Annotated in this window: 53 protein-coding genes and 1 tRNA gene (2 of these 54 running past the window's edge); 39 read left to right on the top strand and 15 right to left on the bottom strand. The window is 52.3% G+C overall.

Annotation, left to right across the window (positions count from 1 at the left end; translation table 11 throughout):
- From ACFR81_RS05385 to ACFR81_RS05315, 15 genes are all read left to right on the top strand, one after another.
- Positions 1 to 857, top strand: partial view of an ABC transporter ATP-binding protein gene (locus tag ACFR81_RS05385; RefSeq protein WP_343876135.1) — the 3' portion only. 781 nt of this gene lie to the left of the window's left edge; the window shows 857 of its 1,638 coding nt (coding positions 782-1,638); its start codon lies off the left edge, out of view; the stop codon is at positions 855 to 857.
- The gene (locus tag ACFR81_RS05380) at positions 854 to 2,170 is read left to right on the top strand and encodes an ABC transporter permease (protein WP_151146897.1); all 1,317 of its coding nucleotides are present in this window, start codon (positions 854 to 856) and stop codon (positions 2,168 to 2,170) included. Before ACFR81_RS05385 ends, ACFR81_RS05380 begins: the two co-directional genes overlap by 4 nt.
- Positions 2,171 to 3,454, top strand: coding sequence for an ABC transporter permease (locus ACFR81_RS05375; RefSeq protein ID WP_343876136.1), 1,284 nt, complete (start codon positions 2,171 to 2,173; stop codon positions 3,452 to 3,454).
- 89 nt (positions 3,455 to 3,543) lie between these two features.
- Positions 3,544 to 3,942 carry a cytidine deaminase gene (locus tag ACFR81_RS05370; RefSeq protein ID WP_343876137.1) on the top strand — a complete coding sequence of 133 codons (399 nt, stop codon included), beginning with the start codon at positions 3,544 to 3,546 and terminating at the stop codon, positions 3,940 to 3,942.
- Positions 3,943 to 4,098: 156 nt separating this feature from the next.
- Positions 4,099 to 5,409 carry a thymidine phosphorylase gene (locus ACFR81_RS05365; RefSeq protein ID WP_343876138.1) on the top strand — a complete coding sequence of 437 codons (1,311 nt, stop codon included), beginning with the start codon at positions 4,099 to 4,101 and terminating at the stop codon, positions 5,407 to 5,409.
- Positions 5,410 to 5,467: 58 nt separating this feature from the next.
- Entirely contained in the window at positions 5,468 to 7,288 is a 1,821-nt protein-coding gene (locus tag ACFR81_RS05360) for a hypothetical protein (RefSeq protein ID WP_343876139.1), read from the top strand.
- An 81-nt stretch (positions 7,289 to 7,369) separates the two neighbouring features.
- Positions 7,370 to 8,572: an adenosine deaminase gene (locus tag ACFR81_RS05355; RefSeq protein WP_343876140.1), complete on the top strand. Its 1,203-nt coding sequence runs from the start codon at positions 7,370 to 7,372 to the stop codon at positions 8,570 to 8,572.
- Positions 8,573 to 8,631: 59 nt separating this feature from the next.
- Complete coding sequence (mazG, locus tag ACFR81_RS05350) at positions 8,632 to 9,327, top strand: nucleoside triphosphate pyrophosphohydrolase (protein WP_343876141.1); 696 nt, start codon at positions 8,632 to 8,634, stop codon at positions 9,325 to 9,327.
- Between the two features lie 205 nt (positions 9,328 to 9,532).
- A complete protein-coding gene (gene eno, locus ACFR81_RS05345) occupies positions 9,533 to 10,810 on the top strand; it encodes a phosphopyruvate hydratase (protein ID WP_068172872.1) in 1,278 nt (425 codons plus the stop codon).
- A gap of 170 nt (positions 10,811 to 10,980) precedes the next feature.
- The gene (locus ACFR81_RS05340) at positions 10,981 to 11,586 is read left to right on the top strand and encodes an FtsB family cell division protein (RefSeq protein WP_068172871.1); all 606 of its coding nucleotides are present in this window, start codon (positions 10,981 to 10,983) and stop codon (positions 11,584 to 11,586) included.
- A 71-nt stretch (positions 11,587 to 11,657) separates the two neighbouring features.
- Positions 11,658 to 12,296, top strand: coding sequence for a DUF501 domain-containing protein (locus ACFR81_RS05335; RefSeq protein ID WP_190617023.1), 639 nt, complete (start codon positions 11,658 to 11,660; stop codon positions 12,294 to 12,296).
- 33 nt (positions 12,297 to 12,329) lie between these two features.
- Positions 12,330 to 13,283, top strand: coding sequence for a Ppx/GppA phosphatase family protein (locus ACFR81_RS05330; protein WP_343876142.1), 954 nt, complete (start codon positions 12,330 to 12,332; stop codon positions 13,281 to 13,283).
- Positions 13,284 to 13,398: 115 nt separating this feature from the next.
- The gene (locus tag ACFR81_RS05325) at positions 13,399 to 14,688 is read left to right on the top strand and encodes a S8 family peptidase (RefSeq protein ID WP_343876143.1); all 1,290 of its coding nucleotides are present in this window, start codon (positions 13,399 to 13,401) and stop codon (positions 14,686 to 14,688) included.
- Positions 14,689 to 14,916: 228 nt separating this feature from the next.
- Positions 14,917 to 16,302 (top strand): NAD(P)/FAD-dependent oxidoreductase, encoded by a 1,386-nt coding sequence (locus ACFR81_RS05320; RefSeq protein WP_190617018.1) that lies wholly within the window; start codon positions 14,917 to 14,919, stop codon positions 16,300 to 16,302.
- 103 nt (positions 16,303 to 16,405) lie between these two features.
- Positions 16,406 to 16,482 (top strand) — tRNA-Leu (locus ACFR81_RS05315).
- Positions 16,483 to 16,583: 101 nt separating this feature from the next.
- On the opposite strand, the gene ACFR81_RS05310 is transcribed toward ACFR81_RS05315, so the two are convergent.
- Positions 16,584 to 17,792, bottom strand: a complete 1,209-nt coding sequence (locus ACFR81_RS05310) for an ROK family transcriptional regulator (RefSeq protein ID WP_343876144.1) — start codon at positions 17,790 to 17,792, stop codon at positions 16,584 to 16,586.
- A 182-nt stretch (positions 17,793 to 17,974) separates the two neighbouring features.
- Here ACFR81_RS05310 and ACFR81_RS05305 point away from each other — a divergent pair, with 182 nt between their 5' ends.
- The 4 genes from ACFR81_RS05305 (at position 17,975) to ilvA (ending at position 22,643) form a co-directional block, all read left to right on the top strand.
- Positions 17,975 to 18,862: a Cof-type HAD-IIB family hydrolase gene (locus tag ACFR81_RS05305; RefSeq protein WP_343876145.1), complete on the top strand. Its 888-nt coding sequence runs from the start codon at positions 17,975 to 17,977 to the stop codon at positions 18,860 to 18,862.
- 120 nt (positions 18,863 to 18,982) lie between these two features.
- A complete protein-coding gene (locus tag ACFR81_RS05300) occupies positions 18,983 to 19,888 on the top strand; it encodes a Bax inhibitor-1/YccA family protein (RefSeq protein WP_343876146.1) in 906 nt (301 codons plus the stop codon).
- 171 nt (positions 19,889 to 20,059) lie between these two features.
- Entirely contained in the window at positions 20,060 to 21,313 is a 1,254-nt protein-coding gene (locus ACFR81_RS05295; protein WP_083147358.1) for an AI-2E family transporter, read from the top strand.
- Positions 21,314 to 21,374: 61 nt separating this feature from the next.
- Positions 21,375 to 22,643 carry a threonine ammonia-lyase gene (ilvA, locus tag ACFR81_RS05290; protein WP_145175560.1) on the top strand — a complete coding sequence of 423 codons (1,269 nt, stop codon included), beginning with the start codon at positions 21,375 to 21,377 and terminating at the stop codon, positions 22,641 to 22,643.
- 87 nt (positions 22,644 to 22,730) lie between these two features.
- On the opposite strand, the gene greA is transcribed toward ilvA, so the two are convergent.
- Complete coding sequence (gene greA / locus ACFR81_RS05285; RefSeq protein WP_145175558.1) at positions 22,731 to 23,231, bottom strand: transcription elongation factor GreA; 501 nt, start codon at positions 23,229 to 23,231, stop codon at positions 22,731 to 22,733.
- Between the two features lie 168 nt (positions 23,232 to 23,399).
- Entirely contained in the window at positions 23,400 to 23,813 is a 414-nt protein-coding gene (locus ACFR81_RS05280) for a DUF4307 domain-containing protein (RefSeq protein ID WP_343876147.1), read from the bottom strand.
- 186 nt (positions 23,814 to 23,999) lie between these two features.
- Here ACFR81_RS05280 and mca point away from each other — a divergent pair, with 186 nt between their 5' ends.
- Together mca and ACFR81_RS05270 are read left to right on the top strand one after the other, a co-directional pair.
- Positions 24,000 to 24,923 (top strand): mycothiol conjugate amidase Mca, encoded by a 924-nt coding sequence (gene mca / locus ACFR81_RS05275; RefSeq protein ID WP_343876182.1) that lies wholly within the window; start codon positions 24,000 to 24,002, stop codon positions 24,921 to 24,923.
- A gap of 94 nt (positions 24,924 to 25,017) precedes the next feature.
- Positions 25,018 to 25,347 carry a hypothetical protein gene (locus ACFR81_RS05270; RefSeq protein WP_068172849.1) on the top strand — a complete coding sequence of 110 codons (330 nt, stop codon included), beginning with the start codon at positions 25,018 to 25,020 and terminating at the stop codon, positions 25,345 to 25,347.
- 132 nt (positions 25,348 to 25,479) lie between these two features.
- Here ACFR81_RS05270 and trhA read toward each other — a convergent pair whose 3' ends face one another.
- The gene (gene trhA, locus ACFR81_RS05265; protein WP_083147352.1) at positions 25,480 to 26,181 is read right to left on the bottom strand and encodes a PAQR family membrane homeostasis protein TrhA; all 702 of its coding nucleotides are present in this window, start codon (positions 26,179 to 26,181) and stop codon (positions 25,480 to 25,482) included.
- Positions 26,182 to 26,357: 176 nt separating this feature from the next.
- On the opposite strand from trhA, the gene ACFR81_RS05260 reads away from it, so the two are divergent.
- The 4 genes from ACFR81_RS05260 (at position 26,358) to ACFR81_RS05245 (ending at position 28,794) form a co-directional block, all read left to right on the top strand.
- On the top strand, positions 26,358 to 27,119 hold the full coding sequence (locus ACFR81_RS05260; protein WP_068172846.1) for an isoprenyl transferase: 762 nt from the start codon (positions 26,358 to 26,360) through the stop codon (positions 27,117 to 27,119).
- Between the two features lie 14 nt (positions 27,120 to 27,133).
- Positions 27,134 to 27,661, top strand: coding sequence for a prepilin peptidase (locus ACFR81_RS05255; RefSeq protein WP_068172845.1), 528 nt, complete (start codon positions 27,134 to 27,136; stop codon positions 27,659 to 27,661).
- A gap of 16 nt (positions 27,662 to 27,677) precedes the next feature.
- On the top strand, positions 27,678 to 28,163 hold the full coding sequence (locus ACFR81_RS05250; RefSeq protein ID WP_068172844.1) for an NUDIX hydrolase: 486 nt from the start codon (positions 27,678 to 27,680) through the stop codon (positions 28,161 to 28,163).
- A 67-nt stretch (positions 28,164 to 28,230) separates the two neighbouring features.
- Complete coding sequence (locus ACFR81_RS05245) at positions 28,231 to 28,794, top strand: cadmium resistance transporter (RefSeq protein ID WP_145175785.1); 564 nt, start codon at positions 28,231 to 28,233, stop codon at positions 28,792 to 28,794.
- 85 nt (positions 28,795 to 28,879) lie between these two features.
- Here ACFR81_RS05245 and ACFR81_RS05240 read toward each other — a convergent pair whose 3' ends face one another.
- The 4 genes from ACFR81_RS05240 to ACFR81_RS05225 form a co-directional block, all read right to left on the bottom strand.
- On the bottom strand, positions 28,880 to 30,631 hold the full coding sequence (locus ACFR81_RS05240) for a pyruvate dehydrogenase (RefSeq protein WP_343876148.1): 1,752 nt from the start codon (positions 30,629 to 30,631) through the stop codon (positions 28,880 to 28,882).
- Between the two features lie 190 nt (positions 30,632 to 30,821).
- Positions 30,822 to 32,228 (bottom strand): class II fumarate hydratase, encoded by a 1,407-nt coding sequence (locus tag ACFR81_RS05235; RefSeq protein ID WP_068172837.1) that lies wholly within the window; start codon positions 32,226 to 32,228, stop codon positions 30,822 to 30,824.
- A 257-nt stretch (positions 32,229 to 32,485) separates the two neighbouring features.
- Positions 32,486 to 33,112, bottom strand: a complete 627-nt coding sequence (locus ACFR81_RS05230) for a carbonic anhydrase (protein ID WP_145175540.1) — start codon at positions 33,110 to 33,112, stop codon at positions 32,486 to 32,488.
- 55 nt (positions 33,113 to 33,167) lie between these two features.
- The gene (locus ACFR81_RS05225) at positions 33,168 to 33,875 is read right to left on the bottom strand and encodes a DUF4245 domain-containing protein (protein WP_068168285.1); all 708 of its coding nucleotides are present in this window, start codon (positions 33,873 to 33,875) and stop codon (positions 33,168 to 33,170) included.
- A gap of 199 nt (positions 33,876 to 34,074) precedes the next feature.
- On the opposite strand from ACFR81_RS05225, the gene glpX reads away from it, so the two are divergent.
- On the top strand, positions 34,075 to 35,112 hold the full coding sequence (glpX, locus tag ACFR81_RS05220; RefSeq protein ID WP_343876149.1) for a class II fructose-bisphosphatase: 1,038 nt from the start codon (positions 34,075 to 34,077) through the stop codon (positions 35,110 to 35,112).
- Between the two features lie 86 nt (positions 35,113 to 35,198).
- On the opposite strand, the gene ACFR81_RS05215 is transcribed toward glpX, so the two are convergent.
- The 4 genes from ACFR81_RS05215 to ACFR81_RS05200 all read right to left on the bottom strand — a co-directional run bounded on the left by ACFR81_RS05215 (position 35,199) and on the right by ACFR81_RS05200 (position 39,921).
- A complete protein-coding gene (locus ACFR81_RS05215) occupies positions 35,199 to 36,254 on the bottom strand; it encodes a lipid II:glycine glycyltransferase FemX (RefSeq protein ID WP_343876150.1) in 1,056 nt (351 codons plus the stop codon).
- Between the two features lie 30 nt (positions 36,255 to 36,284).
- Positions 36,285 to 37,907 carry an LCP family protein gene (locus tag ACFR81_RS05210; protein ID WP_343876151.1) on the bottom strand — a complete coding sequence of 541 codons (1,623 nt, stop codon included), beginning with the start codon at positions 37,905 to 37,907 and terminating at the stop codon, positions 36,285 to 36,287.
- Between the two features lie 142 nt (positions 37,908 to 38,049).
- The gene (purE, locus tag ACFR81_RS05205; protein WP_068168908.1) at positions 38,050 to 38,673 is read right to left on the bottom strand and encodes a 5-(carboxyamino)imidazole ribonucleotide mutase; all 624 of its coding nucleotides are present in this window, start codon (positions 38,671 to 38,673) and stop codon (positions 38,050 to 38,052) included.
- Positions 38,674 to 38,736: 63 nt separating this feature from the next.
- On the bottom strand, positions 38,737 to 39,921 hold the full coding sequence (locus ACFR81_RS05200) for a 5-(carboxyamino)imidazole ribonucleotide synthase (RefSeq protein WP_343876152.1): 1,185 nt from the start codon (positions 39,919 to 39,921) through the stop codon (positions 38,737 to 38,739).
- Positions 39,922 to 40,117: 196 nt separating this feature from the next.
- On the opposite strand from ACFR81_RS05200, the gene ACFR81_RS05195 reads away from it, so the two are divergent.
- Positions 40,118 to 40,669, top strand: coding sequence for a GtrA family protein (locus ACFR81_RS05195; protein WP_343876153.1), 552 nt, complete (start codon positions 40,118 to 40,120; stop codon positions 40,667 to 40,669).
- Between the two features lie 187 nt (positions 40,670 to 40,856).
- Here the strand turns inward: ACFR81_RS05195 and ACFR81_RS05190 are convergent, their stop codons facing one another.
- On the bottom strand, positions 40,857 to 41,597 hold the full coding sequence (locus ACFR81_RS05190) for a TIGR03089 family protein (RefSeq protein ID WP_343876154.1): 741 nt from the start codon (positions 41,595 to 41,597) through the stop codon (positions 40,857 to 40,859).
- 428 nt (positions 41,598 to 42,025) lie between these two features.
- Here ACFR81_RS05190 and ACFR81_RS05185 point away from each other — a divergent pair, with 428 nt between their 5' ends.
- The 7 genes from ACFR81_RS05185 (at position 42,026) to ACFR81_RS05155 (ending at position 49,258) form a co-directional block, all read left to right on the top strand.
- The gene (locus tag ACFR81_RS05185; RefSeq protein WP_343876155.1) at positions 42,026 to 42,499 is read left to right on the top strand and encodes a WhiB family transcriptional regulator; all 474 of its coding nucleotides are present in this window, start codon (positions 42,026 to 42,028) and stop codon (positions 42,497 to 42,499) included.
- 18 nt (positions 42,500 to 42,517) lie between these two features.
- Entirely contained in the window at positions 42,518 to 42,742 is a 225-nt protein-coding gene (locus tag ACFR81_RS05180; RefSeq protein ID WP_068168892.1) for a DUF3499 family protein, read from the top strand.
- Between the two features lie 101 nt (positions 42,743 to 42,843).
- Positions 42,844 to 44,145: a L,D-transpeptidase gene (locus ACFR81_RS05175; RefSeq protein WP_343876156.1), complete on the top strand. Its 1,302-nt coding sequence runs from the start codon at positions 42,844 to 42,846 to the stop codon at positions 44,143 to 44,145.
- Positions 44,146 to 44,188: 43 nt separating this feature from the next.
- Positions 44,189 to 45,337 carry a TIGR01906 family membrane protein gene (locus ACFR81_RS05170; protein WP_343876157.1) on the top strand — a complete coding sequence of 383 codons (1,149 nt, stop codon included), beginning with the start codon at positions 44,189 to 44,191 and terminating at the stop codon, positions 45,335 to 45,337.
- Positions 45,338 to 45,424: 87 nt separating this feature from the next.
- Positions 45,425 to 47,074: a dolichyl-phosphate-mannose--protein mannosyltransferase gene (locus tag ACFR81_RS05165; protein WP_343876158.1), complete on the top strand. Its 1,650-nt coding sequence runs from the start codon at positions 45,425 to 45,427 to the stop codon at positions 47,072 to 47,074.
- A gap of 65 nt (positions 47,075 to 47,139) precedes the next feature.
- Positions 47,140 to 47,997 carry a 16S rRNA (cytidine(1402)-2'-O)-methyltransferase gene (rsmI, locus tag ACFR81_RS05160; protein WP_343876183.1) on the top strand — a complete coding sequence of 286 codons (858 nt, stop codon included), beginning with the start codon at positions 47,140 to 47,142 and terminating at the stop codon, positions 47,995 to 47,997.
- Between the two features lie 190 nt (positions 47,998 to 48,187).
- On the top strand, positions 48,188 to 49,258 hold the full coding sequence (locus ACFR81_RS05155; protein WP_343876159.1) for a TatD family hydrolase: 1,071 nt from the start codon (positions 48,188 to 48,190) through the stop codon (positions 49,256 to 49,258).
- On the opposite strand, the gene ACFR81_RS05150 is transcribed toward ACFR81_RS05155, so the two are convergent.
- The gene (locus ACFR81_RS05150) at positions 49,237 to 50,487 is read right to left on the bottom strand and encodes a glycosyltransferase 87 family protein (RefSeq protein WP_145175516.1); all 1,251 of its coding nucleotides are present in this window, start codon (positions 50,485 to 50,487) and stop codon (positions 49,237 to 49,239) included. The genes ACFR81_RS05155 and ACFR81_RS05150 overlap by 22 nt on opposite strands.
- Positions 50,488 to 50,671: 184 nt before the next feature.
- Between ACFR81_RS05150 and rsmA the strand changes: the two genes are divergently transcribed.
- From rsmA to ACFR81_RS05125, 5 genes are all read left to right on the top strand, one after another.
- The gene (gene rsmA / locus ACFR81_RS05145; protein WP_222114704.1) at positions 50,672 to 51,526 is read left to right on the top strand and encodes a 16S rRNA (adenine(1518)-N(6)/adenine(1519)-N(6))-dimethyltransferase RsmA; all 855 of its coding nucleotides are present in this window, start codon (positions 50,672 to 50,674) and stop codon (positions 51,524 to 51,526) included.
- On the top strand, positions 51,526 to 52,503 hold the full coding sequence (locus ACFR81_RS05140) for a GHMP family kinase ATP-binding protein (RefSeq protein WP_343876160.1): 978 nt from the start codon (positions 51,526 to 51,528) through the stop codon (positions 52,501 to 52,503). Before rsmA ends, ACFR81_RS05140 begins: the two co-directional genes overlap by 1 nt.
- Positions 52,504 to 52,613: 110 nt before the next feature.
- Positions 52,614 to 53,633 (top strand): acyltransferase family protein, encoded by a 1,020-nt coding sequence (locus ACFR81_RS05135; protein ID WP_145175510.1) that lies wholly within the window; start codon positions 52,614 to 52,616, stop codon positions 53,631 to 53,633.
- Positions 53,634 to 53,650: 17 nt separating this feature from the next.
- Complete coding sequence (locus tag ACFR81_RS05130) at positions 53,651 to 54,754, top strand: glycosyltransferase family 4 protein (RefSeq protein ID WP_343876161.1); 1,104 nt, start codon at positions 53,651 to 53,653, stop codon at positions 54,752 to 54,754.
- A 4-nt stretch (positions 54,755 to 54,758) separates the two neighbouring features.
- On the top strand, positions 54,759 to 56,312 hold the full coding sequence (locus tag ACFR81_RS05125) for an ArnT family glycosyltransferase (protein WP_343876162.1): 1,554 nt from the start codon (positions 54,759 to 54,761) through the stop codon (positions 56,310 to 56,312).
- A 53-nt stretch (positions 56,313 to 56,365) separates the two neighbouring features.
- Here ACFR81_RS05125 and ACFR81_RS05120 read toward each other — a convergent pair whose 3' ends face one another.
- On the bottom strand, positions 56,366 to 57,671 hold the 3' portion of the coding sequence (locus ACFR81_RS05120) for an ABC-F family ATP-binding cassette domain-containing protein (RefSeq protein ID WP_343876163.1). Its footprint extends 527 nt past the window's final position; only the last 1,306 of its 1,833 coding nucleotides appear in the window; its start codon lies off the right edge, out of view; the stop codon is at positions 56,366 to 56,368.

Raw genomic sequence — 57,671 nt, 5'->3', positions numbered from 1 at the left:
TGGTATCAGACCAGGGCGTACCGTTGCTGAAGGACGTTAATTTCACCGTCCGGGGTGGCGAAATCCTTGCGGTAGCAGGCGTGCAGGGCAACGGGCAGACAGAGCTGACCGAAACCATTATCGGTATGCACCCCAAAGCTACCGGCTCGATGAAGATTAACTCCACCGAACTGCTGGGGCTTAACACCCGTCAAGTTCTTCGCGCTGGCGTGGGATTTGTCCCCGAAGACCGTAGCACCGACGGGCTGGTCGGGTCCTTCTCTATAGCAGAAAACCTCATTCTCGATCTTTTCGACCGCAAAGAATTCTCCTCAGCAGGAACTCTCAACCGCTCTGCCATCGCTCAAAACGCTGACCATGCGGTTGAAGAGTACGACATCCGCGTGGGAAATAAATATGACGCGGCATCAACCCTCTCCGGCGGCAACCAGCAGAAGATTGTGGTCGCTCGCGAACTTACCCGCGATTTGCAACTTTTTGTTGCCTCGCAGCCTACCCGCGGCGTCGACGTCGGCTCTATCGAATTTATTCACAAACGCATTGTGGCGGAACGAGATAAGGGTATTCCCGTTATTATCGTCTCCACCGAACTCGATGAGGTTTACGCGCTAGCAGACCGTATCGCAGTCTTTTTCCACGGTGAGTTGATGGGTATTGTTCCCAATGACACTCCCCGTAACGTTTTGGGGCAGATGATGGCTGGGGCAACCTACGAAGAAGCCCGTGCATCTGTACCGGCAACTGACGCGGACCTAGAAACAACCACACCAGAGACAACAGGTTCTGTTCGAGCAGATAAAGCAGAACACACCGCTGATCAGTCCGTACTTCCCTGGGCAGAAGGAGATACCCCATGAGTGCAGCAAATTCATCTGTTCCCCTCGATTCTGCGGCATCCGTAGCGCAGAGCGCTACTACCTTAGGAACTGAGAGCCAGCCAGCTCCTTCTACCCCCAATCCGCAGATGCAGGAGCACAAAAAGCCTTCGCTATTTACTCGGATTGCCGGTGGCGGTATTGGTCTATCCATTGGTGCAATGGTTGCCGCGTTGGTAGTGGGCGGTTTGCTCATTGCAATTACTGACCCTGCTACCCAAAAAGCCGCAGGTTACTTCTTTGCTCGCCCCATGGACACTCTCTCTGCAGCGTGGAAAGCAGCGTCCGAAGCTTACCTAGCGATGTTCCGCGGTTCCATTTTCAATTATGAAGCAAAATCGTTTACTAAAGCGATTTACCCTTTCATGGAAACTCTTACCGTGGCGACTCCGCTGATTTTGGCTGGCCTGGCGGTTGCAATTGCTTTCCGTACCGGCTTGTTCAACATCGGTGCGCAGGGTCAGATTATCTTGGGCGCTATTGTTTCAACTTACGTTGCGATTACCTGGCAGCTCCCCCTCTTCATTATGCTTCCGCTGATCGTTCTCGGTGGTATCCTCGGTGGCGGTCTCTGGGGTGGTCTGGTGGGCTTGCTGAAAGCAAAAACCGGAGCTCACGAGGTTATCCTTTCGATTATGCTCAACTACATTGCGGTCAATCTTCTGCTCTATTTACTCAAGACCCCGCTTTTGCAGCGCCCCGGTAACACCAACCCCATTTCACCGAGCTTTGAAGATTACGCTATCTTCCCCAAGCTCTTCGGACACAGCTTCCGGCTCAACTGGAGCTTCGTCATTGCAGTGCTGGCAGTTATCTTTGTGTCCTGGTTGATGAATCGCTCCACCATTGGTTTCCGCCTTCGCGCGGTCGGTGCTAACCCCCACGCGGCTAGAACTGCCGGTATCTCGGTAGCATCGGGTTACATTTTGGTGATGGTTATTGCCGGTGCACTGGCTGGTCTTGCCGGTAGCGCGCAGGTGGCAGGCACCGAGCGTGTGCTGACCACCGGCGTCGCGGCGTCCTTCGGATTCGACGCCATTACCGTGGCGCTGCTAGGACGTTCGACCCCGTGGGGTACTTTCTTTGCAGCTTTGCTCTACGGCGCATTCCGCGCCGGCGGTGTCTCCATGCAGGTAGAAACAGGAACTCCAATCGACCTCGTGCTCGTCGTGCAGGCTCTGATTGTTCTCTTCATTGCAGCGCCGCCGCTGGTCCGGTCTATCTTTAGACTTCCCGATCCGTCCAAGCCCAAGAAAAAGAAGGCTTCTTCAAAAGCCGTAGCGGAGGCAAAGTAAATGAGTGCAGCAACTATTGATACTGTGCCTGTGGAAGAAACCGTTGTAGTGAAAAACTGGAAGAACACCATTATCTTTGGTGTACTCGCTCTAGTTTCTCTCTTGCTGGTAGCTTTCAAAGCTCCCCACAACGACGTGACATTCCGCCTTTCAGACGGCATCACCTGGGCGAACATTCCCAACCTCACCTTCTCGGCAACTGCTTTCGGCTGGATTGCTACCCTCGTTCTGCTGGCTATCGCAGCGCTTTCAGCGGTGCAGATGAACTCGGGCAAGAAACTCGGTAAGGGTCTCACCGCCGTCTTCTGGGTATTCTTTATCCTCTTCATCTTGATCTGGGCGATTGGATCCGCTAAGAGCTCTGAAGTTTCGCTCGTCAACCTGCTCTCGGGCGGTCTAGCGCTATCGATTCCTATGATTTTTGGGTCAATGGGCGGTTTGCTGTGTGAGCGTTCAGGTATCGTCAACATCGCTATTGAAGGTCAGCTACTCTTTGGCGCTTTTTCCGCTGTACTGGTAGGTTCCATCACTCATAACCCCTGGGCAGGTCTGCTGGCTGCAATGCTCGGTGGCGTTCTCGTTTCTTTCCTTCTGGCGCTGTTCTCCATCAAATACATTGTGGACCAGACCATCGTGGGTGTTGTGGTGAATGTCTTGGTCTCCGGTCTGACCGGATTCCTCTTTACCCGCGTGCTCCAGCCCGATGCCCAGAACCTCAACTCGGCTCCTAAACTGCCATCCTTTGAGATTCCTGTACTCTCTCAGATTCCCGTGGTGGGCCCGGTTCTGTTCAACCAGTCGGTGCTTGTGTATCTCATGTACATTGTGGTTGCTCTCATTTGGTTTGCTTTGAACAAGAGCAAATGGGGCTTGCGCACTCGCGCGGTAGGCGAGCATCCCAAGGCAGCAGATACCCTTGGCGTCAACGTCAACCGTTTGCGCTTCACCAACGTTTTGTGGGCAGGCGCGGTTGCCGGTATGGGCGGCGCGTTCTTCACACTCGTTTCGGTGAGCTCCTTCAACGCCGATATGACGGCGGGCCAAGGCTACATTGCTTTGGCGGCTTTAATTTTTGGTCGCTGGAAGCCCATGGGGGCTCTATTTGCTTCAATCCTCTTCGGATTCTCGCTCCAAATGCAGTTCATCCTGTCTATCCTGGGCACAGCGATTCCGGCAGAGTTCTTGGCAATGCTTCCGTACGTCGTCACTATCTTGGCAGTTGCCGGCGTCGTCGGTCGCTCACGCGGTCCTGCGGCGTCCGGTCAGCCCTACATCAAGGGCTAATACCTTGATGAAAATAATGCCGCGCTTTCGGAACTCTTCGAAAGCGCGGCCTTTTACTCTCAGTCCTCAACCCGAAAGAGAGAAAACCAATGGCAGATACTCCAAAAATTGACTGGGATGAGCTCACCGCCGTAGCTACAGTAGCTATGAAAAACTCCTACTCTCCCTATTCGAACTATGCAGTGGGCGCAGCAGCACTGACGCAAGACGGGCGAATCGTAATCGGCTGCAATATCGAGAACGCCTCATTAGGCATTACCCTCTGCGCAGAGTGCTCGCTCGTTTCTGATTTATTTAGGACGGGCGGAGGCAAACTGGTTGCATTTGCGTGTGTTGACGGCGATGGTCAGGCGCTGATGCCCTGCGGTCGGTGTCGGCAGCTACTCTTCGAGCATGCGGCGCCAGGAATGCTCATTCGGAGCGTGAGCGGCATCCGCACGATTGCGCAGATGCTTCCGGACGCTTTTGGTCCAGAGAAATTAGCTTAGGAGTCTTTCACCAATCCTGTACTTGCTGAGCGGCTTGAAACCTTCTGGATAAACCTCAACCTGCGTTCTGGCACCGCTCCTCAATCTTTCGTACTCTAAAAGAAATGGTCGGGCACTCGATGGATCCGGCGAACGTACAGATAGAGGAGATTACATATGAGTAACCATGAGCCCTTCAGCGCTGTAGAGGTTATTCGAGCTAAGAGAGATCACGAAGTTCTCAGCAACCAACAAATTGACTGGGTTATCGATGCCTATACACGCGGCGTCGTTGCTGATGAACAAATGAGTTCCCTTGCCATGGCAATCTTTCTCAACGGAATGAACCGGGCAGAAATCTCTCGGTGGACTGAGGCGATGATTCGATCTGGCGAGCGCCTAGACTTCTCGTCCCTGGTCGGCCCGGGAAAGAAAATCGCGACCAGTGATAAACATTCCACCGGGGGAGTGGGCGATAAGATTACGCTCCCGTTGGCACCCCTGGTGGCGGTCTATGGGGTAGCGGTTCCCCAGTTGAGCGGCCGAGGGCTGGGTCATACCGGTGGAACCCTCGACAAGCTGGAATCAATTCCCGGGTGGCAGGCGAATCTATCGAATGAGCGCACGATGGAGATTTTGGGAAGTACCGGGGCTGTCATCTGCGCGGCAGGTTCGGGGTTGGCTCCTGCGGATAAGAAGCTCTATGCCTTGCGAGACGTTACCTCAACCGTTGAGGCGATTCCGCTGATTGCAAGTTCTATCATGTCCAAGAAAATTGCTGAAGGAACCGGTTCGCTGGTGTTGGATGTGAAGGTGGGCTCTGGCGCGTTTATGAAGGATAGTGAACGTGCGCGGGAGCTTGCTGAAACGATGGTTGCTCTGGGTATGGATGCCGGGGTAAGAACTTCGGCTCTTCTGACCAACATGAATACGCCGCTGGGTTTGGCAGTAGGTAATGCCATTGAGGTGAAGGAATCTGTGGAGGTTCTTGCCGGAGGCGGCCCCGCCGACGTCGTGGAGCTAACCGCAGAGCTTGCCCGTGAAATGCTGGCGGCGTCGGGCGTGGAAGAGGATCCTGCTGAGGCCTTGAAGGACGGGCGGGCAATGGACGTGTGGCGCCGTATGATTACCGACCAGGGTGGGGATCCCGATGCAGCTCTGCCGCAGCCGAAAGAAACTCATACCGTGGTTGCTGAAGAGTCAGGCACTCTCACCGAGCTAGATGCGCTGGCTGTGGGCATAGCATCTTGGCGTCTAGGTGCTGGCCGAGAACGCAAGGAAGATACGGTTCAAGCGGCAGCAGGAATCAAGTTGCACGCCAAACCCGGAGACCCCGTCGAAAAGGGCCAGCCCTTGCTGACGTTGATGACAGACACCCCGGAACGTTTCGAACGCGCGGTGGAAGCGTTGGACGGCGCCTGGTCAATTGGCGGCGAATTTGTGCCTCAGCCTCTGATTCTGGGTAAGGTCGGTGCACCAGAAAAGTAGTCTTGCCTTATAAGCTTGAAGTTATCGATTGTTCTCAACTCACAGGAAGTGAAAAACTATGGGACTTTTTAGCCGTCGTAAACGAGAGGAACCACAAGAACCGCTGGTATCGGATCGTTCCGACCAGCCCGTTGGTTCCGCAGATGCAGCCCCCACTGCGCAGACCGCTTCAAAGGTATCAGCCCCCTCCCATACTTTGGAGAAGGGTTCTGGTCTCTACGCCGTCGTTCAAATGATGCGCAAAAAAGGCAGTGGTGAGCTGACTTTGGATTTGAAGCAAAATGGTAATGACATGAACCTGACTCTGCATGAGAACGGCCAGGAACTTGAAGAAACTGTGGTTGTTCCAGGCAATGAGTGGTTCGATGGCATTGCTCAGCTGTATGTAGATGAAGAAAAAGGCGCTCGCGGCCCCTTTAACCGTGCTCTGATTGTGCTGGACGGTTCTGAGGACTCAAACGTGCAGGCGTCCTTCTTGAACACCGAGATGGGCACTAGCCATAACTTGCAGTACACGGTTCCTGCAGGCGTTGTGTCTCCTTTCGACGAGCAGGACGAGACCGAACCGGCACAGGATCATTCTCGTTTTGCTGTAGCAGATAAAGAAGAAGAGAAGTCTGCTTTTTCTGCACAGGATCGTTTGAGCCGCGTTTCTCAGCGAATTACTACTGAAGAGGAGCCTCCTGCAGCACAGGAAAGTTTCAAGGCTGTAGCTTTCGGCACCGAGAAAAACGATGTGGAGAACGACGAACGCACATCTACGGCTGATTCTTCGGATGCATCTGCGGGCACCACCGAGGATGTCGCGGATGAAGATAACCCGTTCGTCAGCGATAGTGAGCCTGAGGAGAACGCCGGTGCGTTGAATTCCTTGAGCCCTGTTGAAGAGGAAGCAATCTCTGAGGAACTCGAGGAGACGCGTTTCGTTCAAAGTCGCGATGTTATCGATGAGCTGGAGGATCATTCCTCCCAGAACGCCCGCATTGAATCAACTGAACTTGATACGCACAGCGCATCCCATGCAGAGAAGGACATTCGGGAATCAGAGCAAACCCGCAATGACCAGCGAAGCTCCTCTGAGGCACCTGCTGTGACCTCAGCCCACGATATTTCTTTGGCTACTGCCACTATACCTGACTACGTGGATGATGAGTGGGAAGAAGAGACTGCATCTGAGCAGACGAATCAAGCCCTTCGCGCTCACCAGGATAAGAACACTGCTGGCGCTGATGAGAAGACAGTCGCAACTTCTGCAGCAGGTCGATTCACAGTTATGCAGCCACACACTCCTGCTGCTTCGTCATCCTCACAGACTGTTGCTGCTGAGGTCCCTGAGACTGCCAGCGGAGTGGACGTATCGCCGTCCTTCTCAGCAACCGGTGGTACTTTCTCCAAGCCGTCCACCACCAATCTTGCCGAAGGCAACCTGGTGTTGACCGAAGCAGAGGTAGTCAACCGACTTGCTGGCGTTCAAAAAGCTCTCTTCGGAGAGAACGGTTCAGCTCGCGATGTCTCTACCGTGCTGATTCGTATTCGAACTCTGGGCTCGTACTACGATGCATTAACCCACGTCCGCCAGGGCGGTTTCTGGGATCAGAAACGAACCTTTGACCTGATTCCCGAAGACGAGCTCAACGTTCTGCAACTCAAAGCTGATTCCTACAAGGAAGGTTTTGGGTCGCCGCTGGCTATGAGCATCCGCCTGACCCCCGGCATTCCGCCGCAGGTAAAGTTCGATTACCAGAATGAAGGCGCTTTCGCTAAATACTCTGACGAACTACCCGCTCAGCAGTATGTAGAGGAACTACGTATGTTCCCCCGCACCGGGGCAAACATCCCCGACCACATGAACCGCGCTTTGGCCTCGTGGACTCTCTAAAACATAGATAAGAATGGTCGGGCTATCCTTGAAAGGATAGCCCGACCATTTTAGGTTAACCGGAACGATTAACAGGACGATATGAGCATCTCACCCTCGGCAGATTTCAGCTGGATTCAGACCCTCCCTAAAGTATGTTTGCACGATCATTTAGATGGGGGACTGCAGCCCCAGACCATGATTGAAATCGCGCAGGAAATTGGATACGAACTGCCTGCAACCGACCCCGCTGCCCTCCAAACTTGGTTTGAAGAGGCATCTGATTCGCGCTCGCTGGATCGCTATTTAGAGACGTTCTCCCACACCGTGGCTCTGACTCAACGACCTGAACATCTGCGTCGTGTAGCTAAAGAGCATGTTTTAACATTGGCGGGTGACGGCGTGGTGTACGGCGAGGTACGGTGGGCACCGGAACTTCATACCGCAGGCGGCATGAGCCTGGACGAAGCAATTGAAGCCGTTGCAGACGGTCTGATGGAAGGCATGGAATTCGTTGCCGAACACGGTGGCCGCGTCTTGGTCAACCAACTAGTTTGCGCTATGCGGCAAAATGACCGCTCGCTAGAGGTAGCGCAAGCAGCCGTGCGCCATCGCCGGATTGGGGTGGTAGGTTTTGATCTTGCTGGCCCTGAAGACGGTTTTGACTGCGCATATCATCAGAGCGCTTTGGATTATGTCGCAGAAAATTTCATGCCCGTCACCTTGCATGCTGGTGAGGCAGCGGGAATTGAATCTATTCGTTCGGCGCTCTTGCAGGGTCGTGCTCTGCGTTTAGGTCACGGCGTCCGTATTACCGAAGATTTCTCTTACACCACGGTTGCCGACGTCGATCCGACCGGGGAACTAATGCCGGGCATGAATCCCACTGATCCCATTTTGCAGCTGGGGCAGGTTGCTAGCTGGGTGAAAGACCGCCGTATTACTTTGGAAGTCTGCCCCTGCTCCAATCTGCATACCGACGCCGCTTATGCTGTGCATGAAGGCAAAGTAAGTCAGAGCGAGTTCGCTCGAACTATCAAGGAACATCCGATAACTCTCTTGCGAGATGCTGGTTTCTCGGTGGCAGTGGGACCCGATAACCGCCTGATGAGTGGCACCAGCATGACCCGCGAATTCACTGAACTGGCGCAAAATTTTGGATACGGAGCCAATGAATTTTTTGAGCTGACCATGAACGCAATCGAGGGTGCTTTTATTTCGATGGACGAGAAGCAGATGCTGACGCGTTCGGTGCAAGGTCCCTATCTGAAACTCATCCAGGCGCAATCACAGGGTCAGAGTTAAAAGCACAATACTGAGTGAGTAAAAATTAATGTGCCGTACGTCTACCGGGGAAAGAATTGATGGAAAACCAGGAAAAAGTTACTCAGCAGGCCGCTCAGGAGTTTGCCCGTTTGGTGGCGGTGATGGACCGATTGCGCTCAGCCGGTGGCTGCCCCTGGGATGCGGAACAGACCCATGAATCTTTGGTGCGTTACCTCATCGAAGAAGCGTATGAAGTGATCGAAGCAATTGAGGCTCCTCAGGGCGTAAATCGAAATCTGCTTAAAGAAGAACTGGGCGACGTGCTCCTACAGGTAGTTTTTCATGCCCGCATTGCGCAGGAAACGCCGGGGGATGAGCGGTTCACCGTGGTCGATGTGATTCGTGGACTCAACGAAAAGATGGAGAGACGCCACCCGCACGTCTTTGCGGGCGAATCTTCTGACATCGACGACGTCGTGGCTCGCTGGGACGAACTCAAAAAGCTGGAAAAACCGGAGAGAACGTCGGTGTTCGACGGTATTCCGCCTCATTTGCCCGCTCTATCTTTGGCAGAGAAAACTCTCTCAAAAGCAGACAAAGGTGGGGTGGAACTGCAGGAATCCAAGCAAGCGCCGATGCTGGATGAAGTAAGCAATGAAGAAGAGCTGGGAGCGTTTTTGTTTGTTGCTGTGCAACGAGCACGCGCTCAGGGGCTTGACCCTGAACGCGCGTTGCGAGCCTATACGCGAGGGGTAATCGCTCAAGCTGAAGACGGTCTTTCTGCTTCGGAATAAGGCGGGGTGTGTGGGTATGCGTGGGAAAAAGCTGAATTGAAGGAAAGAAAATCCCGATTTAGTCGGATGGAATCACTGCGAACCTGTGTGCTTATGTGGGTTTTTTGCTAAAATAAGAAGTGGAAGAGGCTCTCGTGGTTTTTGACAACACTTGCTGCGGGTTAACCAATAGCCAATCTTTGTAAGCTTCTAAGGAGCGTTTATTATGTCTGAAATTATCTCAGTACATGCACGTCAGATTCTTGATTCACGAGGCAACCCCACTGTTGAGGTAGAGGTTCTTCTGGACGACGGTTCTTTGGGAACCGCAGCTGTACCCTCCGGCGCATCCACCGGTGAATGGGAAGCCGTAGAGCGCCGCGATGGCGACAAGAAAGTTTACCAGGGCAAGAGCGTCGAAGGCGCAGTTCAGTCTGTGATTGAAGAGATTGCTGAAGAAATTATCGGCATCGACGCTATCGATCAGCGCCTGGTTGACAGCACCATGATTAAGCTCGACGGCACCAACAACAAGGGCAAGCTCGGCGCAAACGCTATCCTCGGTGTTTCCCTGGCAACCGCAAAGGCAGCAGCCGAAGCATCTGCACTGCCCCTGTACCGTTACCTCGGTGGTCCCAACGCACACGTACTTCCTGTACCTATGATGAACATCCTCAACGGTGGCTCACACGCTGATTCCAACGTTGACATCCAGGAGTTCATGATTGCTCCTATCGGTTTCGACACCTACTCTGAGGCTCTTCGCGCAGGCGTTGAGGTTTACCACAACCTCAAGTCAGTTCTTCACGACCGCGGTCTAGCAACCGGTTTGGGCGACGAAGGCGGCTTCGCTCCTAACCTCGAATCCAACGCCGCAGCTCTTGACCTCATCGTTGAAGCAATCGAGAAGGCTGGCTACAAGCCCGGTGAGCAGATTGCTTTGGCTCTCGACGTCGCATCCTCAGAATTTTTCAAGGACGGCGCATACGAGTTCGAAGGTCAGAAGAAGACCGCAGACGAAATGTCTAAGTACTACGCTGATTTGGTAGCTAAGTACCCCCTCGTTTCTATTGAGGATCCCCTGGATGAGAACGATTGGGACGGATACAAGACCCTCACCGATTCCATCGGTGACAAGGTCCAGATTGTTGGCGACGACTTCTTCGTTACCAACCCCGAGCGTCTTGCAAAGGGCATCGAAATGGGCGCAGCTAACGCTCTCCTTGTGAAGGTAAACCAGATTGGTTCACTGACCGAGACCCTCGACGCTATGGAAATGGCTCAGCGCCACGATTACCGTTGCATGGTTTCCCACCGTTCAGGTGAGACCGAGGACGTCACCATTGCTGACCTTGCTGTTGCAACCAACGCAGGCCAGATTAAGACCGGTGCTCCTGCCCGCTCCGAGCGCGTTGCTAAGTACAACCAGCTTCTTCGCATTGAAGAGGAACTGGGCGATGCCGCAACTTACGCAGGTAAGTCTGCATTCCCCCGCTTCAAGTAAGCGAAACTTTCACGATCATCTCGTGAGATAACAGATGTGCCCTCGGCTTGATACAGTCGAGGGCACTGCTGTATCCAGCGCAGGTTCAGTTCTAACGGGTAGAATTTCAAGAAGCACCTAGTTTTTCACAAGAGGTGCCTTATCAAAGCGGAGTAAGGGGTACAACCACGGTGGCTCAGAAGAAGAAACGACGCGGACGCTCGTTAGCGAGTTTTTTTGGTACCGGAAGTAAGCCCGTCGATACCACAGGCGGCACTCCTGTTGCAGCTCATGCCTTTTCAGGGCGCTTTCTCATCGCGATGGTTGTTCTCTTCGTCATTATTTTGACCACTTACGCCTCGGTTTCTACGTTTTTCCGGCAACAGGCTGAGATTAATCAGGTCAAAGACCATATTTCCCAACTCCAAGCAGAGAATTCTGATTTGAAGACTCAGCTGAGCTGGTGGAAAGATGACAATTACGTCAAACAACAGGCGAAAAGCCGCCTCTACTACGTGAGCGAGGGAGAGACTCCCTACCTGGTGGTGGGCACCGACTTTACATCCAGTCTTGCAGACGACACCTCGGCTCAAGCACAAACTGCGCCCGAGGACTCCTGGGCTAATGGGCTGTGGAATTCGTTCCAGTCTGCTGCATTAGACGGCGAGAAGAGCGAGAATACGACGGTCGATCCGTCGTCGAGCACCACCACTGCACCAGATCAGCCTTCTGTCTCTGCTGACTCAACTACCAGTACCTCAACACCCGCGGCTACGACTTCAGCATCTACCCCGTAGTAATCTTTACTTTCTAACGATTTATCCCATTTCTCAGCACTGGAAGGTGCTGAATACATTTCAAGGAAATGATGAGCACCGAACACACTAGTACTTCGCAGAAAAATTCGTCTGCGGCAGCCCTCTCTACCTCGGATACCGGTTCTCCCGGTGGGTTTGGAGTGACTGCAGAAACTCTGGCTCCCAGCGCGCTTGATATTCACGTGCTATCGCAAGAATTAGGTCGGCAGGTACGCGACGTCGCAGAAATCCCCGCCCGTTGCGTTTGCGGAAATCCGCTGGTGGCGGCAACTGCACCGCGCCTTTCCAATGGCTCGCCTTTTCCTACCGTGTTTTACCTTGCTCACCCCGTCATTACAGCGGCAGCTAGCCGCTTTGAGGCAGAGGGCAAGATGTATGAGATGACTGATCGCATTGCAGAGGATCCAGAAATCGCCCAGCAGTATCAGGCGGCGCACGAAAATTACATTGCCGAGCGTGAGCGTATTCGCCTCCAGACTGGAACCGAAGAAGTCCCTGAGATTGACGGTATTTCAGCCGGTGGCATGCCCACCCGCGTGAAGTGCTTGCACGCCGTATTAGGGCACACCCTTTCTGTGGGTCGCGGCATCAATCCTTTTGGCGATGAAACCCTTGATTTGATTGCTGAGTATTGGACACCCGAGCAATGCGCTTGTGATCCCGCCTGGCGCGAATCATTTGAGGGCTAAAAACTACCGGCTGACAACGAAAGAGGTACTACGGTGCGTATCGGTGCCATTGACTGCGGAACTAACTCCATTCGATTACTCATTGCCGAGGTGGAGCAGACTGAAAACGGCCCTCAGCTCGTCGATTTAGAACGAATCATGAAGATTGTTCGGCTGGGCGAAGGCGTGGATGCCACCGGAAAATTCGCAGAGGCTGCGCTCCAACGTACTTTTGCTGTTGCTCGTGAATACGCGGAAATACTGGCTCGGTATGATGTGCAGAGCCTGCGCTTTGGCGCAACTAGCGCCACTCGCGACGCCCAGAATCGGCAAATTTTTATCGAGGGTATTGAAGAAATACTGGGAGTACGCCCCGAAGTCATTGCCGGAGAAGAAGAGGCAGCTCTTTCGTTTGCCGGTGCGGCGTCGGCGGTTAATAACTCGGATCAGCGCACCGTTGTGGTCGATTTGGGTGGCGGTTCTACCGAATTTGTATTGGGAAACCAACAGGGGATTGTAGCGGCGCGTTCGCTGAACATCGGATGCGTGCGGCTTACCGAACGTTATGCGGCGTCCTCGCCTCTGACGGTGGAACAGCGGGAGCAAATTCTCCTCGATGTCGATCGTGCAATTGATGAAGCCGCAGAGACAATTGACTTCTATTCGGCTGAGCGGCTAATTGGCGTGGCGGGAACCGTCACCACAGTGACCGCCCATGCCCTCAATCTTGATACTTATGATTCACAGGCAATCAACGCCACCTACCTGCCGGTTAAAGAAATTGAAAAAGCAGCGCGTTCGCTCTACTCCATGGATAGGGAACAACGCGCGGCTCTGGGGTTTATGCATGAGGGCCGCATCGACGTTATCGGCACCGGTGCGCTTATCTGGGCACGTATCGTTGAACGCCTCTCGCAGCTCAGCGGGGGAAAAATTGACGGTGCCATCGCCAGCGAATTCGATATTTTAGATGGCCTGGTGCTCTCTCAAATAGATTCAACCCGCTAATCTCTCGACGCGTCCCCCCATGTTTGATTCATTTCCCCGAAGCCACCGAACGTTACCTACCCTTTTAGCTACGGCGGGGCTCACCTGCGCGCTCAGTCTGTCAGGTACAAGTGCAGTGCTTGCTGTACCTACTCCTTCAGCGCCGCCTTCTTACCTGCCTTCGATTCCAGCTATTGACACTCCGCCGGGAGATTCGATTCGTGCACGCGAATACTGGCTGACTGACTATGGTTTCGATGACGCGTGGAAAGAAAGCACCGGTGAAGGTGTCACGGTAGCGGTCATTGATACAGGGGTAGACGCCACCCATCAAGATTTGAAAAACAACGTGGTAAAAGGGTGGGACGCCTCCGATAAAGGTGACGACGACGGCGGCGAAGGTCTAGGTGTAGAACCGGAGCACGGGACGCTGGTGGCCTCAATGATTGCAGGGCACGGGCACGACGACGGCATAACTGTTGGGGATTCCTCCTGGCCCGGGAAGCCGGCAGGGATGTTGGGCGTGGCGCCCGACGCTAAAATCATGCCTATTTCGCTTGAAATTGGAACGGTGGGGGAGAACCACAAGTCGATTGACGAGCAGATTCCTCAGGCAGTGAAATATGCGGTCGATCATCATGCCAATATTATTAACCTCTCGGTGGGGTCTAATAACACCTCCTGGCCACAGTCATGGGACGAGGCATTCGCTTATGCTGAAGAAAAAGGAGTGCTCATCGTAGCTTCTTCGGGCAACCGGGGTTCGGGCGTGACCCAGGTGGGTGCCCCTGCCACTATCCCCGGCGTGCTCACCGTCGGAGGTGTGGACGCGCGGAGGAAAGATTCGTGGTCTTCCTCCTCGCAAGGTATTTCCATTTCAGTTGCTGCGCCCAGTGAAAACTTGATGGGGGCAATACCCGGAGATAACTACGCGGTGTGGTCTGGTACATCGGGAGCAGCCCCTCTCGTGACCGGGTTAGCAGCTCTTATTAAAGCTAAGTACCCGAACCTGACTTCCCATCAAATTATTCAGCGCATTATTGAATCTGCCGATGACGGGGGCGAACCCGGGCGTGACCCCATCTATGGATTTGGAATTATCAACCCCTCTAAGGCGCTAGGGGAGGACGTTTCCGACAATGCATCGCAGAATCCTCTGGGTTCTGTTAAAGAATGGATTGCTGTACATCGCAAAACGGAAAACCAGGAAGTTGCCGATGCCTCTGCCACGCCAACACCTGTCCACCAAAAAGGCGAGCAGGTGCACGACGTTGCTGCCCCTACCCCCTCACGCCCGGCTGAAGACTCGGGGATTCTCCCGTTTATTGTGCTCGGAGGCTTTGCTTTCTGGGTAGTTATTATCACTGCAGGAACGGTTCAGTGGCTCAAGGGCGGCAAAAATCGCGAGCCACGAAGCATAAAGTAAGAATATGTTGTGAAGTAAGGTTATCTTTCAGCTAAATCTGTGCCGCTCTTCCGCGGTGCAAATGTTATTTGTTGCTTTAAGATGGCAAGATAGCCTATGAGCAAATGTACTCATCTGCCCGAGTACACCACTATCTAAAAGGTGTTATTTTTAAAGTAAATATTTTCGGCGCAGACTATGGTATGTGCTGTCTAAAGCACCACCTAGAAGACAAGGAAGAAGCATAATATGGCATTCACCAAATTGGCTCAGGATCGTCCTCGCGTACTTATCGTAGGCGGCGGTTACGTGGGCTTCACCGTGGCACAGAAGATTCAGAAAGCTGTGAAAGAAACCGGCGGCGTTGTTACCATCGTTGAGCCTAACCCCTACATGACCTACCAGCCCTTCCTTCCCGAAGTTGCAGCAGGTTCCATAGAAGGACGCAACGCTACCGTTCCTTTGCGCCAGCACCTGCGCGACACCGAAATCGTTGGTGGACGTATCACCAAGATTAACCACGCTACCAAGACCGCTACCGTTGAGCCTATCGACGCTGGCGAAGCTTTTGACATTACCTATGACGAGATTGTTTTGGGCGCAGGCGCTGTAACCCGCGCGTTCCCCATCCCCGGTCTTGCTGAAGTAGCTATTGGCATGAAGAGCGTTGAAGAAGCTGTTGCTGTACGCAACTGGGTTCTTGAGCGTATCGAAGTTGCTTCTTTGGAAGAGAACGAAGACGCTCGCCGTCGTGCGTTGACCTTCGTTATTGTCGGTGGCGGTTTCGCAGGTATTGAAACCATTGCTGAACTCGAAGATATGGCCCGTGAAGCTGTTAAGCGTAACGATCGTCTGCGCGTTTCAGATTTGCGTTTTGTATTGGTTGAAGCTGCTCCTCGCATTATGCCTGAGGTTCCTGCTGACCGTGCAGAGAAGGTTGTTGCTGAACTTCGTGCCCGCGGCATCGAGGTTCTGTTGAATACCTCTCTTGCAGACGCAACTGATGGCCACTTGGCGCTCATCAACATGGGTGATAAGTCCCCTGCCGGTGAACTCGACACCGATACTTTGATTTGGACTGCAGGCGTTGCCGCTTCACCCATGCTCAAAGACACTGATTTCCCCATCGACGAGCGCGGTCGCGTTCGCGTAGGCGCAGATTTGCGTGTTACCGGCGATAACGGTGTTATCGAAGGCGCATGGGCAGCTGGCGATAACGCTGCTGTTCCTGACCTCTCCGGTGGCGGCGTTGGCGGCTTCTGCGTACCTAACGCGCAGCACGCCTCACGTCAGGCAGTTAAGCTTGCTGAAAACCTCTTGGCAGCTCGCCGCGGCGAGTCCTTGACCGACTACTACCACGAGAACATGGGTGCAGTAGCAGGTCTGGGCTCCTGGAAGGGCGTTGCAAACATCAAGGGCAAGAGCATCAGCGGTCCTCTTGCATGGTTGATGCACCGCGGTTACCACGGCATGGCTATCCCCACCACCGAGCGTACCGCTCGCGTGGTTGCTGGCTGGGCTATGAACCAGATCTTCGGTCGCGACACCACTTCGATTCGTCACCAGCGTTCACCCCGCCGCGCATTCCAAACTGCTACCGGTACCGCTCCTGAAAAGTCAAAGGCACGTCTCTAATCGAGACGCCTTCTTACGGCGGAATATAACGTATTCCGAATTTTCTGGTATAAATAACTAGATAGTTTTCTGTGCCTACCGTTTTGGCGGTAGGCACAGCTCAGCTCCCATAGCCCAATTGGCAGAGGCAGAGGACTTAAAATCCTTGTGTTCTGGGTTCGAGTCCCAGTGGGAGCACCATGATTTCAGCCTGCAGCAGAGGCAGAGATAAAAAGCGCACCGGCTCTCATGAGCCGGTGCGCTTTTGCATATGAAACAGGTATGAGGAGAGAGATTAGTCTCTACTTGTACTCATTTGCTGGAGCGCTGATTCCAAAGTTGATGGGTCGATCGGGATAAAGCAATCCCAGTTCATGGGGATTAGCAAGCCCCAAACGTACCATCGCGAGCAGATGAGAGCCTTCACGAACACCATCACGGATAGCGCGCGCACCGTCCTCACTGACAATGATGTTGAGATCGTGCCAGGGGTATTTTTCGCTGATGAGCTCGGTGAGCAGGCTCAAGAACGCCTTATTTTCGACGGCGGGGCCGGTCAATAGAAGCGCCGAGGGGTCTGTAATAATTGCTGCGTTGACGATGCTCTCTGCAAGGCTCATGAGGTAGAGCTGGGAACTTTCGGATTCCGGATCAGCCACAATGAGTTCAGCAGTTTTTTTAAAGTTAAGGTAACCGCCTTCGTCGCTGAGAAAACTATGCTCATCTACAACGCCAAGGGTTCGCAAACGCTGCCGTAAGGTTTTATTTTCTGCAGATACTAAATGGATGAGGCCGTTACGCCCCGATGCTCCTCGATAGAGGCGACCGTTGATGGCAAGAGCTGCAGAGATTCCTTCGTTCAGATGAATTCCCAGCACTACGGGGACGTGTTGGGCAATACCTTCACGAGTTTCATTCAGTAAAACCCAGTTGATGCGGTCGTCAACCATAACAGGGCAATTGAAACGTTCGGTGAGGTAACTATAGAAATCTAGAGGCTGATCGTGGTACCCCAAATCGGGTATCTTGCCGAGCTGCTGGGTATTGGGATTGACAGGGGAGGCCACTGCCACAGTCGCGGCAAGGATAGGAAGAGAAATATCTTTCACCAACTCATCGATAAGGGTCTCCAAAGTCTGCTGAATAACCGCGTTACTTTCCCAATAGGTGGGTACTGAAACCTGGGCGAGCTGTTCTCCGCGGAGATTATAAATTGCTCCTCTGAAGCAATCGGTTTCAGCGCTCACAGCGAGGGTGTATCCCAGAGTATCGGCGAGATCATAGAGTTCGGGTACGCGACCGCGCTTGCCAGAAGCTCCGGCATCCTTTGCCAACGCCTTGATGTAGCCGCGCTCCAACAGACGCGAAGCAGCCTCAGAGGCAGTGGGGCGGGAAAGATTGTGCTCAGTTGCTATTTTTGCACGAGAACTAGGGCCATTCTCCATAATGTACTTGAAGAAAAGCCTGTCCGAAGTTGGCGCTGGAGATGATGCGCTCGGCTCATAACTCATGAGAAATCCTCTATATATGCGTGTGATATTACTCAGCCTAGCCTTACTGAGCCCTCAAAAGAGATATTGAAATCCATAAATGTGTTGAAAGCAAGTTGATATTTGTTTAAACCGTGCATATTGATGAGCTTTCAAGGTAGCTTTGGATGTAAGCTCAGACACTACTCAGGTTGGGAGAAACCTTGACGCTCAAACTTATTGCCACCGATATGGACGGAACGCTACTCACCGATGCCGAGAAGACATTCGACCATGAATATTTTGGCCGGTTACTAACGCGCATGGAAAAACTCGACGTTAAGTTCGTGGTGGCTAGCGGTAACCAGTTTCCCAAGCTATTGCAGTACATGCAAGACTTTTTGGGAAGGAACATCCTCTATGTGGCTGAAAACGGAGGCTACATAGCGCGAGAAGATAGAGATATCCTCATTTCTGCTTTTTCCCCCGAGACAGTTGCTGCTGTGGTTAAAGTTTTGGACCAGTTTCCCGATCTCGGTTTTATCATTTCCGCCCATGAGGGAGCTTTTCTGATTCGTGACCGCGCAGAACCCATCACCCGCATTGTGCGTGAACACATGGAGTTCTTAGGTGCCGAAGTACCCCGAGAATTGGACTACATCAGCTTTATCAATCGTTTCTATCCTGGCACTCAGGTGATTGAGAGCTTGGATGAGATGGGAGATGCATCGGTGGTTAAGTTTGCGTTGCAAACTCACCGGCGGGATATTGAGAACATCTTGAAGCAACTGGTGGATCTGTTGCCCTCTAACGTTGTTCCTGTAGCCAGCGGTTTCGGCGCGATAGATTTGGTCTCACGTGGCGTGAATAAGGGTTCTGCTCTCAAATGGGTGGGGCAGGAGCTAGGCATTAAACCCGAAGAAATGATTGCCTTTGGCGATAATTCCAATGACCTTGAGATGCTGCAGTATGTAGGGGAGGGGATCGCCGTAGAAAACGCTGCCCCCCATGTAAAGGCTGTTGCCGACACCGTTATTGGCACGAACGAGGACGGCGCGGTGCTGAAATATATCGAGGTCAAGCTTGACCAATTAGAGAGCGCCCAGCAGTAATTATTGAAAGTGAACACTGGCTGGGAATTGTTCACCAGCAGGTAAACCCTCTCGATTTTTAGGTACATTTGGGATAACATTTCATAAAATCACTGAAACTATAGAGGAGTACTGAAAGCCTTGGCTGGCAATCCCCTTATTCAATCCATGACTAATTCGCAGAAGCAAGATTCGCGCTTTGGTCGCTTCGGCGCCGATAGCGCTACTGCTGGACAAAATTATTCTGCACAACCTCACGGCTACGGTACCGGCTACGCACAACCCCAGTACGGTCAGAACCAGTATGCTCAGGGTCAATATGCTCAGCCCACTGCTGAGGATTTGAACTCGATGTATCGAGCTCCTTCGGCAGGACCTGCTGACACCAATCGGTTGACAATTAACGACGTCATCGTCAAGACCGGTTTGAACCTCGGCTTGGTCATCGTGGGCGCTGCCCTGGGTTGGTTTATACCCATTTTGATGTTCGTAGGTGTTTTCGGTGGTCTCATTCTTGGTCTGGTGAACTCCTTTAAGAAAAAGGTTTCGCCCGCTTTGGTGATGGGTTACTCCCTTCTCGAAGGTATGGCGCTGGGCGGTATTTCGGTCTTCTTCGAGTCCGTATACCCCGGCATTGTGGGGCAAGCTGTTCTAGGTACCCTCATCGTTTTTGCTACCATGCTGGCGCTTTTCCGCTCGGGTAAGGTACGCGCATCATCCAAGGTCACCAAGGTGTTCTTGGGCGCGATGATTGCATACTTCGTGTTCTGCATGATTAACTTGGGCTCTGCAATTTTCTTCCAAACTAATATGCGCGATTTCGAGCTCTTTGGAATTCCACTGGGTCTTATTGTTGGTCTGTTAGCTATCCTGATGGGTGCTTACTCGCTGGTCCTGGACTTCACCAACGTAAACGAAGCTGTCCAATACGGTGCTCCAGAGCGCGAATCATGGCGCCTAGCATTCGGACTGGTCGTCACTTTGGTCTGGCTCTACATCGAAATTCTGCGCGTAATCTATTACGCCCGCTCATTAGCTGATGACTAATCCTAAGAGTCCTTAAAGCTCTAGAGAAGACGCGCACATCATAATGATGTGCGCGTTTTTCTCATGTTGCAGAGATATTCCATCCCCTACTATAGATAAATAAGGGGGCTTCTTTATTGAGTAAATTGATTCAGCATATCTGCCCTCTCCATCGATGAAATGAATATGAATATGAATGAAAATCTAGAGCTTGATAGTCGGGATATACGAGGTGGAAGTAGCGCTCGTACAGCCGGCGCCTACATTCCTTTTGCGCTATCCACCGCAGCAGAATGGGCTTGGCGTCTGATTGTCGTGGGAATTGCCGGTTATGCCATTTTTACTGCTCTCTCTAAGGTGAGCCTGATTGTAATATCTTTGGCAGTAGCGGTTTTGCTAGCTGCTCTCATTGTTCCCGTCGTGTATTTTTTGCGACGCCATAAAATCCGTGCAGGTCTTGCCACCGCTATCGCCGAGCTCGGGCTGATTATCGGTGTCATTCTTCTGCTGACCTTGGTCGGACAGCAACTGACCAGCGGTTTTTCCTCTCTGTCTACTCAGGTGGTAGAAGGGTATAACCAGCTCATGGCGTCCTTGCAGAACCTACCGTTTAACTTTGGTGCAGAACAGATAGACAGCTATATCTCGCAGTTTGCGAACTGGTTGAAAGAGAATTCTTCTACCGTTCTATCGGGTGTGGCTTCAGTAGGATCTACCGCTGCTGATTTCGGTACCGGCTTGATTATCTGCCTCTTTGCCCTGATCTTCTTCTTGATGGAGGGCGAGCGGATCTGGCTCTTCCTCGTCGGTCTATTCCCCAAAGCAGCTCGCCGTCCCCTCAATGGTGCAGGACGCCGTGGGTGGAAGTCGCTTGTGAGCTACGTACACATGCAGGTTCTGGTTGCTTTTATCGACGCCGTAGGTATCGGACTTTCTGCATTCTTCTTGGGCGTTCCTTTTGCACTACCCGTTGCCGTCTTAGTCTTTATCGGCTCATTTATTCCTATGGTGGGTGCTGTTGTGACCGGTGCGGTAGCAGTATTGCTTGCCCTGGTAGCAAACGGTCTGGTGAATGCTTTGCTCATGCTGCTGATGGTGATTATCGTTCAGCAGATTGAGGGGCACATCCTTCAGCCGCTGGTCATGGGTAAAGCTGTTTCGCTTCACCCGCTTGCTGTGTTCTTGGGTGTAGCTGGTGGATCCTTGCTCTTTGGTATTGCCGGTGCTCTGTTCGCCGTACCTATCTTGGCTGTCATCAACACCGTGATTCGCTACCTCGCTCATCGGGAATGGGAAGATGACTCTTCGATTCGCTCCGAACCTTTCCTCTTTGAACACGAAATTGAACGCCAGAAGAAGAAAGACATTGCCCAGATGGTCAGAGAACGTCTAGAAGCTTTGAGAAAAGACGGCCACGATAAAGACGTTTCATCCATTGGAATCTAATCCCTTCTGCAGGGTGACTGGGTACTATGCTTAGTTCACGTTGAAGATATGTATCCACCAGATGAAGGAACCCACCGTGGCGTATTCTGCACTTGAATTACCGGTAACTCTCGATGACGTTCAACAGGCTGCCGAACTTCTTGAATCGGTGATTGAGCTGACGCCGGTGGAACACTCGAGGGCCCTCACAAACGCGTTGGGCTCCGAGGTTTACCTCAAATGTGAGAATCTGCAACGGTCAGGTTCCTTCAAGGTGCGTGGAGCCTACGTTCGTATGGCTAAGCTCTCCGCCGAGCAAAAAGCTTACGGCGTAGTTGCCGCCTCGGCTGGTAACCACGCACAAGGGGTTGCTCTAGCTGCTGAACAACTTGGTATTAAGGCACGCATTTACATGCCATTGGGCGCGGCTCTGCCCAAGATCGCAGCTACGAAGTCCCGTGGCGCTGAGGTTATTCTGCACGGCGCTACGGTCGATGAGGCGCTCGCCGAAGCAAAGAGGTATGCCGAAGAAACCGGCGCCGTCTTCGTACATCCCTTTGATAACGCGGATATTATCGCTGGTCAGGGGACGATCGGTCTGGAAATTCTTGAACAGGTTCCCGACGTCGAAACCATCATTGTTGGAGTCGGTGGTGGAGGGCTTCTGGCAGGAATTTCGGTCACGGTTCGGGCGCTCGAAGAAAAGCTGGGGCGAAAAATCCGAATCATCGGCGTGCAGGCAGAACATGCCGCCGCGTACCCGCCGTCGCTGGCTGCCGACGCTTTAGTACCGCTGAAAAAAGTCTCCACTATCGCAGACGGCATTGCCGTTGGTCGACCGGGGCAGATGCCCTTTGACATCATTAAAGAGCTCGTAGACGATGTCCATACGGTCTCTGAAGACGATATTGCGCGTGCATTGATTTTCTTGATGGAGCGCAACAAACTGGTGGTCGAACCAGCCGGATCAGTACCTGTGGCAGCGGTCATGGATCGTGAAATCGAGAAAAAATACGGGAATCTAGGCACAACCGTCTGCCTGCTCTCGGGCGGAAATATTGACCCGATGCTGATGCTCAAAGTCATCCAGCGCGGTCTTTCAGCTGCCGGGCGCTATCTCACCATCAAAATGATGCTACAAGATCGCCCCGGTGAGTTGACCACTATTTCCTCCATCATCTCCTCGCTGGATGCCAACGTCACCGGCGTTGACCATACCCGCGTGGGCGGTGCGCTATCCATGGGTGATGTCTCTATCACCATTGATATGGAAACCAAAGGAAATGAGCACTGCGAAGAAGTTCTCTCAGCATTAACCGATGCAGGCTACCAGCCTATCGTGGTGTATTAAAAAATTCTGAGGGATTAGTGAAGCCCGGCTGAGTGAAAACTCAACCGGGCTTTATCCGTTCAGCGCGCTTTGAGGGTTTTCTACGCCTTATGCAGAGAAAGGCTTAGCGGTCTTAATAACAACTTCCATGGTCTTACCATTGGGAGCTTCGTAGGAGACCTTGTCTCCTACCTTATGCCCGTTGATTGCAGAACCCATCGGTGACTTCTCAGAGAAAACCTGCAGGTCTTCATCGCCCACCAGAGTTTCCGCTACTTCGCGGGAGCCCAAGAGGAACTTCATGGTCTTGCCAGCAATTTCGGCTTCAACGACCATGCCGGGCTCGACGACGCCGTCGTCTTTCAAAGGTTCGCCCACCTGTGCAGTCTCTAGCAGGTGCTTGAGCTGCGCGATGCGACCCTCGTTCTTGGACTGTTCTTCGCGGGCAGCATGGTAGCCACCATTTTCTTTGAGGTCGCCCTCATCGCGGGCAGTTGCGATACGCTCAATGATTTCCTGGCGGTAGGGACCAGAGATACGGTCGAGCTCCTCCTGGAGACGATCGTATGCATCCTGGGTCATCCAAGCGCCTTCAGTTTCTTCAGCCATGATGTTCTCCTTCCATACAGACGGGAATCTGTAGTTACATAATAAGAGGGGCTGGCAACCAGCCCCGTTCGAATGTGCCCTATTCTACGTGCACTTAGTGTGTTTGGCTAATATTCGCAGTGGTATTAGTCTCAAGTGAAATATGACGAACTTGCGGAGGCAGCGTCGTTAGCCGGCGTTCCAGCAGCGGTCGACCGTGACAGTAGTGGCAGTGGAAAGAACTCGCACCGTTGAGGTTTGCTGGCGGACGGTAGAGTCACCCATCTCCGGCGAATTGGGGCCGATAGTGACTTCGGTCCATCCCACCGGCGCGCTGGCTTCATTCAGTGCTTTCAGCGCGCAGATTGCCGTAGACTCGGGGTCTTTGACCACCTCGAAGGTCAGCGTGACTTCGTCGTCGCTCTTGAGATTGTGGCTGATGTCCTTAAAATCTGGGCTGGACGACGCCTGATGCAGTTGAACCCAACCCACAAATGCAATACCAATTACAGAGGCAATCACAGCCAGCGAAATCCAGAATGAGCGCGGTAGCTTTTGACGCCGATTCGCTGTTCCATAGCGGGAGTCCAGGGAGCTAGACATGCTCATTCTCCATTCACACTGGGTAATATCCATCGGTATATTTTCAGGTCTATTAGCTAGACTAACTATGGCGCTTTTACAGATGCGCCCACATACCTTTTTCTACCATATCGAAGAAATCATGGAGTTTCCCTGGTGAGCGTTACAAATAATTCATTGAATACCGCAGAAGAACCGAATACATCGTTGCTCTCTGAGCTCAAGCCCCTGGCGGACGATTACTCGGGCTTGCGTATTCTTGCTGTACACGCACACCCCGACGACGAATCCTCCAAAGGCGCTGCCACTATGGCCGCCTACGCTGAGCGTGGCGCGCGCGTCATGGTTGCAACCATGACCGGTGGCGAACGCGGCGACGTTCTCAACGAGGCGGTAAAAGAGAACCCCGCAGCTTTCCGTGACCTGCCGGGCTTGCGTCGGCAGGAAATGGCAGAAGCTGCCAAAGTTTTGGGCATCGAACACCGCTGGGTTGGGTTTGTAGATTCAGGACTACCTGAGGGTGATCCGCTACCCCCGCTGCCCTGGGGTAGCTTTGCTACGCTGTCGCTGGAAAACGCCGCAGCGCCACTGATTCGTCTTGTCCGGGATTTCAAGCCCCACGTTATTCTCAGCTACGACGAAAACGGCGGCTACCCCCACCCCGACCACATTATGAGTCATAAAGTTGCGGTAGAAGCATATGAAAAAGCAGGTGACGCTTCTGCATACCCCAACGAGGGCAAGCCTTGGGCGCCTGCCAAGCTTTACTATGACCTTGCCTTTAACCCTCAGCGTATTCTTGCTTTCCATGAATTTCTGCTGGAGCAGGGACTAGACAGCCCCTATGCCCAGTGGATTGCGATGCGCCAGGAGGCTGAAGAGGGGAAGATTCCGCCGGTTTCCCGCCACCAAACCACCACGAAAATTCCAGCTGTCGAGTACTTCACCCGGCGCGACCAAGCCCTGCTCGCCCACGCTTCGCAGGTAGCTCCCGGAGATCTTTTCTTCGCCGTCAGCCCCGAACAGCAGCGCGACATCTGGCCCTGGGAAGATTACGTACTCATTGATTCGCGCGTCAAAACAGAACTACCAGAATTTGACTTCGCCGATGGTATCGATTTCTCGAACTAGCGGTCAGACTCCAAATAATCTGAATAAACGCGTAAAATAAGGCTGAATAAGGGTGCTGTAGCGCCCGCGCCGTCACTGATGGGATACAAGAAACGTGATTTACCCTCTTCTAGCTAGCACAGTAATTGTTGCAGCCGATGCCACGCAACAGCAGTATAACCAGGACGGCTCGCCGACCGGTTCCCCTGGAATCATGGGATTTATTATCACGTTGATTCTGGGTATCGGGATTATTTTGCTGATGTTGGATATGACTCGACGTGCGCGCCGTCTACGCTACCGCAACGAGTACGCGATGGCGCGTGAGGCAGAAGAGCGCGCTCGCGCCCTCCAAGAGCAAGAGGGGTCGGTCTCGGTCACCACAGCTGATGATCTGAAGAATCTGGCGTTGAAATCTGAGACACGAGAAAATTTCCATTTGTAAACATAAGGGGCTCCCGATGGGAAGCCCCTTTTCTTTGCACTGCATGAGGTGATTGCTTATAACTGCTGAGCCGGGCTGGAGTTGTTTCTTTTCCTTATGAGCCGCCCCAATACTATGCCTGCGCCCAGGGATTCAGGAAGAAATCGCGAAGACAACTGCTATATAGTGCAGCGTGAAACCGATAATGGTGCACACATGAAATAGCTCGTGAAAGCCGAAATAACGCGGGGACAGGTGGGGGCGTTTGAGAGCGTAAAACACCGCGCCCAAGATATAGATGGCTCCACCTACCGCCACTAGGACGGTCGCCGGGGGAGATACCTGCCAGAAGTCGCCGAGGTAGAACACCGCCATCAACCCCATCACCACATAAATTGGGGTATAGAGCCAGCGCGGCGCGTGCGTCCATAGAACCCTAAACAGAACCACCGACAGCGCGCATGCCCAAATAATCCAGAGCAACGTGGTCTGCTGTGCATCGCTCAGAAGAGCCATAGCAAGAGGCGTGTAGGTGCCAGCTATAACGAGGGCAATGTTTGCATGGTCGAGCCGTTTGAAGAACAAGCGCAGACGCTCGGGCCAATAAGCGCGGTGATACATTCCAGAAAAACCAAAAAGCATGACGCCGGTTAGTGCAAAAATCGCGCACCCCAGCCCCAAACGTCCGCCGCCGGAGAGCGCAATCAGGACGATGCCCGCCACAAAAACGAACGGGGCGAACCCCGCGTGAAGCCATCCGCGCATCAGCGGTTTCAACTCAACACCGTTGATGACGATGGGTGCAGGAACTTTCCTGCGAGATTTCTTATTCTTTGAAGACGCAACAGTTGACATCAGAACCTCACATCTCTTTGACCAATCGTTGCACCTATTATCCCTCTATTGCGGGAAAGACTCTACTGCCTCCGCGCATCACCGCGACCGCGGAGAGACTGCGGTACGATAAAAAGTGTTGCCCAACCGTGTGTTGGTACCGCAATACGTCCATTGATGCCTAAGGAGCCAGATCCGTGAAGCTATCTCAGCCACTGTATAACGTGTACGAGCGCTCACTGGCTGGTGCAATTCCTGCAGACAAACTTCCCCAACATATTGGTGTGCTGATGGACGGCAACCGCCGCTGGGCAGCGCAACTGGGGGAGAGCACCAAACACGGGCATGAGGCGGGTGCTAAGAACGTGGTCGATTTTCTGTCATGGTGCAGGGAATTGGGCATTCCGATGGTGACTCTCTACATGCTTTCTACTGAAAACCTCAAGCGGAGCCCTGCCGAACTGGCAGATTTGCTGGACGTCATCGAGAACCTGGTGGGTTACCTCGCTGAGAGTAAAGTAGGCAAAATTCGGCCGGTGGGGCAACTGACCTCTTTGCCGGCGTCGCTGTGCCAAGCATTTGACGCAGCTGGGGAGCAAACCGAGGAAATCTCTGACCTTCAAGTGAATATCGCCGTGGGGTACGGCGGGCGGCAGGAGATTGTGGACGCCGTTCGTGAACTCCTCAAAGAAGAGGCGGCCGCGGGGCGTTCGATGCAAGAGGTAGCCGCTGGTCTTGATATCGAAGATATTAGCCGCCACCTTTACACCAAGGGTATGCCTGACCCTGATTTATTGATTCGCACCTCGGGTGAGCAACGGCTCTCTGGCTTTCTGACATGGCAATCCGCCTATTCTGAGTTTTACTTCTGCGAAGCTCTGTGGCCTGATTTCCGTCGCGTCGATTTCTTGCGGGCTCTCAGAGATTTCTCCAACCGCCAGCGCCGCTACGGCTCATAAGCTGATACTTTTTCATGCAGGTTTACCTAAACCATTATTTTGCGCAGGCTAGTGCAGGGCATGTAGTAGCCGGCGTTCAAGGCGCTTTGCTGGTGTTCGCGCTGGTTGTTTTTCTGTTTCAGGGAGTGCGCTTAAGTGTCATTGATATCCGCGAGCACCGCTTACCGGATCGAATCGTTCTTCCACTGTATCTCTGGGTGGGCATACCGATTTTTCTGATTTTCATACTGAGCGATGATTTTTGGCACGCCCGCCAGAGCACCTATAGTGCTGTCTTTCTGATGGGGTCTTACTGGATTCTACGCAAAGCTTCCCGCAACGCACTGGGTCTAGGCGACGTTAAACTTGCCGGCATTATCGGTTTGATATGCGGTTTTGTTGCTCCTCTCAATATTATTTGGGCAACTCTCATTGCTTTTGTACTGGGAGGTTTGGTGAGCGTTGCGCTGGTGGTGACCCGCAAAGCACGTGCAAAAACCCATATCCCGTTTGGCCCTTTCATGCTCATCGGCGCCACCTTCGCCCTTTTTATACCCGCCTAAACTGGAGGAGTCCTTCATGCCAACACCAGAATTTATTACCAGCTTAAGAGCAAAAATTGGTCATGAGATGCTGTGGCTCTCTGGAGCTACCGCAGTCATTCAACGCGAATCAGACGGCAAAATTCTGCTGGTTAAACGGTCAGATAACGGGCGCTGGACGCCGATTACCGGCATCGTGGACCCGGGGGAGAATCCGGCGCTCACCGTCGTCCGCGAAGCCCAAGAAGAAGCCAATGTAAGCATCGAGGTAGTGGCATTTGCCCAGCTCAAAGCAGATCCACCCCAGCAATTTTCTAATGGGGACAAATGTCAGTTCTTAGACCATACTTTCTTTTGCAGATATGTTGCGGGTGAAGCGAAAGTCAACGATGAAGAATCCTCAGAGGTTCACTGGGCAACCCGCGAGGAAATTAACGATCTGTGCGGGGAACGCATGATTGACCGCATCGACGCTGCGCTAGATTGGCGCAACGGCGCGCGTTTCGGATTTGAATCGGTCTAGAAAATACACATCAGTTGTACAGCAATTTTAGAAGGGGTTTCTAGTGCTCACTCACATAATTCAAGCCATGGGGTTATTTGTCGTCACGAACATCGACGACGTCATTATCCTTTCGCTCTTTTTTGCCCGAGGAGCCGGAAAGTCTAGAACGACCGCGTGCATTATGCTCGGTCAGATGGTGGGGTTCGTGGGTATCCTTGCCGTGGCTATTCTGACTGCCTGGGGTGCGAACACTTTCTTGCCCCCACAAGCTATCCCATATTTTGGTTTAATCCCGCTGGTTCTCGGGCTCAAAGCGGCTTGGGATGCATTTCGTGGCGAGGACGACGATGAGCTTGATAGCTCCCGAGGCGTCTCTATAGCAACCGTGGCAGCCGTAACTTTTGCAAACGGTGGAGACAATATCGGCGTCTATGTGCCTGTCTTTTTAAGCGTGGGCTATCAGGGCGTGCTGGTGTATTCGTTGCTCTTCCTGCTGATGACCGTGGCACTTGTCTATCTCGCCAAATTTGTAGCGACCCGCCCAGGCATCGATGAACTGCTTGAAAAAGGGGAGCGTTTTCTCTTTCCGTTGGTGCTGATTGTGCTAGGTATTGCGATTTTGGTCAGCGGGGGAGCATTCGGGCTGTAGGTTAAAAGTTTTGACCGCCGTAGCGTGTTTTGACCAGGTATTCATGGTCAAAACACGCTACGGCGGTCAATCGATTTTTAGAAGGTTAGAGCTGACGCCAAGCACGCGCGTTGCGCAGGTTCGACCGTGCCATAGCCACAGCTTCACCAGCGCCACGGTTCAGCGCAATTTTCGACAGCGACGTCGCGAATCCAACAATCTGGCTAGCTTCAACCTCAGGAGGCATTGATAGAGCGTTGGGGTCGGTAATAACCTCGACCAACGAAGGACCATTGTGGGCAAGAGCCTTCTCGTAGGCTGCCTTCAGATCCTTAGCGCGGGTTACTCGAATTGCCTGGAAGCCCATAGCTTCTGCGATGTCCGCGTAGTTAGTTGCAGGAACATCCACACCATAATCTTCAAAGCCCTGCACCAGTTGCTCGAGCTTGACCATACCCAGAGTTGAGTTATTGAACGCAACCACGGTGAGGGGCAGGTCGTACATCTTAGCAGTGAGCAAATCGCCCAGCAGCATGGAGAGTCCACCGTCGCCCGATACTGAAATTACCTGGCGGTTGGGCTGGGAAACCTGAGCACCAATTGCCATGGGCATCGCATTCGCCATCGATCCGTGGAGGAACGAACCGAGCAAAAGACGCTTGCCATTAGGGGTGACATAGCGAGCGGTCCACACGTTGCACATGCCAGTATCTGCAGTGAAGATGGCGTCTTCAGATGCAACTTCGTCCAAAATAGCCATAGCGTATTCGGGGTGAATAGGACCCTTGCGGGAAGGCTTCTCAGCGTAAGCTCCTACGACCTTGGTCATGATGGCTTCGTTCTTCTTGAGCAGGCTCTTGAGGAACTTACGGTTCTTCTTGTACTTGACCAGCGGCAGGACGGCGCGCAAGGTGGCCCCGGCGTCCCCTTCGACCATCAAACCCACGTTGGTGCGGCGGCCCATGACGGCGGCGTTGCGGTCAATCTGGATGGTGTCGGTATCGGGGAGGAACTGATCGTAGGGGAAGTCGGTGCCGATGAGAATCATCAGATCGGCTTCCTTCATGCCCTCTGCAGCTTCACCGTAACCGAGCAGACCGGTCATGCCGACGTCGAAGGGGTTGTCGTACTGAACAAACATTTTGCCGCGCATGGAGTGACCCACAGGAGCCGCAGCCTTATCTGCCAGGGCAACCAACTCGCTGTGAGCACCCTCCACACCGGCACCAGCGAAGATAGCTACCTTGTCCGCCTTGTTAATGCGATCGGCAATTTCCTGGATGGTCTGCTGATCAGGAACGATGGCGCCGCGGCGCAAATCTCCCCACTCGGGAACGTTCTCCACTGCCTCTTCTGCAGCGATATCACCGGGAATCGAAACGACGGCGACGCCGCGGTTTCCGATGGCGTGGCGCATAGCCGAATTCATGATGCGCAGGGTCTGTGCGGGATTAATCGCCATCTCTGAATACGAGGAACACTCAGCGAACAGGCGATCGGGGTGGGTCTCCTGGAAGTAGCTGGTGCCAATCTGAGCAGAAGGAATATGCGAGGCGATAGCCAGAACAGGAGCTTGCGAACGATGTGCGTCGTAGAGCCCGTTAATCAGGTGCATATTGCCAGGACCGCAGGAACCAGCACATACTGCCAATTCACCGGTGACCTGAGCTTCCGCGCTCGCTGCGAAAGCTGCAACTTCTTCGTGGCGAACGTGTACCCAGTCGATACCGCCCTTTGCGGAACCGCCGGATTCGCGGACGGCGTCCACAATTGGGTTAAGTGAATCACCCACGACGCCGTAAATACGCTTGACGCCGGCATCAATGAGCTGCTGGATTATTTGTTCTGCAAGTTTCACTGAAGTGTCCCTTTCGTTGTCTTTCTTCTATCTTTAGCAGATTAGATTGCTGAAATATTCCTATAGTAAGCCTACTGTGATTCGAAACGCTGGTGCTTATCGTTGGTATCACAGAGTTTTGTGTCATATAAAGAAATCCCAGCCCTTGAGAGCAAGGGCTGGGATTTACCTCCTGAATGTCATGGAAGGCTTAGTAGTTACCGAGCATCTTGGTGACGTCCAGCGCCTCATCGAGCTGAGTTTCGGTGACTTCACCACGTTCAACATAACCAAGCGCAATCACAGCTTCACGAACAGTGACCTTGTGCGCTACCGAGTACTTAGCAATCTTTGCTGCGGCTTCGTAACCGATGAGCTTATTCATGGGAGTTACGGTGGACGGCGAAGCTTCAGCCAAGAAACGGGCACGCTCTACGTTAGCTTCCAAACCGTCAATCATCTTGTCTGCCATCACGCGGGAGGTGTTGGTGAGCAAGCGAATTGACTGCAGGAGGTTAGCTGCCATGACGGGAATACCCACGTTGAGCTCAAACGCACCGTTGGTGGAGGAAAGCGCAATAGTGGTGTCGTTACCGATGACCTGCGCAGCAACCATGATGGATGCCTCACAAATCACTGGGTTGACCTTGCCGGGCATGATAGATGAGCCAGGTTGCAAATCAGGAATGTGCAGCTCACCCAGGCCAGTGTTTGGACCAGAACCCATCCAACGAAGGTCGTTGTTAATCTTCATAAAGGAGTAGGCGATGTTGCGCAACTGACCCGATGCTTCAATCAGACCGTCACGGTTTGCCTGAGCCTCAAAATGGTTGCGTGCTTCGGTCAGGGGCAGACCGGTTTCTTCAGCGAGAAGTTCAATCACGCGAGCAGAGAAACCATCGGGGGTATTGATGCCGGTGCCCACAGCAGTTCCGCCCAGGGGAACTTCAGCTACACGGGGCAAAGACGCCTCAATACGCTCGATGCCATAGCGAACCTGAGCTGCGTAACCGGAGAACTCCTGACCCAGAGTTACAGGGGTTGCGTCCATGAGGTGGGTACGACCCGACTTGACGACGTCATTGAACTCCTCAGCTTTACGTTCCAAAGACTCAGCGAGGTATTCCAAGGCGGGTTTCAAGTCATTGATGAGCGCCGATGTTGCTGCCACGTGTACTGAGGTGGGGAAAACGTCGTTAGAGGACTGCGAAGCGTTGACGTGGTCGTTAGGGTGAACCGAGACGTCCTTGCCTTCTAGTGCTTTATTCGCCAGGTTGGCGAGGACCTCGTTGGTGTTCATATTTGAGGAGGTTCCCGAACCGGTCTGGAAGACGTCGATGGGGAAGTGTTCATCGTACTCACCGGACGCTACCAAATCAGCGGCATCACGAATTGCTTGTGCGCGCTCAGCGTCGAGCACGTTCAGTTCTTCGTTAGCGGTTGCTGCAGCTTTCTTGATCAGGGCGAGCGCCTTGATATGCGCTGATTCGAGGGTCTGACCGGAGAGAGGGAAGTTCTCCACTGCGCGCTGAGTCTGTGCGCTGTAGAGGGCGTCTTTGGGAACTCGAACTTCACCCATGGTGTCATGTTCAATGCGGTATTCAGTGTTTTCTGCCATAGTTCTAACCTTAGTCTGTTTGGGCTCGTCCTACATGGTCGAGGGTAGAAAAAGCTGCAACTTTGCGAAATATGAGGAGCGAAGATGCTGATGCACAAGGTAGCGCTGGAGACCGACGCAGCAGGAGGCAAGCTGGCTGGGTCTGGCGTGAATTGTCTTTCTGAGCGCTAGCGAAGCAGGCAAGAGGGATTGCTTGCCGATGCTGCGTCGGTCGACAGCTTGGATACTCTATGAATACCCATCAAATTTCTCAGAATTTAGACCTGATCTGCCAGGTTTTCCGAGGCGAAGACAATCTCAACTTCACCCTCTGCCAGATGATAGAACATGCCTAAAACGGCGGTGCGGTTGTCTTTGACTGCCTGGGCAATCAGGTGGGACTGCTCCAAAATACGGGCGGAGGTCTGCCTGGTATGTTCGCGAACCATGTCATTGACTGAGGCGTCTTCTGGCAGATGCGGCGCAATCACAGACGGCAAAATGGGTTCCACCAGATTGCGAATGTAACCGCCGGGTAGTTCGCCCTTTTCCAGCGAATCTTTAGCAGCAGTGACGGCGCCACAGGAGTCATGTCCGAGCACGACGACCAGCGGCGTGCCCAGCTCTACCACTGCGTATTCGATAGAGCCTAATACTGCTGATTCGACCACGTGCCCTGCGGTGCGTACCACGAACATATCGCCTAAGCCCTGGTCAAAAATTACTTCTGCCGCGAGACGGGAATCACCGCAACCAAACAAAGTAGCAAAGGGGTTCTGACCCGATGCCAAATCAGCACGACGCTCGGCGTCCTGGTTAGGGTGTTTTACTTCTCCGCTCACAAAGCGTTGGTTGCCCGCCAGCAGATCTTTCAGAGCCTGAGCAGGGGTGAGCTTTGGGGACATGATTCCTCCACTAATTTCTGTACCAACTAATACGTTATGTCAGTCTACTGATGATTTACTTAATACCAGAAGAGGCGGTGGGTTCCGTCGTCATGGTGGGGTTTCTGGAATAGTCGACGACGGCGCTTGCTAGCTGCTCAAATTCGGCTGGTTCCGCTTCGCCTTTGAGAATTACGGTAGTGCCGTTGACCTCAGCAATATAAGAAGTAGTTGTTTTATCTTCTTTGGGGTCTTCAAGCGTGCGGATTTCCCAGGTGGTGCCGTTGATTTCTTTCTCGCCTGAAATCGCTGCGTTTTCTACCTTGTTAGCGATCCACGTGGGGTTAGTTCCTTTAGCCTGCATCAGTTCGATGTATTTTTGACTGGGTGTCACCATTCCGGTGCTCCACACGTCGATTTTATCCGCCTGTGCTGTGGTCCAGCGGGCAAAGTTGTAGGTCCACCCCTCAGGCTCTGGCGCGGCAACCGGGTACTTCGCCTCCTGAGATGCGTTATAGGCGGTGCCGTGTAGATCGACGTTGGGGTCGTAATGATTCTGTGAGTTGGTGAGCTGGGGCGCCAGCAAAAGGAAAGGCACCAACAGAGCAATCATCACCAGCATGGAAATAATCATGTTGCGTGCTGGGGCATTGATTCGAGCCGCTTGCTTTTCGGTAATCTGCGGCTTTACCTCCGGTTCTGCCGACTGAGGGGCAGAAGCAGACGAGGCTGCGGAGGCAGACTCTGTGGGATGGTTGGGAAGTTCCTCAGGGTTAATACTCACTCGTTTATTGTCCCTGAGAGCGAGCAAAAAATCTAAATGCGCGGGAGCTTGTGCAAAATTAACGCTAAATCTACTTAAAAATAGCTTATAGAGAGGCGACAGAGACTTAAGCCAACTATGGTGGAGAAGTAGCATAGAGCAACGATGCTCAGTAATCGCCGCATAAGCGATGGACAGAATACTCGAGGGTGAGGATTATATGTCAGAAAATCTGACTGGCCAGCAGAAAAATTACTCAGATCGAAACTTGGCGTTGGAATTGGTGCGAGCAACAGAGGCAGCAGCCATCGCATCAGCACCATGGGTGGGTGCAGGAGATAAAAACAAAGCAGACGGCGCAGCAGTAGATGCGATGCGCTACCGTCTTTCTACTGTGCGTTTTAATGGGCAGGTCGTTATCGGCGAAGGCGAAAAAGATGAAGCTCCCATGCTATTCAACGGTGAATATGTGGGCGACGGAACCGGTCCAGCGTTTGACGTTGCGGTAGATCCTATTGATGGCACTCGTCTCACAGCTTTGGGGATGGATAACGCTTTATCAGTTCTTGCTGTGGCAGACGGCGGAACCATGTTTGATCCTTCTGCAGTGTTCTACATGGAAAAACTGGTAGTTGGTCCCGACGCTGCTGATTTGGTGGACTTGCGTTTGCCGGTTAAACAGAACCTGCACTTGACCGCTAAAGCTTTGGGCAAGCCGGTCAATCAGCTCACCGTGTGCGTACTCGATCGCCCGCGCCACGCCAAGCTCATTGAAGAAATCCGCGAAACCGGTGCGCGTACTCGCATGATATTGGACGGCGACGTCGCCGGCGCGATTGCCGCTGTTCGCCACGGTACCGGCGTCGATTTGATGATGGGAACCGGCGGAACTCCTGAGGGTATTGTCGCCGCCTGCGCTATCAAAGCAACAGGTGGAATTATTCAGGGTCGCCTGGCTCCTACCGATGACGCCGAGAAACAGAAGGCATTGGACGCCGGTCACGACCTCGACCGCGTGCTTACCACCGATGATTTGGTGACCTCGGATAACTGCTTCTTTGCAGCAACCGGTATCACCGATGGCAAGTTGCTACGCGGCGTTCGATACGGACGTAAGACCATTACTACCCATTCAATCGTTATGCGTGCACAGTCAGGTACCGTCCGTACGGTCGAAGCTCAGCACGATTTGAGCCGCTGGGATAAGCTCCTCAACCGTAAGTCTGAAGTTCGTATGACCGATGAATACGATTTCTAAACCCAATATGTGGGCATAGAGAAATTTAGGCATAGAGAAAGGCTCCACCTGCAGGTGGAGCCTTTCTCTCTAAAGAGCGTTTTTACCTATTTCTTCAGGCGAGCCTTAGCCGTGCTCACCACGGATGCTGCGGTATTTTTCGCCTTACCCGCCAGCTTTTTAGCCTGGGGGATAACCTGTTGGCGTGCGGTCTTCTGTGCCTTGCCCAGGCTTTCACGAGCGGCACGAATTCCCTCGTAAGCGCGATAGCCGTTAGTCGAAACCGGCAAATCCCAGGTGCCAGGATAAGCCACTGAGCGTCCACCAAATGATTTCTTGAATTTGGTGAAGCCTGCCCACTCATGGTCGGGATCATCATTAGGGGCGATGCCAAAGAGGTCTACATATTTCAGACCCTTCTTCTTGGCATCAAAAATCATGGTGGTGACCAGCGGATTATTAGCGCTGAGCTTGCGGTGCTCAAACGAGTAGCTCGCGTGAGCGTAGGTGCGTGTATCATCCGAATCGTAGACGAACGTGGAGCCGATAGCTTCACCATTTTCGCTACGAATAATGATGAGCCGCGCGGCGTCTTCAGGCATCAGGACGCGCGCTACCTGCTTGAGATAGTCGTCCTGCTGGCGGTTAAAATCGTTGCGCTGAGCGGTCTGCTCTAAATACTTGGTGAGGATGTCGATGTCCTCAGGGTTATGGGAAACCTCGAACGTCACACCCTTTTTGTGGATATTGCGGTGCAGGTTGCGGTTGGTGGGGCGCATTGCCTTGAGAATCTCTTCTTCAGACTGCTCCAAATCAATCACCTGAGTGTGACCGGGTTGAATCTGACGAGGCGACAGTTTGAACCCGCGATTCTTCAAGAACTCCTCGCCAGAGCCTTCACCCCAGATGGAGGAGTCCGTAGGCTCCACTCGAATAAACCAGCATTTATTCTCTGCAGCCACGCGCTTCAAATCAGCAATTGCTTCATCAAACGCTGCAGCACTGTTTGCTTCAGGTCCGTACGGGGCATACAGATAACGCCCGGTCTTACCGCCCTCTAAGGTAGCGATATAGCGCCATCCGTTGCCTTCGCCGCGGAAGACCTGGTGGCCGTTTGATTCCTGAAATTTAGCCCATACTTCTGACTGCAGAATATTACTCATGCAACCCAGCTTACCGGGTTCACCTGGGGTTTAGGGAACCGAACAGATACCGTTTTCCGAGAGCTCGGCTACGGTCTGAATCTCCACTGTTGACGTCAGCGGAGCCCCCTGAGCTGATGTATCTCCTCCAAAGAACCCAGCATTTTCTGCTACGCCAGAGGGCTGGATGCCGTCCTTAGAGTCCTGCAGTACCTTCTGCACATCGGCATGGAGCTGATCAAAATCGGGGTAGGTGGGGAACGTATCACTGTAGTAAGGCGGACCTGCAGCGTACTGAATCAGCGGGAAGTCCTTGGACTTCAAACCTATATCAGCAAGACCGCTCAACGAATTTTCGGGAATATTAGTTTCGACAATTTGCTCACCAGAGGCGGCAATATCACCGAACTTGGAGAGGACGTTGGTGGGATTCATCTGCTTGAGCATAGCCGCCTGAACACAGCGTTGCCGCGCCTCACGCTCGTAGTCGGTGGCGCCTTCGCGGGAGCGCGCGTACCACAGAGCATGGAAGCCATCGAGCTTCTGCACTCCAGGCTCGATATAACCGTCGATGGGGTTCTTTTGACCGGTCAGCAAATCAGTACCGCCACCGATGGGAACACGACCACCCACATCAATAGTGATGCCTCCTAGAGCATCAATGAGCTGGGCGAAACCGTCCATATCAATCAGCATGTAATTGTTGACCTCAATGCCCAACACACCCGAGACGGCGTCCATAGTCGCCTCAGCCCCGGGATCATTAGAACCGGGATAGAGGTCCTGATGATTCTGCATCACATCGGTGTAGAGCGCATTGATAATACACTCGTCTCCGCAATTGAAGCCTTCGGGGTAGACCTGCCAGAGCGGCGAGTTAGGAGAAAACGGCGCATTCTGAGTGTTACGTGGAACCGAAATAGTGACCGCTTGACCGGTATCGGCATCAATGGATACCACCGTCATTGAGTCTGGACGGCGACCCACGCGGTCGGCACCGGCGTCGCCACCCATGAGCAGAATGTTGTAACGCCCGTTTTCTTCTTTGAGGTCGGTACCACCAGCAAAAATTTTATTGAGCGCGCCACGGCCCGTATTAGCAACGTATGCCGTGTAGCCAATCCCACCGCCGACCACCAACATCATGGCAGCCAAACCGAGAATCACTGGAACTTTAGCGCGCTGAGGAAGCTGCCGAACCTTGATGACGCGCAAGGTATCGAGAAAAAGATAGAGCCAACCCAGCCCCAAAACCACGAGCGCGATGACCAGCGCGACCAGGGTGAAGTTATGGGTAAATAGCGAAAATAACCAGGTGCGTCGAACTACTGCCAAAACAATCGCCAGTACAACCACAGCCCACACCGTTAAAGTCACTGTGAGCGCTCGTCGGCCCAGTGTCTTTCTATCGGTAATCAGCTGCACAGCTCCGGGGATAAAAAAGGTGAGAGCCATGAACAGCCAGGCACGCTTAACCTTGGTGCTGTCTGAAGAAAATTCAGGGTAATTAATGGGGTCTGAGAAAGACTCCTGCCCTAGTTTTTGCCCCCGTACTCTGGTTGCTGAAATAACCGGTTGACGAGACTGCCTTTGCCGGGGCCCACGAGCTGACTCTTGCCGAGCAGATCCCCTCCGAGGTGCTGGACGCACGTCGTTAAAGTCTTCGCTGTGCACGGTAACTCCTGCTGGTTAAACTGCGGTGGTCGAGAAGATAACAGCATGTCTTCTCGACCAGCCTACAAAAATATTCTGTGAACACCCCGGAAAATCCTAGCTTCATACGAGGTGCAAATTTTCACGTGTGGGAATGTTAATGCTAAGGAGCGTAGGGTTTAATATCGTCTGCACCAGCGAGCAAATCACTCTGCTTCACTGCTGGACGACGCTCGCTTTGCTCATCCTCATCCGAGCGTTCGGAGACCTTAGTACGCAAGGATGCGCCCTTGTCCATAGCGGACTGGCGAAGATCTGAGGCGAAATTCATGAGATCTGAACGAACCTGCTCGGCGAAATCGTCGGTTCCTGAACCTAGGATGCGCAAAGCCAGCAGTCCTGCGTTGCGGGCGCCGTTGATAGAAACGGTCGCTACGGGCACACCGGCTGGCATCTGCACAATAGATAGCAAAGAATCCATGCCCTCAAGGTTCTTTAGGCGTACTGGCACACCGATGACGGGCAGAGGAGTGACAGATGCCAGCATACCCGGAAGGTGAGCCGCTCCGCCGGCGCCCGCGATAATAACGCGAATACCGCGTTCGGCTGCTTGCTTACCGTAAGAAATCATGTCTTCAGGCATACGATGAGCGGAGACAACATCGGCTTCGTAGGGAATGCCGAATTCTTCGAGAACTTCTGCGGCAGCTTCCATCGTGGGCCAATCGGAATCTGAGCCCATAACGATGCCAACGAGAGGTGCATCTGCGGTGTATGGTGAGCTCATGAGGCTCCCCTTTCTGTGGATGATGTCGCTACCTAGCAGCGACCGTCAGCTATTTTTTAGGGTCTAAAGTTCTGCGGTTCCGTGGGAGAGTATATTGGCGACGCGAGTTGCTGCCTGACGTAGTTCCTCGACCTGATCGGATTTCCCGCCAATATTGACGTGACCAATCTTGCGCCCGGCACGCACGCCCTTGCCATAAAAATGAATCTTGGCACGGGAATCTTCTTCGAGAGCAGCAGGGTACATGCCGAAAATATCTTCATTGCTTCCGCCCAAGAAGTTTTTCATGATGGCAACTTCACCTTTGACCTCGGTAGCACCCAAGGGAAGATTGAGAACTGCACGAAGATGCTGCTCAAACTGACTGGTAACGGAGCCGTCCTGAGTCCAGTGCCCAGAGTTATGCGGGCGCATAGCAAGCTCATTCACTAAGAATCCTTGCGCGCTGCCGGGAACCTCAAAAAGCTCAGCCGCCATCACGCCGGTCACGCCTAGCTCAGTAGCGAGGGTAATCGCTGCCTGCGACGCCGCCTGGGCAGTTTCTGCTGAAATACCGGGGGCAGGGGCGATAACCTCATCGCACACCGAATTCACCTGAATTGATTCGGCAACAGGCCAGGCTTTGACCTCACCAGAATCTCGGCGCGCCACCAAAGCTGACAGCTCACGAATAAAGGGAACTTTTTCCTCCGCCAGCAAAGAGGAGAAATCAGTGCGTTCGGGGAGCTGCTCGAACCAACGGGCGACGTCGGCACCGCGCGCCTGATCGGCGTCATCGAGCACCAAAACGCCCTTGCCGTCATAACCGCCACGCGGGGTTTTGAGGACGACCGGCCAACCAATTTCATCGCCAAAGGACAGCAGCTCATCGACGGTTTTCACCTCTGCCCACCGAGGGTTAGGCAGACCCAAGCGTTCAACAGCCCTGCGCATCTCCAATTTATCCTGAGCATGCACCAGCGCACCTGGGCGGGGCTGAACATTGACCCCTTCGTCAATCAGTCTCTGTAAGAAATCAGTAGGGACGTGCTCATGATCGAACGTCAGCACATCTTTATCGCGTGCAAAGTTCAAGAGAACATCAAAATCTTTATAGTCGCCCACAGGAGCGTGCGGCACAACCTGTACCGCGCACACATCCTCAGACTCAGCAAGAATTTCTAAATCAAAGCCGAGCTCATGAGCTGCAGGAGCCATCATGCGAGCAAGCTGCCCGCCGCCAACAACGCCAATTTTTGGTCCAGTCACAGGGTAAATCACCCCTTTAGGCTATCGTGTTCTTCACCTTGAAAGAAAAAAATGCTCAAGATTTCCCTCAAAGAATCAAGTAGCAGACTTTACATCTTGAAAAAATCCCACATGCCCTGTCGATAAGGGGCTAAAATGCCCAGCTTGCCACTAAAATAGGGGAATTGTCTTCAACAGAATCACCACAGGGGTTTGAGTGTCTAATCTTCGCGAACGCTTCACATATGTCTGGCATCTCTTCATCAAAGAGGTTCTCAAGTTCGCTACAGTCGGCGGTTTGGCATTCATCGTCAACGCAACCGTTACATGGACACTCATGCACTCGGTCATGGCAGATTCCCACGGTAAAGCAAAAGTTATCGCCGGTATCATCGCCACCATCTTCTCCTGGGTGATGAACCGCCTCTGGACCTTCCGCGAAAAGCGTACCGAGAACAAATGGCGTGAAGCGGTGGAATTCGCCATCGTCAACGCCATCGGTATCGGCGTGGAATTAGCCTGCGTGCTGGTCAGCTACTACGCCCTGGGCCTTACATCCGCTACTGCATCCTTTATCTCAGGTACCATCATCGGTACCGTCCTAGGAACCATCGTTCGCTACTTCATGTACCGCTTCTGGGTCTTTGGAAAAGACAAGAGCAAGGAAGAGAGCACCCGTGAAGAATCCATCGCGCGTTTCTTAGACGAAGCCACCGATGCCATGACCGGCAAACTCCCGGTGATTACCCCCGACATGAAAAAGCGTTAAAGTTCTTTTACAGGGCTCTATGCGCCACCCAGCAAACGCAGCAACGGTGAACTAACCTTCTCGCATGGGTTCGCTAGCGCTCACTAATGCGATTCATGCCAGACCCAGCCAGTTCACCTTTCCGCTGCGCTTGCTGGGTTTTTACCTTGAAACGAATTCACTGCGGAAGGATAGTATCTCTCATTCCTTAGGAGACCAGCGGTACTGCCCGTTCCTGGGCAAGAATCTGCTCAACCTTCGCTTGATCCCACTGAATCGTCGGATCCAAGATTACGACGCCGCGCCCCATCACCACAGCCGCTAGAACCTGAATCAGGTAGTCAGCAGTCAAAACCGCAGGCGCAGTAAACTGAACGGCAGAAGCCGAACCCAACTCCTCACTAAGAGCAATAATCTGAGTGGAAACTGCCTCCAGCAACGCACTATAAGACAGCCCGCCCATAGCAACGCAGCTGGGCACGGGCGTCTCGAACCCCGAATAGCCGTCGCCAAAAACCCTCACCTCAGCACAAAAATCAAGAGCCCCTGCAGGTACCGCGCCCATAAAACGAGGAGCTAGAGAACCTCTATCAACAATCACGGGATACTCGGCATCTGAAGCTTCTACCACCGCAGAATCAAAGGAAAAAAGAACGTCGGCAGAATCTACCTCGAAAGAGATGGTCGCGCCTACACGCAGTGCCGCTAAGGCGATTACTAAAGACCGCCAATGAACGCCCATGGGAACATCAACGGGGGAGCCTGATTCAAGATCGCACTCATCCACCAAAAAATTTGCGCTCTTGCTCACCCAGTTATCCAACACCCTGCCGGAAAGCTCGATGCGCTCGCCGGCAGTTGAGTACCAAAGCAAAGCGGGAGTTTGAAAATTTCGCACCGTGGCAAAAAGTTGTTCAAGATTTTGGAAAGAAGAAGTGTTTGCGCTCATGAACCCCTATTTTACCCACAAAACACCCCATGTGATGCTGCCAGAATTTTCCGGACAGCCGTCTAAATATCAACAGTTTCCCCACTCTTTGTCGTCCAACGGCATATGGATGAGGTTTCTGCAAGTATTTGGAATCGATACCACAAATATGTTCAAACTTTTGAATTTATTACCCGTATTTTGAGGAAATTTTTTCCCTCAGCTTGACGAAACGCACGTTACACGCGTGTAATTATATGCAGAGTAATTTCGGTGTCTCTTTTTTCGTGGATTGACTTGCGTGTTCTATGACATGCATGAGGTTGAGCAAATTTCGCAGTTTGCCCTCTCTCTAGGAAAAGGGAGGCCGATATTTCTGAGGGTGTTATGCGCCTGCGTTGGATAACAACGTTCAAACCTCCAAAATAGGGATACGGAAGGGACGAAAAATGGGCTTGTACTCCCCCCAAGCAAAAGGTGAAAATGCCGAAAGCTTGAGTTATAAAGCCCAGCAAAATACTATGCACTCGGCTCAATACCTCGAAGAACAGGCAAACGCGTTTCTCGCTGCGGCAGATTCGCCTCAAAAGCCTCAACAACAGGCAATACACCAAAAGAACATTGACTTGTTCTCATCTGACCCAGAAGCACTTTCTCTGTGGGAGCAAGCTGCTGGTCTATACAGTACAGACGGCGAAGAAGGCGAGCTAGCATGGCAGGCAGACGCCCTCTGCGCCCAGACCGACCCTGAAGCTTTCTTTCCTGAAAAAGGCGGCTCCACGCGGGATGCAAAACGCGTGTGCAGTCAGTGCCCAGTGCGCGAAGCATGCTTAGAGTACGCTATGGAAAATGATGAACGTTTTGGTATCTGGGGTGGTCTCTCAGAACGCGAGCGTCGTCGTCTGCGCAAGCAGGCAGTCTAAAGTAAAGGATTTTTTGACATGGCTCAGGCTCGTTCCTGTTCACGCCAGACATGCTCACGAGAAGCGGTCTTCACCCTGTACTACGCCTACAGCGAGTCTAAGGCGATTATTGGTGCACTCTCCGAACATCGTGAACCCCATGCCTACGATTTGTGCGAATTCCATGCCGATCGTCTCACCGCCCCTCAGGGGTGGGAAGTAGTTCGAGATCACGGTCTCGGCTCTGAGTCTTCCTCCCTCTAACACCTGTATGCAAAGATTCCCCGCGCGAGGTGCGAGGAATCTTTTCGTATTTCCCCTCCAGGTAATCACTCTTATTTAGTTATAAAAGGTTAGGTCAATTCATGCACCAGTCGCCGAATCCATCCCAGAAGAAAAACCAGTCCGAAGATTCCCTCTTTGTTTCTCAGCAGATGAGCCGCCGTCCGTTTTTGACTGCCTCCCTCATCGGTGTTGGCGCCCTCAGCTTGAGCGCTTGTGGCGCAGACCAGAAGCAAACTTCGAGTACTGCGAGCGATTCGGCATCGGCAACCTCTAACCCCACCCCTACGCAGGCTCCTAAATTTTCTGGTGTGGTAACAGTTGTTCCTACCGATGAAGAAGTAGAAATTAATCCGGTGACTCCCATCAAGGTCACTACCGAAGATTCCGCCTTGACCGAGGTAAAACTGAGCACCGTTGATGCCCAGGGAGCACCGGTAGATGCGCCCGGCACGCTCAATAAAGCGGGAAACGAGTGGACCAACTCGGAACCTCTCGCCTTTGACTCGCTCTATACTGTGAGCTGGAAAGCAAAAGATTCTCAGGGTGCTGAAGGCTCGGGCGAATCAACCTTTTCTACTGTCTCGGCAGCTAACGAAGCCGATGTATCCATCAATGTTGTTGAAGGCGCCACCTACGGCGTCGGGCAAATCATCGAGTTCAATTTCTCTGAGCCTGTGGTGAATAAGGCGGAAATTGAAAAAGCTATCAAGGTAACCGGTGGCGGGGATCAGCGCGGCAAAATGCGCTGGTACTCGGACTATATGGCACGCTATCGCCCGGAAAAGTACTGGGCAGCGAACTCAGCTATCAAGATTCAGGCGAATATCTTGGGGCTGGACCTTGGCAACGGGATGATTGGCAACGGAAATGTCACCCGTAATTTCTCGACCTCAGATAAGCACTACGCGTTCGTGGATAACAAAACCAAGACCGCCAAGCTGTATGTCAATGACAAACTTGTTCACGAAAACTTGGTGACACTGGGTAATCCCGAATGGCCCTCGGTCGTTGGTCAGCTTGTGGTATTGGAACAGGCTGATAAATACTTCTTTAACCCCACTTCTTTGAAACTCAAAGAAGGGGATCCCCACTACTACGAGCCGTTCTGGGCTACTAATGTGTCCCGTCTGACCGAGTCAGGTGTATTCGTGCACCAGGCTCTACCCAGTGCCTACCCTTACGTAGGTGTAGCAAATGTGTCCCACGGTTGCATTGGCATGATGCCGGAAGACGCTAAATATTTCTTTGACCTCTTCAACCCCGGCGACATTGTAGAAACGGTCAACACCGACTACCCGCAAGCAGACCCCGATGACGGCTATGGGGATTGGAACATTCCTTTCGAGCAATACCAGGATTCGTCCTGGAAGGGCAACTGGTAAAAAAGTGGAAGACGACTGCCGCAGGCGCGGTGAGGAGATTTAGGTGGCATTACGATCGACTAAAGGCTCAGTTTCCGCATCTGAGGGCAACGAATGGAGCAAACTGTCTCCTGCTATTTCTTCGAAGAAGCCTGCGGCGTCAACCGCTTCTGCCGACGAGCTGCTAAATGCTCGACGCGCGGAGAGAACCCACAAGGTAGATTCTGCGGCGGCACAAGGGACGGCAGATTCTGTTTTCGGTGGGCATGATTCCCCGGTTGACTCGGTTGACTCGGTTGACTCGGTGGACCCGTTCAAACCGGTAGCGTTCTCTGGCGAGAAAGTTGAAGAGAAGACTACCGGCTCAGAAGCTACCTCCGTTTCTTCCGCTGCTCCAGTTGATCAGTCGGTGCGTTTCTCTACTATTGCTGAAAAAGAGGAAGAAGCTCAGCGACGAGCGGAAGTGCGGGAAATTGCCGTCAAAGATCGCCCCAAAGCCCTGAAACTGCGGGCAACGCTTATCGCACTCACTATTCCGTTTGTGACTCTCATGCTAGCCATCCGAGGTGTGGCGTCTGCTCCCTTCCTCTGGTTGACGTACCATCGCCCAGGATTTCCTGAGGACAGCTATGGGTTTTCTCCCGACGAGCGTATGACTTACGGCTCCTACGGCATGGACTATGTGCGGAACCTAGCACCCGAGAGCTATCTAGCCAATCTCAAAACAGCGGGCGGGCATAACCTGTTCCTCTCCAGCGAGGTAGGGCATATGAGCGACGTCAAGATGGTGCTATGGTGGGCGACCTTAGGCACACTACTTCTGGTTGTTTTGGCTCTGTTGGCATCACGTTCACTACGCAACCGCGCTCCGGGCGTTATCCGAAAATCACTCTTTGCTGGAGCACTCATCGCTCTCGTGCTGATGATTGCACTTGGTGTTCTAGGCGCCCTGGGCTGGGAAACCCTCTTTGAAACCTTCCACCATGTGCTGTTCCCACAGGGTAACTGGCAGTTCCGTATGTCAGATACGCTGATTCGCCTGTATCCTCCACAGTTCTGGGTGGATGCAGCAATTGCGGTAGCGGCTATTACTTTGTTGATTTCGCTTCTACTGCTAGCCCTGACCTGGCCGACTAAATATCGCCGTGAGCTGGCAAAACGACGCGCCGAAGAACGATTGGAACTTCGCCGTCGTCTGACTGAGGGCGTCTAAAGCACACTGCTCATCAGCGAATCCACAGCGAAGCGTAGGGGTAAGCCGCCTGTGTTATGCCCGCAGGCTTGTAGAATTGCTCAGGTGATGATGAGACGAACTGAAACCGAAACCCAGGCTTTGCCCACCGGAAGCGGGGGAGCACACCGCGCGGTGATGACGTTGCCGGAGGCATTCACCGATGCCGCCTTGCGCGCGCGTTTAGCTGTTACCAGCGTGCCCTTTCCCCGGCTGGGGTGGGTAGTCCCACTTTTGGTTCTCCTCTTGGCGGGAGCCCTGCGTTTTTGGAATCTTTCGAACCCTAACGCCATAGTTTTCGACGAGACCTACTACGCCAAAGATGCTTTCTCGATGCTGCATTTTGGGTATGAACGCAACTGGGCCGAGGAAGCTAACCAATCGTTCGTAGCGGGGCATCCCACCGGCATACAGGAAACGGGCGAGTACGTCGTTCATCCACCGGTTGGTAAATGGATGATTGCGCTGGGGATGATGCTCTTTGGCGATAACAACCCCGTGGGGTGGCGCTTTGCCGCTGCCTTGACCGGCACACTTTCGGTGGCGCTCATCATGCTGGCGGGCTGGCTTCTGTTCCGTTCAGTGACCGTTGCCTCGCTGGCAGGGTTACTTATTGCAGTAGATGGCTTGCACCTGGTGCAGTCCCGATTCGCCCTGCTCGATATATTCTTGATGTTCTGGATTCTCGCCACGTTTGTCTGCCTACTTTTGGATAGGCAACAGGCTCGACGACGTCTAGCAGCGCGGATTTCTGAACATGCTGCTCTGCACGGGGGTTTGCCCCAAGACGCGTTCATGAAGTATGGTCCTTGGCTGGGCTTCCGGTGGTGGCGACTGTTGGCTGGTATCTGCGCTGGTCTCGCGGTGGGCACCAAATGGAATGCTCTTTTCTTCATCGCAATCTTTGGTCTCATTACAGTTTTTTGGGATCTCAACGCCCGCCGTATCGTCGGGGTAAAAAACTGGTTTGTACCCGGCGTCGTGCTCGATGGCGTCCCCGCTTTCTTCTACCTCATCGTGGTCGGTAGCGCGACATACCTTGCTACCTGGACCGGCTGGCTCCGCTCTGATTTTGCGTATAACCGCCAGTGGGCGGCGAATCATCCTTCTGAAGGTGTGCAATGGTTACCGCCGACACTGCGTTCTTTGTGGGAATACCACCGTTCGGCGTTTGAATTTCACAATGGGTTGAGCACCCCGCATACCTATCAGTCTTCTGCTCCTGAGTGGTTGATTCTTGGGCGGCCCACATCTTATTACTACGAATCACCTACGCTGGGTACTCACGGTTGTACGGTATCTAAGTGCTCTGAAGCGGTACTAAACATTGGTAATCCGCTGCTGTGGTGGTCCTTTATTATCGTGGCAATTTTTGCGTTGGGTGTCTGGCTGGTTCGACGGGATTGGCGCTTTGGAACCCTTTTCGTGGTCTTTGCCGTGGGATATTTCCCCTGGTTCGCTTACCCCACGCGCACCATGTTTTATTTCTATGCGCTTTCTTTTGAACCCTATCTCATTTTGATGTTGGCAGGTTTGCTGGGATTGGCGCTGGGACGCCGGGGCGATTCGCGACGCCGCAAGCAGCTGGGACTGCTGGTCGTCGGTTTGTTTGTGGTCGCCGTCTTGCTGGTTTCTATTCACTTTTGGCCCATTTGGACCGCTCAAACAATTCCTTATGACCAGTGGCGTTTGCGCATGTGGTTTGACGCTTGGATTTAGGAGATACCGTGCACGATGAACAAGAAGTACCAGAAGAACCGCTAGAGGATTTTAAGCCTGCGCCGGTGGGTCACTCTCGCCATGAAGGTGGCGTGCTGATTTTGGGAGGTACTCCTATTGGGAACTTGGGCGATACCACTGACAGGCTCAAGCAGTATTTAGCAACCGCAGATGTTATTGCGGTAGAGGATACTCGCACCCTTCGCCGTCTTGCATCGGGGCTGGGTGTGCACACGCGTGGGCGCGTCATCACTAACCATGACCACAACGAGAGCGCCCGTTCCGCCCAGATTGTTGAGGCGGTAGAGGCTGGGCAGATGGTATTGCTCATGTCTGATGCTGGTATGCCTACTGTTTCTGACCCCGGTTACGCAGCAGCGCAGGCGGTAGCAGAGGCTGAATTACCGGTAACCGTTGCTCCGGGACCGTCTGCGGTTCTTTCTGCTCTCGCGGTATCTGGCTTGCCCTCGGGCAGATTTACGTTTGAGGGGTTCCTAGCGCGAAAAGGCTCAGACCGTACTCGCCGCCTCAAATCGCTGGAGACCGAAGAGAGAACCATGGTTTTCTACGAATCTCCGCATCGTACCGCGGCCACGCTGGGGGATTTCGCACAGTACTTTGGCGAAGACCGCCGCGCGGTAGTTTGCCGGGAGCTCACAAAATTACATGAAGAAGTAATCCGTGGAACCTTGGCAGAGTTGAGGCAGTGGGCACAAAATACACAAGTTCGCGGCGAGATCGCTCTGGTCGTAGCAGGAGCCCCCGCACCAGAGGCAGAGTCTGCAGAAAACCTGACAGAGCAGGTTCAAGAGCTGGTGGACGGCGGAATGCGGCTTAAACAAGCAGCCGGTGAGATTGCCGAGAGGTTCGGAGTATCCAAGCGCGAACTCTACGAGGCAACGCTGGCGGCACGCGAAGAATAAGGGTTTTATTCACCGGGGAAAGCCCAGCGAACAGCAGTAAGGTGAACTGGCTGGGACTGGCATGAGTCGCGTCTGCGAGGACTAGCGAGCCATGCGAGAAGGTTAGTTCACCCTTGCTGTGCTTGCTGGGCATCTATACGCTTTTTGAATTTCCCTTCAATACTGAGGCTGAGACGAATAGGAGAACAACATGTGCAACGATCAAGGTGCTATGTCCACCGACCATTTCTTGGAGCTGGCGCAGCGGTGGGGCGCGCAAGTTCCCTCCGATGAACAGCTACAGAGGTCTATTTTCTCTGCTCCCGCAGGCGTCATTCCTGGTGAGGTTCCTCCTGCCTATGAGGCAGAGCGTTACAGCGTGGCAGGCGAAGAATCGGGGGAGGGCACTCGGCGTCGTTCGACAACTGGCGATAATGGGCGCTCCCGCAACCTGGTTTTCCCCCCGGCGCCCGAGCCTCTGCCGTATCCCATTGTTGATAACCATACGCATATGGATCTGTTAGACGGTGACGTCGCTATTTCAGCGCGTGATGCGCTCGATACCGGGGAGGTCTTAGGCATCGGGCACATTGTTCAGGTGGGCTGCGATATACCTTCTTCTCTGTATGCTGTGGCAGCAGCCCATGCAGATCACCGTGTACTTGCCGCTGTTGCCTTGCACCCTAATGAGGCTCCTCAGCTTGCGGAATCAGGCACATTAGATTCGGCGCTGGCTACTATCGAGGAGCTCGCGCAGGATGAGCGGGTACGCGCCATTGGCGAAACAGGCTTGGATTATTTCCGAACGGGCGAAGACGGTATTGGCGCACAGCAAGAATCATTCCGTGCGCATATTCGCCTGGCAAAGAAGTACGGAAAGGCGCTACAGATTCATGACCGCGATGCGCATGAGGATGTAGTTCGCATTCTGCTCGAAGAAGGCGCACCGGAGAAAACGGTCTTCCACTGCTACTCTGGCGACGCCGAGCTAGCGCGTATCTGCAATGAGCAGGGCTGGTTCATGAGTTTTTCTGGAACAGTTACTTTCAAGAACTCTAAGGGCATTCAGGAATCGCTACGTCTTGCACGACCCGAGCTTATTCTGGCGGAAACAGACGCCCCGTTTTTGACCCCGCACCCGTTCCGAGGACGCCCCAATGCCTCCTACATGACCAACTACACGGTGCGGTTCATGGCAGAGCACCGGGGCATGGACCTTGAAGAATTGTGCAGGACTATTGCACAGAATTCTCAGAACGTTTACGGGCTCTGGGAAAGCTGATTCTGAGGTACAGCAGTACGACGTCGCGCCCGGCGCTGGCGGAACCAGGGCAGGGTGATGAACGCCGTCGTCCATAGAGCTGGCAGGATATGTAGGGCTACGGCCCACAGCGGCCAGTAACCGATGTCCCAGCCGTGGCCTGAGAACCATGATTGGAAGCGTTGGCAAAAGAGGACGGTGCCTGAAACTGCGAGGAACATATAAGCGCTGTCTTCTTTGTGCCAGCCGTAGAGGGCGCACCCGAGAATAGCGGGTATTGCCCACACCCAGTGGTGGTTCCAGGAGATGGGGGAGACCATCAGCATTAAGAACCCTACGGTGCAAGCGGCCAGTAAACGCTCATTCTGCTGAATTAGCAGGCGAGTGGAGTGGAATCCTACCCACAGTAGCGCTATTGCCAGTACCGCGAACAAGATGCTATTTACCGGTTCAAAGAAGAGACGCGATGTTTCACCGAGGATGTTGAAACTGAGTGGTTCAACGATGGAACCTACCCGGTTGCTCTCGAAGATGCGGCGGGTAAAAAATTCCCAGCTCACCTGCGGGGCGAAGATGAAGCTGATGACGATGCCCACCACGCCAGTGAGAATAAAACGGGCGACGGCGCGCCAGTCCTTGCGGGCTATAAAGAAGAGAATAAAAAGCGCCGGTGTCATTTTGATAGACGCGGCAATTGCGCTGAGAATACCCGAAAAGCGAGTGCCGGTGAGTAAGAGCGCATCAACCAAAATCAAGAACAAAATGATGAGGTTGATTTGCCCCATCCACATATTTCCCTGAACGGGGAAGGTCAACAGCGTGAGGGGGAAAAGCCAGAGAGAAAGCCCCAGCGAGAGATTGCGTGGAAAGCGGAACGAGCGAAAAACCATCACGAGCGTTGCTACCAGCGCCAGCGAATTGACCCCTAAGAACACCACATTGAGCGTGCGGGAGCTATCGAACAACGCCATCGGCAGAAAGAGAAAAATCGCAAACGGCGGGTAGGTGAAACCGTAATAATGCTCAGGCGGAAGAGTCCAACTGTAAATGTCACCGGTTTCTAACCAGTGGACAATTGCCCCGCGGTAGACTGCCAAATCAAAAACTGGGCGCAGGTGCGTGGTGTCGGTGAATACGAAAGGGAACAGGCTAATAATTGCCACAAACGCACCGCTCGCTATCACGGCAGGAGAGCTCATTAATCGAGCGAAAAAGGAAGATCTGAGAGAGCGGGGAGAAATTTCAGACATATTTTCCTCAGTACACGGTGCGCTAGCAATTGGCGATAAGACAGTACCCCCAGCAGGCTGGGAGCATAACAAACCTACCTTATAAATGGGTACTTCGCCTTATAAGGTTCACAATATTAGGTAAACTTGAGCCGTGATTGAACAGCAACTCCTTGGTCCCCAGGAAATACGAGAACTAGCCGACATGCTCGGCATCCGCCCCACCAAGACTTTGGGCCAAAATTTCGTGATTGACCCTAATACCATCCGCCGAATTGTTGCTGCGGCGAACATTAAGCCGGACGAAACGGTTCTAGAAGTAGGACCGGGGCTCGGCTCGCTCACTCTGGGGATTTTGGACGCTGCCCAAGACATGGTGGCAGTGGAGATTGACCCGCCCTTGGCAGCTCAACTACCGCACACTATTGCAAAGTTCCGCCCGGGCTCTGAAGCACGCATCGATGTCGTACTCAACGACGCCATGAAAGTAACAGAACTGCCCAAGACTCCTACCGCCTTAGTCGCCAACCTGCCCTATAACGTGGCAGTCCCCGTGCTTATCCACCTCTTTGCGCAGTTCGACTCCATTCAGCACGCCCTGGTGATGGTTCAGGACGAAGTTGCAGACCGCCTTTCAGCTCAACCGGGCTCAAAAATCTACGGCGTTCCCTCCGTGAAAGCCAACTGGTTCTGTGAGGTTCAAAAAGCCGGCGTGATTGGCACAAACGTCTTCTGGCCAGCACCCAAAATCAAGTCAGGGCTAGTAGCTTTTCAACGCCGCACACAACCCCTTTCGTATGTCCCGCGCGAGCTCATCTTCGCCATCGTCGATGCGGCATTTGCCCAGCGACGCAAGACTCTGCGAGCTGCACTCGCAACATGGGCTGGTTCATCTGCGTTGGCAGGTGAAGTGCTCGATCACGCGGGTATTGATTCCTCACTGCGTGGCGAAAAACTCGATATTCACGCTTTCGTGAAAATCGCGGAATCCGCCGCTGAGCTTAATATTGGCGACCAACTCGACGTACGCAGTATCGCTGCCCAAGGAAAGCACGCATAATGTCCGTTCAGGTGAGCAAAACGGCACCGGGAAAGATCAACCTCTTCTTTGCCGTAGGAGATGTGAAAGAGAACGGCTATCACCCGGTAGCTAGCTTGTACTCGTCGGTCTCTTTACTAGAAAAAGTGACGGTATCTGAGGGAATCTCCCAGGGGATTTCACAGAGCATATCTATTGCAGTGGAATCGCCTCTGGCTGAGATGGCAGCCAGCGGAGCGTTTGATATTGCCTCGGTTCCGTTAGATGAAAAGAACCTTGCCTACCGTGGAGCATTAGCTGTGATAGATGCCCAGGGGCTATCTGTTGAGGATGTGTCCCTTCATCTTCATATCGAAAAGGCTGTTCCTGTAGCTGGTGGTATGGGAGGCGGCTCGGCGGATGCCGTGGCGGCTATGGCTGCTGTCAACGAATATTTGGTGCGTACCGACGTCGTCGCTGCAGAGCTCTCAGGAGAACGTTTGCTTGAGCTGGCGGCACCGCTGGGCGCCGACATTCCCTTCGCCTTACAGGGAGGAATCTCGGTGGGTTTAGGGGTGGGCGATCAGCTAACCCCCGTTGAACTATCTGAGGCAATACAGCCTTTGCATCTGGTGATGGTTCCTGCTTCTTTCGGGTTATCTACTCCGCACGTTTTTGCAGAGCTAGACCGTGGACGCGCGGTGGGCGACTATCCGTCGACCAACGGGTTGGAGGTGCCCGAGGCTCTGTTGGAGGCGCTACGAGCCCAGTCCGCGCCGATTGCTAGGATCTGTGAAATCGCCAGGTATATCGAGAATGATTTGGCGGCTCCTGCGTGTGCGCTGGCTCCTGAACTGATGAAGACATTGGCGATTCAGCATGAAGGAATCATTAGTTCTTTCGTTTCAGGTTCTGGCCCTACTATTGCTTTCCTGATGGATTCGGCAGGGTCCGCTCACCAGTTAGAGGCGGCGCTCAAACGGAAGGGCCGTTTCGCGGTGGCGGTAGAAGCGCCCTGATAAACGACAGACAACTGTGGATATGATGATAGTTCATCTAAAGACTCCGGAACTTAGGAGATTAAGGGTAAAATTATCCTGTTTCACTACACAGTAACTGGATAAATCACATGCTTCCCCCCAAGCTTCTTCCCTCTAAATATATGCCCCTACTCGACGTGCTTCGGTTTCTTGCTGTGGTACTCGTGATGATGCATCATACGAACGCAGTTCGGCTCCCTGGCGGGGGCATAGGCGTTGATATTTTTTTCGCTATCTCAGGTTTTTTAATTATAGGTTTACTGGGTGAAGAATATATCAAAAAAGGATCTATTAATTTTCTAAAATTTTACGGACGTCGAATTATTAGATTATTGCCAGCATTATGGACAATGCTGGCAATTACCGTATTTTTTATAAAACCTGATTTATATACACTTATAAGCATTTTATTCTATTTTTCAAATTGGCTTCTAGCAAGTGGGCATAAAATTGGTTTTTATGGTCATACATGGAGCCTGTCGGTTGAAGAACAGTTTTATATTGTTTTACCCGTTATTCTCTGGGTGATATTAAAGACCTCCAAGGTCTTTGGGGCAAAATTTAAGTTGGTTATAACAATTGGGCTAGGAATTCTTTGTTCTGCCTCTGTGATTGGAAGAGTTTATCTTATATGGGTAGGAGAATTGGACTACGCGTATAACAGTACAGGTGCGAGAGCTGGAGGATTTCTTCTCGGGGGAATGGCGGCGATTTATGCACAAGAAATACAAAACTGTTTAAGAAAGTTTGGCCTGGGTATTTTAGGGGCTATCTCATTATTTTTCATTTTTAAATATGCACTCACTCATCATATTTATAGTGAAACTGTAGATGTTATTGTTATCCCCTTTCTCTGCGTATTTTTGGTTCTATGGGCCAGTACTCAGAATGATAAACATTTTTTAAATAAAAAAATTTTAGTGTATCCGGGTACTATCTCCTATGGTATATATCTCTGGCACTATCCTCTCATTGGGTTGCTTCCAGAAATTCAACCAAAATTTATCTTTATTGTCATATTTATATTGTCAATGGCTGTGGCATCTTTTTCTTGGCATTTTATTGAAAAACCGTTTTCTCGAAAATTTAAACCATTATTTACCGTCTGATAGAAAATAGGTGCTCTATGAAAATAGCAATAACGTGTCCAGGCGGAGCAAATAGACCAGAAGTATGGTCTGGTACTCCCTTTGGGCTTTATTCGGCTCTTAAAGAGCAAGGCCATCAAGTAGTATCCGTAAACGTAGCTCCCCCCGCGCGTTTAGGATCTTTGTACATTCGTTTACTTCGTAGCAAATCGGCTGATTTGAAAGCTTTGTCTGGTTCTACTGTTCGACTTACGCTTGCTTACTCTCGGCTAATGAGCGTTATCTCTCGCCTAAAGCTTGCTTACGTCAGGCCTGAACTAACGATTCAAATCGGTACTGGCTATACCGTGGGAAAAAGAAATTTTGTGACTTTCGAAGATATGACTATCAAACAAGCCCTTCTTTTCGGCTGGGGGCAAGGATGGGATGCGCTCAGTAAAAAACTTGTCGATGAAAGAATCAACCTACAAAAATCTCAATATCAGCAAGCTCTAGCTGTCGCTACTGCAACGGACTGGGCTGCCCGATCTATCGTCGATGAATATGGAATTGAAAGCACCAAAGTGCAAGCAGTTGGGCTAGGGTCTAATAAACCCCTACCCTATGACTCTGATAAAAATAAAGATTGGTCCGTGCCCAAATTTCTATTTATAGGCAATGACTGGGAGCGAAAAAATGGATCTCAGCTCCTAGAGGCTTTCGAGATGGTGCACAAAAAGTTTCCGGATGCTCAGTTGCACGTGGTGGGCGAGCATCAACCAATACATCAAAAAAACGTGGTGGACTATGGCAAATTATCTTTGGGGCAAGAAAAAGATCAGATGAAGCTGAGAGAAATCATCAAAAAAAGCACATGTTTGGTAGTTCCTTCTCGTTTTGAGCCCGCAGGAATCGTCTACGTGGAGGCGGGGAGTTATGGAGTTCCTTCCATTGGTGGAAATGCTGGCGGTGCATCATTCATGATTGGAGAAGGGGGCATAGTTATTAACCCCCATAATCAAGAACAGCTAGTTGAAGCAATGATGCTTATGTGTAACCAAGATTTTGCCGTCAAGTTAGGTAAAAAAGCAAAGAAAAATTCCGAGGCGTTTACATGGTCAGTGGTTGCTCAAAAAATCGTAAATCTTTATCAGCAGGGATAAGAATATGTATCAATCTACCCCTTTATCGCCTCGCGAAAAAATCATAGTTATAGGTGCGATTGCAACTCTCTTGAGTGGTTTAGCTTGGGTGAGCTATGACTTGGGCAGTCTCACTATCCCTCACAATGATTCATGGGCGCATTCTCGAATAGCCGAAAGTTTGGCAGAGAACCACGTTATCCAGTTGGTGGGATTCAATCGTTCTTCTCTGATCGGCATGATTATTCTGGCCGCTATCTTTGGAGGAACTCCTCTTGCGGGTAGCTTTGTGTCTCTAATCTGTGCATTTGCATCACTATATTGGGTTTATATGATGACGCGCCGGTATGCCTCAAGATTTTGGTCAACTATTGCAGTCAGTCTTTTAGCTTGTTACCCAGGTTTTTTCCTATTAAGTACATCCTTTATGTCAGATATACCGATGTTGGCAGGAATTTTAGGATGCTTATATTTTGCTTTGAAGTATTTAGATAATCCAACATATTTGTACTTATTAGCATCATTGTTTATAGGATTCTGGGGCATTACAGTGCGAGAGCAAGCTGTGGCTGCTGTGGCTGCTGTAGTCGTTGTGCTAGTAACTACCCCTGTAACCCGAAAACAAGGGATCTGGTATGCACTAATATCGCTAGCATTCATCGTTTCTTTTGAATTTTGGCGACGATCTTTAGCGCTGGATGATCCTCCCCAGGTTGATATAGGGGTTGGATACGGGATTAAATCAGGGCTGATGTTTATCATTTTATTAGCGTGTTTTATGTCCCCGCTAATTGCTGCAAACCTCATTCATAAAAAATATTCTTTTAAAGTTTATGCTCTCATGGCTGTGCTATCCATGCCGTTCATTTTCCTTCTATTGCGTATGCAGGAAGGAGTTCTTCTGGGGAACTATATCGCAACCCATGGCGCATATGCGGGAGATATATTAGGTAATCGACCAGGTGTTCCCGCTCTGTCTCTACTGTTCTTTGCTACCTGTGGTGCTTTATGTGCAGGGCCTTTATTGATTCTTATGTTTGAGAATTTAGGAAAAAAATTTAGGTTGCTTATTCTATTTTCATGCTTCTATATAGCAGGAACCATTGTGCAAAGTGTTTCTGGGCAGGGGATATTTGATCGTTATATGATTCCCGTTGTAGCGTGTTTAGTGCCAGTTCTTGCGAGCAATCTAGGATCGGGGCTAAAATTTTCTAAGTTAATTTCCGTAATTTTTATAGCGGGAACATTTTCTATTTCTAGTCTCATATTTCTCGAAGCCAGTGCAAGCGATGGTTCAGTGTGGAAAACCGCAGAAAAATTTGTTGCCCAGGGATACAATCCTAAAGAGATCGACGCTGGTTGGAACTGGGTAGGTCTACACTCAGATCAAGCAGTTGGTTCAAGAGTTCCTCCAGAAAATGCCCTGGGGAGCTTTCAGCATTTTTCTGATAGTCGACAATGTCTAGTGCTGGGCTTTGAAGGTGCTAATCTACCTGAACATGTAGCTACGTATAAGACATTCGGTTATTTTGGTCCAGAAAGAAATATCTTTGCCAAAAATATTGAACCTTGTGTGTAGCTACGGATAGAAAATCTAGCGAGAGCATGCGGAGTCATGCTTTCGCTAGATTTCTAAATAATCTCTGAAAGCTCCATCCAGCGCATTTCTAGCTTATCTATTTCTGCATCAATATCTGCAATCTCAGCACTAAATTTAGCTAAGCCCTCGTAATCGCTCTGATCGTGGTTGGCCATCTTGTCATGCACTGATTCCTTGGATCGAGTAAGCTTCTCCAATTTACGATCAATCTGGTTGATTTCTTTTTGAGCTGCGCGCACTTCCGCCCCGCCTGCCTTGGGCGCCGCAGACTCGCCGCTGGCACCTTGTTGCTTACCCAGGGGAGAGGTGCCCGAAACTGCGCCAGCTGATTTGCCACCCTGCCCAGCTGCTGAGAGTTGGAGGTACTCGTCTACGCCACCCGGAAGATGGCGGAAAGTCCCATCAATAATGGCGTACTGATGGTCGGTAACACGTTCCATCAGATAACGGTCGTGCGAAACCACCAGTAAAGTGCCGGGCCAGGTATCCAGCAAATCCTCCATCGCGGCAAGCATATCTGTATCGAGGTCGTTAGATGGTTCGTCGAGAATCAATACGTTAGGTTCATCCAGCAGAATCAAAAGGAGCTGCAGGCGACGTTTCTGACCACCGGATAAATCTTTAACTGGAGTCGAAAGTTGCGCGCTGGTAAACCCTAAGCGCTCTAAGAGCTGGCCGGGAGTTAGCTCTTTGCCGCCGGTAACGTAAGAGGTTTTCTTTCGCCCAATTACATCTGAAACCCTGTCATTCTCTACATCTTTCAACTCATCCAGTTGCTGGGTAAGTGTGGCGATATTTACCGTCTTGCCGCGCTTTACTCTGCCAGATGAAGGTTCGACAGCGCCGGTTACTAATCCGAGCAGCGTAGATTTGCCAGCACCGTTAACACCCAAAATTCCTGTTCGTTCACCAGGTGCAATACGCCAAGTGACTTTCTTGAGAACATCTCGGTGCCCGCTGGGCTGAGTGGAATCCTCATAAGAAACATCTACGTTTTCGATATCCACGACGTCCTTGCCCAAACGGGTAACAGCCATCTGCGAGAGTTCTACCGAGTTTCTGACGGGTGGGACGTCTGCGATGAGTTCATTCGCCGCATCGATACGGAACTTTGGCTTGGAGGTGCGAGCAGGGGCGCCACGTCGTAGCCAGGCAAGTTCCTTGCGCATTAGGTTCTGGCGTTTAGCTTCAACTGCTGCTGCCTGACGGTCGCGTTCAACTCGCTGGAGAATATACGCGGCGTATCCGCCTTCAAAGGGCTCAACGATTCCATCGTGAACTTCCCACGTATCGGTGCAGACTTCGTCAAGGAACCAGCGGTCGTGGGTAACAACCAGT

This window comes from Rothia amarae, from assembly GCF_042677725.1.
GTDB lineage: Bacteria > Actinomycetota > Actinomycetes > Actinomycetales > Micrococcaceae > Rothia > Rothia amarae.
This window is presented reverse-complemented; position numbering and strand designations above follow the sequence as displayed.

Bases quoted from the DNA above. Each gene is read 5' to 3' on its own strand.
- ACFR81_RS05380 (WP_151146897.1), top strand. From the start codon at position 854: ATGAGTGCAGCAAATTCATCTGTTCCCCTCGATTCTGCGGCATCCGTA.
- ACFR81_RS05375 (WP_343876136.1), top strand. From the start codon at position 2,171: ATGAGTGCAGCAACTATTGATACTGTGCCTGTGGAAGAAACCGTTGTA.
- ACFR81_RS05370 (WP_343876137.1), top strand. From the start codon at position 3,544: ATGGCAGATACTCCAAAAATTGACTGGGATGAGCTCACCGCCGTAGCT.
- ACFR81_RS05365 (WP_343876138.1), top strand. From the start codon at position 4,099: ATGAGTAACCATGAGCCCTTCAGCGCTGTAGAGGTTATTCGAGCTAAG.
- ACFR81_RS05360 (WP_343876139.1), top strand. From the start codon at position 5,468: ATGGGACTTTTTAGCCGTCGTAAACGAGAGGAACCACAAGAACCGCTG.
- ACFR81_RS05355 (WP_343876140.1), top strand. From the start codon at position 7,370: ATGAGCATCTCACCCTCGGCAGATTTCAGCTGGATTCAGACCCTCCCT.
- mazG (WP_343876141.1), top strand. From the start codon at position 8,632: ATGGAAAACCAGGAAAAAGTTACTCAGCAGGCCGCTCAGGAGTTTGCC.
- eno (WP_068172872.1), top strand. From the start codon at position 9,533: ATGTCTGAAATTATCTCAGTACATGCACGTCAGATTCTTGATTCACGA.
- ACFR81_RS05335 (WP_190617023.1), top strand. From the start codon at position 11,658: ATGAGCACCGAACACACTAGTACTTCGCAGAAAAATTCGTCTGCGGCA.
- ACFR81_RS05320 (WP_190617018.1), top strand. From the start codon at position 14,917: ATGGCATTCACCAAATTGGCTCAGGATCGTCCTCGCGTACTTATCGTA.
- ACFR81_RS05310 (WP_343876144.1), bottom strand. From the start codon at position 17,792: ATGAGTTATGAGCCGAGCGCATCATCTCCAGCGCCAACTTCGGACAGG.
- ACFR81_RS05295 (WP_083147358.1), top strand. From the start codon at position 20,060: ATGAATGAAAATCTAGAGCTTGATAGTCGGGATATACGAGGTGGAAGT.
- ilvA (WP_145175560.1), top strand. From the start codon at position 21,375: ATGAAGGAACCCACCGTGGCGTATTCTGCACTTGAATTACCGGTAACT.
- greA (WP_145175558.1), bottom strand. From the start codon at position 23,231: ATGGCTGAAGAAACTGAAGGCGCTTGGATGACCCAGGATGCATACGAT.
- ACFR81_RS05280 (WP_343876147.1), bottom strand. From the start codon at position 23,813: ATGTCTAGCTCCCTGGACTCCCGCTATGGAACAGCGAATCGGCGTCAA.
- trhA (WP_083147352.1), bottom strand. From the start codon at position 26,181: ATGTCAACTGTTGCGTCTTCAAAGAATAAGAAATCTCGCAGGAAAGTT.
- ACFR81_RS05255 (WP_068172845.1), top strand. From the start codon at position 27,134: ATGCAGGTTTACCTAAACCATTATTTTGCGCAGGCTAGTGCAGGGCAT.
- ACFR81_RS05250 (WP_068172844.1), top strand. From the start codon at position 27,678: ATGCCAACACCAGAATTTATTACCAGCTTAAGAGCAAAAATTGGTCAT.
- ACFR81_RS05245 (WP_145175785.1), top strand. From the start codon at position 28,231: ATGGGGTTATTTGTCGTCACGAACATCGACGACGTCATTATCCTTTCG.
- ACFR81_RS05235 (WP_068172837.1), bottom strand. From the start codon at position 32,228: ATGGCAGAAAACACTGAATACCGCATTGAACATGACACCATGGGTGAA.
- ACFR81_RS05230 (WP_145175540.1), bottom strand. From the start codon at position 33,112: ATGTCCCCAAAGCTCACCCCTGCTCAGGCTCTGAAAGATCTGCTGGCG.
- glpX (WP_343876149.1), top strand. From the start codon at position 34,075: ATGTCAGAAAATCTGACTGGCCAGCAGAAAAATTACTCAGATCGAAAC.
- ACFR81_RS05215 (WP_343876150.1), bottom strand. From the start codon at position 36,254: ATGAGTAATATTCTGCAGTCAGAAGTATGGGCTAAATTTCAGGAATCA.
- purE (WP_068168908.1), bottom strand. From the start codon at position 38,673: ATGAGCTCACCATACACCGCAGATGCACCTCTCGTTGGCATCGTTATG.
- ACFR81_RS05190 (WP_343876154.1), bottom strand. From the start codon at position 41,597: ATGAGCGCAAACACTTCTTCTTTCCAAAATCTTGAACAACTTTTTGCC.
- ACFR81_RS05185 (WP_343876155.1), top strand. From the start codon at position 42,026: ATGGGCTTGTACTCCCCCCAAGCAAAAGGTGAAAATGCCGAAAGCTTG.
- ACFR81_RS05180 (WP_068168892.1), top strand. From the start codon at position 42,518: ATGGCTCAGGCTCGTTCCTGTTCACGCCAGACATGCTCACGAGAAGCG.
- ACFR81_RS05175 (WP_343876156.1), top strand. From the start codon at position 42,844: ATGCACCAGTCGCCGAATCCATCCCAGAAGAAAAACCAGTCCGAAGAT.
- ACFR81_RS05165 (WP_343876158.1), top strand. From the start codon at position 45,425: ATGATGAGACGAACTGAAACCGAAACCCAGGCTTTGCCCACCGGAAGC.
- ACFR81_RS05155 (WP_343876159.1), top strand. From the start codon at position 48,188: ATGTGCAACGATCAAGGTGCTATGTCCACCGACCATTTCTTGGAGCTG.
- ACFR81_RS05150 (WP_145175516.1), bottom strand. From the start codon at position 50,487: ATGTCTGAAATTTCTCCCCGCTCTCTCAGATCTTCCTTTTTCGCTCGA.
- rsmA (WP_222114704.1), top strand. From the start codon at position 50,672: ATGCTCGGCATCCGCCCCACCAAGACTTTGGGCCAAAATTTCGTGATT.
- ACFR81_RS05140 (WP_343876160.1), top strand. From the start codon at position 51,526: ATGTCCGTTCAGGTGAGCAAAACGGCACCGGGAAAGATCAACCTCTTC.
- ACFR81_RS05135 (WP_145175510.1), top strand. From the start codon at position 52,614: ATGCTTCCCCCCAAGCTTCTTCCCTCTAAATATATGCCCCTACTCGAC.
- ACFR81_RS05130 (WP_343876161.1), top strand. From the start codon at position 53,651: ATGAAAATAGCAATAACGTGTCCAGGCGGAGCAAATAGACCAGAAGTA.
- ACFR81_RS05125 (WP_343876162.1), top strand. From the start codon at position 54,759: ATGTATCAATCTACCCCTTTATCGCCTCGCGAAAAAATCATAGTTATA.